The sequence below is a fragment of the Pseudomonas sp. GW822-FHT06D10 genome (assembly GCF_058799535.1).
Genome location: NZ_JBXALN010000011.1, coordinates 1 through 55,052, shown reverse-complemented (window position 1 = coordinate 55,052; position 55,052 = coordinate 1). Strand labels below are relative to the sequence as shown.

The following is a 55,052-nucleotide window of genomic DNA, read 5'->3' as shown; positions in this document are numbered from 1 at the left end:
CACTGTCCACCGCCACGGCAATCTGATGCACGCTGCGATTGATCTCCTCGGCCACCGCAGTCTGTTCTTCCGCCGCACTGGCAATCTGCGCGTTCATCGAATTGATGGTGCCGATCAACTGGGCCATGGTGTCCAGCGACGCCCCGGCTTCGTTGGCCTTCACCGAGGTGCCGTCGCCCGCATCGCTGGAACGGCGCATGGCGTCCACCGCCACCCGGGTGCCCTGCTGCAGGCGGTCGATCATGCCCTGGATTTCCTGAGTGCTCTGCTGGGTGCGGCTGGCCAGGGCCCGTACTTCGTCGGCCACCACCGCAAAACCGCGCCCGGCCTCCCCGGCCCGAGCCGCTTCGATGGCGGCGTTCAGGGCCAGCAGGTTGGTCTGCTCGGCGATCGAGCGGATCACGTCCAGCACGCTGACAATCGACGTCACGTCCTGCTGCAGGCTGTCCAGGGAAGTGCCGCTGTTGCGGATATCGCTGACCAGCGCATGGATCTGCTGGATGCTGCCATCCACCACACGCTTGGCCGCCTGGCCCTCTTCATCGGTCTGCTGGGCGGCAACGGCTGCGCCCTGGGCACTGCGGGCCACCTCATGGGCCGCGGAAGACATTTCGTTGATCGCCGTGGCCACCTGATCGGTCTCGTGGCGCTGGCGCTCCATGGCCTGTTCCGAACGCTGGGCCTGATCCGAGACCTGGGTCACCAGCTCGGTGAGCTGGCCGGTCATCTCGGTGATCTGGCGCACTAGGCCGTGGATCTTGTCGACAAAGCGGTTGAACGAGCCGGCCAACTGCCCCAGTTCGTCCTGGCTGGTAATGGCCAGGCGCCGAGTCAGGTCGCCCTCGCCGGCGGCGATATCGTCGAGGTTGGCTTTCATCAGGTTCAGCGGGCGCAGCATGGTGTTGGCCACCAGCATGCCCAGGGCGGCGATCACCACCAGCACCACCGCGGCGATCCCGAGGATGCTCAGGACCATGCCTTCCATGCGCTGGTTGACGCTGCTCTGCACTGCGGCGACCTGGGCATCGATGCCATCGAGGTTGACCGAGGTGCCCAGCACCATGTCCCACTTGGGCAGGTACTCGGTGTAGCCCAGCTTGGGCACCAGCACGTCGCTGCCCGGCTGGGTCGAGCTGTATTGCACATAGTGGCTGCCGTCCTTGCCGACCCGCACCAGCTCGCGGTTGACGTACACACCATTGGGGTCGCGGTTGTCCTTGAAGCTCTTGCCCACGCCGTCCGGGCTGTTGCCCTTGAACAGGCGCACAGTCTCGGAGTCGTAGCCGAAGAAGTAGCCGTCCTTGCCATAGCTGATATTGGACAGCAGCTTGACCACTTCGGCCCGGGCGGCCTGATCGCCCTGCGCCGCCGCATCGTAGAGCGGCTTGACGGTAGTCAGCGCGACTTCCACATAACTCTGCAGGGTGGCCTTGGCTTCAGTCAGCAGCCGGTTGCGGGTTTCCTCGACTTCCTTCTGTGCCTGCTGGCGCAGCATGAGCACGGTGCTCAGGCTGATCACCAGGGCGAACAGCAGTACCGGGAGTACTGCCAGGGACAGGACTTTGGCCTTCAGGCTCAAGCGCATAGGGGGCTCACTCTTGGTTTTTTATTGGCGTGATATGCCGTTAACGGCACGCCAAAAAAAAAGTTGAGCCTGAACCCCTAGGAGCCGGCTTGCCGGCGAAGGGGCCCTCGAGCCTTGCACCGAGCTTGCCGATGCCTTCGCTGGCAAGCCAGCTCCTACGACAACCCCCGACGTCTACGAGAGCGAGATGATCAGAGGACCATGGCCGCCACCCAGCCAAAGGCCAGCAGCGGCAGGTTGTAGTGCAGGAAGGTCGGAACCACGGTGTCCCAGATGTGGTGGTGCTGGCCGTCGATATTCAGGCCCGAGGTCGGTCCCAGGGTCGAGTCCGAGGCCGGCGAACCGGCATCGCCCAGGGCACCGGCGGTGCCGACGATGCAGACGATGGCCAGCGGGCTGAAGCCCAGTTGCACACACAAAGGCACGAAGATCGCCGCGAGGATCGGCACCGTGGAGAACGACGAGCCGATGCCCATGGTCACCAGCAGGCCCACCAGCAGCATCAGCAAGGCGCCCACGCCCTTGCTGTGGCCGATCCAGGCCGCCGAGGCCTGGACCAGGGAATTGACCTCGCCGGTGGCCTTCATCACTTCGGCGAACCCCGAGGCGGCGATCATGATGAAGCCGATCATGGCCATCATCTTCATGCCTTCGGTGAACAGCTCGTCAGTCTCGCGCCAGCGCACGATGCCCGACACCGAGAAAATCAGAAAACCGCACAAGGCACCGATAATCATCGAGTCCAGCAGCAGCTGGATCACGAACGCCGCGACTATGGCCGCCGCGGCCACCAGCAGGGTCCGCGGGTTGTACTGCACCGCCACCTGCTCGACCTTCTCGATGCGGTCCAGGTCATAGACGCGCTTCTTGCGGTAGCTGAAGAACGCCAGCAGCAAGCCGCAAAGCATGCCCAGGGCGGGAATGCCCATGGCGTGGGTGACGTTGACCTGGCTGATATCGACGCCGCTGCGGGCCACGTTGGCCAGGAGGATTTCGTTGAGGAAGATGTTGCCGAAACCCACCGGCAGGAACATGTAGGGGGTGATCAGGCCGAAGGTGATCACACAGGCGATCAGCCGGCGATCCAGTTGCAGCTTGGTCAGCACATACAGCAGCGGCGGCACCAGCAGCGGAATGAAGGCAATGTGGATCGGCAGGATGTTCTGCGAGGCAATCGCCACCACCCACAGCAGGCCGATCAGCAGCCACTTGACCTGGCCGCCGCCGTTGGCGTCCTGCCGGTCCACCAGCAACAGGATCTTGTCCGCCAACGCGTGGGCCAGCCCGGATTTGGCAATCGCCACGGCGAAAGCACCGAGCAAGGCGTAGGACATGGCCACGGTGGCACCGCCCCCCAGGCCGCTATTGAAGGCCTTGAGCGTGGCCTCGATGCCCAGGCCGCCGGCCAGGCCGCCCACCAGGGCGCCAATGATCAGGGCGATCACTACATGCACGCGGGACAGGCTGAGCACCAGCATTACGCCAACCGCGGCAATTACTGCGTTAATCATCGTTACCTCATTACTGCGCCGCTAAAAATGGCGCAAAAGCCTGTGACCGACCGGAAGGCAGCGGGCTGCCGACATCGAAATGAAAGAGGTTCTTATTAGGGGGGCGCACTTTGCAGCAGCCGACCCGGCTTGTCAAAATCCCGCACCCCGCCGCCCGCAGGAGCGGGCTTGCTCGTAAAGCCCCCAAGACCAACCCCGTACCCGTGGCGAGGGAGCTTGCCCGCACCGGGCTGCACAGCAGCCCCAGCGCCTCGCGGTTTATTTCGAACAAGCGTTTAAAGAACGCCATTGGTCGGCCGCTACAGTGCAAAGTCTCAGATATTTATCGAATAAAGGACGTCTCCATGTCGCTCAGACAACTTTCCATCCAATGGAAAATCACCTTGCTGGCCGGACTCTGCCTGTTGGGCATCGTGTCGCTGTTGGTGGGGCTTTCGCTGTATCGCATGGAGCACAGCTCCGAGCTGGTGAAGGCCTCGAGCATGGAGATGCTCAACGAAGCCGCCCAGGCGCGGATCGAGGCTCAGGGTGAAGTCCAGGCACTGGGGATCCGCCAGCAATTCATGGACGCCTATCAATACGGCCACGGCTTCTCGCGCCAGGTGCTGTTCCTGCGGGAACAGGCCGAGAAACGCTTCCTCGACGCCTTCGACCTGCGCGAGGACCTGACCCGCCAGGTCAAGTCGGCGCTGCAGGCCAACCCCGACTTGCTGGGCCTGTCCCTGGTGTTCGAAGCCAACGCCCTGGACGGCAAGGACGAGTTGTTCGGCGGCCAGAGCGAACTGGGCAGCAACGAAAAGGGCCGCTTCGCCCTGTACTGGTCCCAACCCACCCCGGGCAAGCTGACCTCCATGTCACTGCCCGAAAGCGACATGAGCGACACCCGCACCGGCCCCAGCGGCCAGCCGGCCAACGCCTGGTTCACCTGCCCGCGCAGCACCCTCAAGCCCTGCGTGATCGAACCCTACTTCTATGACATCGACGGCCAGAAGGTGCTGATGACCAGCATCGTCTTCCCGCTGATGGTGGACGGCAAAGTCATCGCTTCGCTGTCGGTGGACATCAACCTCAACAGCCTCCAGGCCATCAGTCAGAGCGCCAGCAAGCGCCTCTATGCCGGCCAGACCAACGTCAGCATCCTGAGCCCGGTGGGCCTGCTGGCCGGCTACAGCCCGGACGCCAGCAAGCTCAGCCAGCGCCTGGACAGCGTCGACACCACCAACGGCGCCGAGCTGATCCGCCTGCTGGCCAACAGCACCCAGACCCAGAGCCTGCACAGCAACCGTGAACTCAAGGTGCTGGCGCCCTTCACCCCGATCCCCGGTGGCAAGGCCTGGGGCGTACTGCTGGATGTTCCGGAAAAAGTCCTGGTAGGCCCGGCCGAAGCCCTGAAAAGCGAGCTGGATGCGCGCAACAACAGCGGCACCCTGATCGAGCTCGGCCTGGGCCTGCTGGCCGCGGTGGTGGGCCTGTTGCTGGTGTGGCTGATGGCCCGCAGCGTGACCCGGCCGATCCTCGGCGTGGCCCACATGCTCGAAGACATCGCCAGCGGCGAAGGCGACCTGACCCGACGCCTGGCCTACGACAAGCAGGACGAACTGGGTCAGTTGGCCGGCTGGTTCAACCGCTTTCTGGACAAGCTGCAGCCGATCATCGCCGAGGTAAAACGCTCGGTGCAGGATGCTCGCGGCACCGCCGACCAGTCTTCGGCCATCGCCACCCAGACCAGCGCCGGCATGGAGCAGCAGTATCGCCAGGTGGACCAGGTGGCCACCGCTTCCCATGAAATGAGCGCCACCGCCCAAGACGTGGCCCGCAGCGCGGCCCAGGCCGCCCAGGCCGCGCGGGATGCCGACCAGGCCACCCGCCAGGGCCTGAACGTGATCGACCACACCACCCGCAGCATCGACTTGCTGGCCGCCGACATGAGCGCCGCCATGACCCAGGTCGAAGGCCTGGCCGCCAACAGCGAGCAGATCGGCACGGTACTGGAAGTGATCCGCTCGATTGCCGAGCAGACCAACCTGCTGGCCTTGAACGCGGCCATCGAAGCCGCTCGCGCCGGGGAAGCCGGCCGCGGCTTCGCGGTGGTGGCCGATGAGGTGCGCAACCTGGCCCAGCGCACCCAGGAGTCGGTGGAAGAAACCCGCCAGGTGATCGAGCAACTGCAGAACGGCACGCGGGAGGTGGTGGGTTCGATGAACAACAGCCATCGCCAGGCCCAGGGCAGCGTCGAACAAGTGGGCCAGGCGGTCACCGCCCTGCGCCAGATCGGCGATGCGGTAACCGTGATCAGCGACATGAACCTGCAGATCGCCAGCGCCGCCGAACAGCAGAGCGCGGTGGCCGAAGAGATCAACAGCAACGTGGCGACCATTCGCGATGTCACCGAATCGCTGTCGGAGCAGGCCAATGAATCGGCGCGGGTCAGCCAGTCGCTCAACAGCCTGGCCAACCAGCAACAGAGCCTGATGGACCAGTTCCGCGTCTGACCCGGCTGCCGCAGGCTGCGATAGCCGCCCTTGAGGACGCCAAAGGCCCTTCGGGCCTTGTCGCAGCCTTGCCGTGGCTCGGCAGCGGCTACAGGTCGGGGCCGAGCCGTCTGGTGTAGCCGCTACCGCAGGCTGCGGACGGTCTTTCCGGCACTGCGTCGCAGGGACGCAACGCTCCAGAGAGCGCCAGGGTTCGACGCTTGATCGACAGCCGCCACGGGCGCCGAACCTGGCGCCCGGCAAGTTCAGCGCCTGGGCAACTCGATCTCTACCCGCAAGCCGCCCCACTCGCTTTCCCCCAGGTTCAGGGTTCCACCGCAGGCGTCGACGATGTCGCGCACGATGCCCAGGCCCAGCCCGTGGCCGTGGGTCTGTTCATCCAGGCGCGTGCCCCGGCCGAATACCTCATCGCGCCGCGCTTCGGGAATGCCCGGGCCGTCGTCGTCCACCGCCAGGCAGAAGCCCTGCGGCCGCTCTTCCACGCTCAGGCGCACCTGGGCATCCGCCCATTTGCAGGCGTTGTCCAGCAGGTTGCCCAAGAGCTCCAGCAGGTCTTCCCGGTCCCAGGGCAGGCGCAGCCCCGGTGGCGCCTGGTAGCTCAGTTCCAGGTGCTGGCCATGGATCATGTTCAAGGTCGCCAGGAGCCCCGGCAGCTCGGCATCGCACTCGAACAGCACCCCGGGCAGCGCATCCCCCGCCAGCCGCGCACGGTTGAGTTCGCGATTGAGGCGCTGCTGCACCTGCTCCAACTGTTCCTGGAGCATCCTGCGCACCTCGGGGTGGCCGTCGAGCCTGGGGCTCGACGCCAGGCTCAGGAGCACCGCCAACGGGGTCTTCAAGGCATGGCCCAGGTTGCCCAGGGCATTGCGGGAACGGTTGAGGCTGTCTTCGGTATGGGCCAGCAAGTGGTTGATCTGCGCCACCAGGGGCTCCAGCTCCACCGGCACCTGGGCATCCAGTTGCGAACGCTGGCCCTGTTGCAACTGGGCGATCTGCTCGCGGGCGGTTTCCAGCGGGCGCAGGGCGCGGCGCACGGTCAGGCGTTGCAGCAGCAGGATCAGCAGCAGCCCGGCCAGCCCCAGCCCGAGGCCGATCTGGCGCATGCGCTGGAAGCTTTCACGCACCGGGGTGTAGTCCTGGGCCACGCTGATGGAGATCGACTGCCCGAGGCGCTTGTAGTCGCTGCGCAGCACCAGCAGTTGCTGGCCCTCCGGCCCCAGTTGCAGGTTGCCCTGCAGGCCGGCGCGCTCCAGTTGCGGCAGTTCCTGGTCCCACAGTGAGCGCGAGCGCCAGTGCACATCGGCAAAATCGATACGGAAATAGTGCCCGGAAAACGGCCGCTGGTAGGCCGGCGACAGACGTCGTTCATCCAGCTGCAGCCCCTGAGGGCCGCGCACCAGGGCCAGCAGCAGGCTCTCGCTGTCGTTGCGCAGGCCGGATTCCAGGTAGCGTTGCAGGCCCACCTCGAACAGCCAGAGGCTGGTCTGCGCCAGCACCAGCCCGACCACCACCATCACCGTGATCAGGCCCAGGCTCAGGCGGCGCTGGATCGATCTCACGAAGTGGTTCCGCCGAACAGATAACCCTGGCCGCGGCGGGTTTCGATCACACTGCGGCCCAGCTTGCGCCGCAGGTGGTTGACGTGAACTTCAAGGACGTTGGAATCGCGCTCGGTTTCACCGTCGTAGAGGTGTTCGGCCAGGTGGCTTTTGGACAGGATCTGCTGCGGGTGCAGCATGAAATAGCGCAACAGGCGGAACTCCGCGGCGGTCAGCAAGACATCCTGGCCGTCGCGGACCACACATTGCCGGCCCTCGTCCAGGTGTAGCCCGGCGGCCTGCAGGGTCTGCTGGTTGGCCTGGCCATGGGAGCGGCGCAGCAGGGCCTGGACCCGCAGGTGCAGCTCTTCGGGATGGAACGGTTTGCTCAGGTAATCGTCGGCGCCGGCCTTGAGCCCCTCGATGCGCTCGGCCCAGGAGCCGCGGGCGGTGAGGACCAGCACCGGCGTTGCCAGGCCATCGGCGCGCCACTTTCGCAGCACCTCCAGGCCCGGCACCCCGGGCAGGCCGAGGTCGAGGATGATCAGGTCATAGGGTTCGCTGGCGCCCTGGTACAGCGCGTCGCGGCCGTCGGCCAGCCAGTCCACGGCGTAGCCCTGGCGGTTCAGGCCTTCAAGCAGTTCATCGGCCAGGGATACGTGGTCTTCCACCACAAGCAGGCGCATCAGTCGTCTTCCTCATCTTTCAACAAACGCCCGGTGGCGGCTTCCAGGTCCAGCTCGCGAACCACCCCGTCCACGGTCAACAGCTCGACTTCATAGATGTACACATCGTGCTTTTCTTCCAGCTCGGCCTCCAGCAGCTTGGCCCCGGGGTAACGGTCCATGGCCTGCTTGAGCAGTTGCTCCAGGGGCAGGATCACCCCTTGCTGGCGCAGGCGCAGGGCCTCGTCCTGGTCCAGGTCGCGGGCCATGGCCAGGGAGCAGAACAGCAGCAGCGCCAGGGCTGCACGGCTGCCGGCGGTGCGCAGAGTGCGGTTCATTAGGTGTCCTGATGATCCTTGAGTACCTGGCCGCTCACGGCGTCCAGTTCCAGGTCCCATTCCAGCCCCTGCGGGTCGCGCAGTTCAACCTGGTAGATGTACTTGCCGTACTCTTCTTCCAGCTCGGTTTCACTGATGCTCGCTCCAGGATGCCGGGACAGGGCCGTGGCATTGAGTTTTTCAAAGGACACAATGGTACCAGCGTCGCGCAGTCTCAGGGCTTCGTCCGGCCCCAGGTCGCGGGCGTGGGCCAGGCTGGCGGTCAGGGCGACAAGGCTGGCGCCGAACAGCGCGGCAAGGGTCTTCATGGCAGTTCTCCAAAGTCGGTGGCCAAAGGCCGATGCCGCAGACCATACCCAAGGCAACTTAATTGAAACTGAATGGCCAGCATGGCCCCCGACATAAGTTTCACTCGGCCCCCGGCTCCTGGGTTCTCTATACTCGGCGGCTGATTCAAGAGTGAGCCCGGTATGACCGCCATCCATATCAAGTTTCCCGCCCTGACCCTCAAGGCCGGTCCCCGCGCCCTGGCCCGCATCCGCCAGCAAGGCCTGCACCCCCGTGAAGTCGGCACCTTGCCCGGCGCCGCCGGCGGCCCCAAGGCCCTGGGCATCCAGGGCCTGGACCTGGCGCTGTTCGGTGAATGGCTGCCATCGGCGCCCCGGGAACGCTCGCTGATCGGCGCCTCGGTGGGTTCCTGGCGCTTCGCCAGCGCCTGCCTGCCGGACGCCGCCGAAGGCATCCGCCGCCTCGGCCAGTTGTACAACGCCCAGAGCTTTGCCAAGGGCGTGACCATGGCGCAGATCAGCCAGAGCTCCCGGCGCATGCTCGAGGACCTGCTGGAGGGCCGCGACGCTTCGATCCTCGACAACCCTCACTACCGGCTGAACATCATGGTGGTCAAAAGCCACGGCCTGCTCGCCGACGACCATCGCGGGCGCCTCGGCCTGGGGCTGTCCTCGGTGATCGCCGACAATCTGCGGGGCCGCGCGCGCCTGGCCCGGCACTTCGAGCGCCTGGTACTGCACGACCCGCGCCTGGCCCCGCCCTTGCACACCCTGGAAGACTTCCCCTCGCGCTTCGTGCCCCTGGACCGCGGCAACCTGCGCCAGGCGCTGCTGGCCTCGGGCTCGATCCCCATGGTCATGCAGGGCGTGCGCGAACTGCCCGGCGCCGGGGCCGGCACCTTCCGCGACGGCGGCCTGCTGGACTACCACCTGGACCTGCCCTACAGCGGCAGCGACATCGTGCTCTACCCGCACTTCACCGACCGGGTGATCCCCGGCTGGTTCGACAAGACCCTGCCCTGGCGCCGGGCCAGCCCCGAACGCCTGCGGGACGTCTTGCTGCTGGCGCCGTCGAAGGAATACCTGGCGCGCCTGCCCTACGGCAAACTGCCGGACCGCAACGACTTCAAGCGCTTCATGGGCGATGACGCCGGCCGGCAAAAATACTGGCGCAGCGCCATGGACGAAAGCCGGCGCCTGGGGGACGAGTTCCTCGAACTGGCGGCGCAGAATCGCCTGGGCGAACGCCTGCAAAGCCTGTGAGGCTGCCCCAGGCCGCGCACTGACCCTTTAGTCAGGGTTTTTCCGCAAGCGCCGGGGCAAGCTGATAAACTCGCCGCCTGCCTCAACTCGCCCCCGGGCGATAGCCATCTGACAGAGCTGACCGACACTGTGGAAATCTTCAAAGAATTTACCTTCGAATCCGCCCACCGCCTGCCTTTCGTGCCCGAGGGCCACAAGTGCGGCCGCCTCCATGGCCACTCGTTCAAGGTGGCGATCCACCTCAGTGGCGAGGTCGACGCACACACCGGCTGGATCCGCGACTTCTCGGAAATCAAGGCAATCTTCAAGCCGCTGTACGAGCGCCTGGACCACAACTACCTGAACGACATTCCCGGCCTGGAAAACCCCACCAGCGAAGTCCTGGCCAAATGGATCTGGAATGAGCTCAAGCCCCTGCTGCCGGAGCTGAGTGCGATCCGCATCCACGAAACCTGCACCAGCGGCTGCATCTACCGCGGCGAATAAGCCCGCCGAAGAAACCACCCCACGGGGTGGTTTTTTTATGCCTATGATTGCCCCACCCCGCCGTTACCCGAGCACTCGCGCCCATGCCGCCGACCATTCGCCCCGCTGCCCTGCCCGACCTCGCCGCCATCGAAGGCATCGCCAAGCGCGCCTATGCGCCCTATATCGCGCGGATCGGCCGGGAACCGGCGCCCATGCTCGAAGACTATTCGTGCCTGGTGCTGGCCCGGCAGGTCTGGGTCCTGGAGGAGCAGCAGGCAATCGCCGGTTTCGTTGTCCTGCTGGACGCCCATCAAGCCCTGCTGCTGGACAACCTGGCGGTCCACCCCGAGGCCCAGGGCCGGGGCCATGGCCGGCAACTGCTGGCCTTTGCCGAACAACAGGCCGTGGCCGCCGGTCACAGTTGCGTGCGCCTGTACACCAACGCAGCCATGAGCGAGAACATCGCCCTGTACAGCCGCCACGGCTACGTGGAAACCCACCGCGCCGTGGAGCACGGCCTGTACCGGGTGTACATGAGCAAGCCACTGGACTGAACCCAGGAGCCCTCTCCATGCCCCCCCGTATCTACCTCGCCGGCTTCGATGTGTTTCGCGCCGACGCCCCGGCCCATGGCGAATACCTCAAGCAACTGTGCAGCGCCCAGGGCCTGCACGGCCTGTTTCCCCTGGATAACCAGGCGCCACCTCGCCTCACGCCAGAAGCCACCGCACAGTGGATCTACCGGCAGAACCTGCAGATGATCCGCGGCTGCGATGCATTGCTGGCCAACCTGAATGACTTTCGCGGCCTGGAGCCGGATTCCGGCACCGCCTTCGAAGTGGGCGCGGCGGTCGCCCTGGGCAAACCGGTGTGGGCCTACTTCGAAGGCCCCGCCACCCTGCGCCGGCAGGTGCCCCACGATCACGCCGGGCGCGACGCCCAGGGCTTTGCGGTGGAGGACTTCAACCTGCCGCGCAACCTGATGCTGGCCTGCAGCTGGAGCGGCCGCAGCAGCAGCGTGGAAGCCGCCATCTTCGACCTCGGGTGCTGGCTGAGCGCTTCCCCTCCATCGGGCTGAGATAGCCGGCAACGTCACTTTCTGCCGAAAACGACCACCCCGGACAAAAGCCTTGTCTTGTCGCGAAAGCCGATGTTATGTTTCTAACACGAGATACAAAAATGAAACACAAATAACATTTCCAGCGAACGCCCGGCGAGATGGTCATGGACAAGAACAGTTTCCAAGTCACCCTGGAACAGCAGTTTGCAAGCCTGACCCCCACCGGCAAGCGCATCGCCACCTACCTGCTGGCCAACCTCCAGCAGTTGCCCTTCGAGACCGCCGACAGCATCGCCCAGCAAGCCGGCACCACGGGGATTTCCGTGGGGCGCTTCCTGCGCTCGCTGGGCTATCGCAACCTGGATGACGTCAAGCAAGGCCTGCGCGGCGATGCCCCGGCCTCCTGGCTGATCACCGATCGGCTCGGCGCCTTTCGCAGCGAAGCCCATCAGGACGATGCCCTGGAGCGTTCGATGCATCGCGAGATCGAGGCCATCCAGCATGTCTATGGCCTGGCCCGCAGCCAGCCCTTCGCCGCCATCGTGCAACAGATCGTCGAGGCCGACGCGGTGTTCATCATCGGCATCCAGTCGACCCGGGGCATCCTCAACGCCTTCCACAGCCACCTGGAATACATCCGGCCCAAGGTCTACTACGTGGACGGGCTTTCAGGCATCTACGCCGAGACCCTGAACTCCGGCTTTGCCAAGCCCTACGCGATCATCTCCGACTTTCGCGCCTACTCCAGCATCACCCAGACCTTCTGCGAAGTGGCCAATGCCAACGCCCTGCCCCTGGCCCTGGTCACCGACCTGCAGTGCCCCTGGGCCCGGGACTACCCGCTGGACCTGCTGCAACTGAAAACCGATGTCGGCCAGTTCTGGGATTCCCTCGCGCCCCTGACCTGCCTGTTCAACCTGATGGTGTCCGCCGTGGCCGAGGGCTATGGCGAGCGCCTGGACCAGCGCCTGGCCAAGAACCGACAGTTGCAGGAAGCCTTCGGCCAGTTCGAGTCCTGACCTTCAAGCGTTAACCCAGATGGAGTGAGTGAGTGAACAACAGCCCCCTTGTCGAAATCGACGCCCAGCGCCATCAGCTTCAGATCGACCTGATCTACGCCGGCGCCGACAACCTGGCCGGCCAGGTGATCTATCGCAACGCCCGCTGCCTGCTGCACAAGGACGCCGCCGCCTGCCTGTACAAGGCCAGCCAGCTGGCACGCATGGCCGGCCTGGGCCTGCGCATCTACGACGCCTACCGCCCGGCCTACGCCCAGCACCTGCTGTGGCAGGCCCTGCCCAACCCGGACTACGTGCGCGACCCGCGCCTGGGCTCGCACCACACCCGGGGCGTGGCCGTGGACCTGACCCTGGTGGATGAAACCGGCGAGCCGCTGGACATGGGCACCGCCTTCGACGCCATGGAGCCCAAGTCGCACCAGTTCTACAGCGACCTGCCGCCCCAGGTGCAGCGCAACCGCCTGATGCTGCTGGGGATCATGCTCAGCGCCGGCTTCGAGGCCATCCCCACCGAGTGGTGGCACTACGAGCTGCCCAACGCCGAGGACTTTCCCCTGATCCAGGAGCACGACCAGCCCTTCGAACACTGATTTCCCGCTCCCCACCGGCCACAACAACAGGCAGCTAACTGCCCCAAGCCGGTCCTACTGCAACACTGCTTCAGCAACAACTGCCCGGTTATAGCTTTTATAAAAAACCTGACGAACTTCCCAACATCGAATGATCAAGGAAACCGGCATGACCCCTAACCGCAATCACCCTGATGTGCGTCTGTCCACCCGTGTCGCCCTGTCCCTGCTGTGCGCCGCCCTGAGCCTGGGCGCGTGGCAGGCAGCCAGCGCCGCCGCGCCCAAGGACACCCTGATGATCGGCAAGGCCGCCGACCCGCAGACCCTCGACCCCGCCGTGACCATCGACAACAACGACTGGGCCGTGACCTACCCGGCCTACCAGAAGCTGGTGACCTACAAGGTCGAGAACGGCAAGGGCAGCACCGAAGTCCAGGGCGACCTGGCCGAGAGCTGGAGCACCTCCGCCGACAACCTGACCTGGGATTTCAAGCTCAAGCCGGGCAACAAGTTCGACGACGGCAAGCCGGTGGACGCCGCCGCGGTGAAGTTCTCCTTCGACCGCCTGATGCAGCTCAAGCAAGGCCCGTCCGGCGCCTTCCCGGATGACATGAGCGTGGCCGTGGTCGACCCGCTGACCGTGCGCTTCACCCTGAAGAAACCCTACGCGCCCTTCCTCTACACCCTGGCCCACAACGGCGGCGGCATCATCAACCCGGACGTGGCCAACAAGGGCGAGGACGTCAACGCCTACCTCTCGACCCACACCGCCGGCTCCGGGGCCTTCCGCCTGAGCAACTGGCAGAAGGGCCAGGCGCTGACGCTGGAACCCAACAGCTATTACGCCGGCCCCAAGCCGAGCCTGAACAAGGTGGTGATCAAGATCATCAGCGAGGCCTCGGTGCGCCGCCTGCAACTGGAACGCGGCGACCTGGACATCATCGAGGACATGCCCGAAGACCAGCTCGGCACCCTGGCCGGCAAGCCAGGCATCGTGATCCAGACCTTCCCCTCGCTGCGGGTCAACTACCTGTACCTGAACAACCAGCGTGCGCCCCTGGACAACGTCGAAGCGCGCCAGGCACTGGTCCAGGCCATCGACTACAAGGGCATCGTCGACGGCATCCTCAAGGGCCAGGCCAAGCTGATGAACGGGCCGATCCCCGACGGCATGTGGGCCCACGATTCGAGCCTGCCGCTGATGCAGCAGAACCTCGACGGCGCCAAGGCCAGCCTGGCCAAGGTCCCGCAGAAAATCAGCAACCTGACCTACCTCTACTCGGACAAGGACGCCAACTGGGAGTCCATCGGACTGACCCTGCAAGCGGGCCTGGCGCCCCTGGGCATCAACCTGAAGATGGAGAAGCTGGCCAACGCCACCATGCGCGAACGGGTGGGCAAGGGCGACTACGACGTGGCCATCGGCTCCTGGAGCCCGGACTTCGCCGACCCCTACATGTTCATGAACTTCTGGTTCGACTCCAGCCTGCAGGGCTTGCCGGGCAACCGCTCGTTCTACAGCAACCCCGAGGTGGACAGCCTGATCCGCGATGCCGCGGCCACCAACGACACCGCCAAGCGCATCGAGCTGTACCAGAAAGCGCAGAAGATCGTCCTCAAGGACAACGTCTACGCCTACCTGTACCAGAAGAACTACAGCCTGCCGATGCGCGATTCGGTGAAGGGCTACGTGTTCCACCCGATGCTGGAACAGGTGTTCAACATCGCCGAAATCAGCAAGTAGGACCGGCCCTGCGTTCCCCGTCGCCGGCCCCTGAAACGGGGTGGCGCCGGGTTGCCGTGTCCCCGGCGAGGGGCCGTCGTGCCCCCTGCCGTTCGTCAAGCGTTAACGAGGTTGCCTCATGGCCTTCCTGAATATGTTGCGCAAACGCCTGCTCGGCCTGTTGCTGGTCGTGGTCGGGGTTTCGCTGATTACCTTCACCATCTCGCACCTGATTCCCGGTGACCCGGCGCGGCTGATCGCCGGCGACCGGGCCAGCGATGCCATCGTGCAGAACATCCGCCACCAGCTGGGCCTGGACCTGCCGCTGTACCAGCAGTACGGGCGCTACATGCTCGACCTGCTGCACGGCGACCTGGGCACCTCGATCCGCACCAGCCGCCCGGTTCTGGAGGACCTGCAGAGCTTCTTCCCGGCAACCCTGGAGCTGGCCCTGGCCGCCCTGCTGCTGTCGGTGCTGGTGGGGGTGCCGCTGGGGGTGCTGTCGGCGGTCTATCACAACCGCTTCATCGACCAGATCGCCCGCACCCTGGCGGTCACCGGCATTTCCACCCCGGCGTTCTGGCTGGGGCTGGGGCTGATCGTGCTGTTCTACGGCCACCTGGGCTGGCTGCCCGGCAGCGGGCGCCTGGACGAAGGCCTGGAGCCGCCGCCCACGGTCAGCGGCTTCTACCTGATCGACTCGCTGCTGGCAGGGGACATCCCACTGTTCCTCAATGCCCTGCAGCACCTGATCCTGCCGGCAGTGACCCTGGGCTTCGTCAACCTCGGGGTGGTGGCGCGGCAGATCCGCTCGGCCATGCTCGACCAACTGGGCGAAGACTACATCCGCACCGCCCGGGCCTACGGCCTGTCGCGCTGGGCGGTGATCCTGCGCCACGCCCTGCCCAACGCCCTGATCCCCTCGGTGACGGTGCTCGGCCTGACCCTGGGCGATTTGCTGTACGGCGCGGTACTGACCGAGACGGTATTCGCCTGGCCGGGGATGGGCGCCTACGTGGTGAAGTCGATCCAGGCCCTGGATTTCCCGGCGGTGATGGGCTTCGCGATCCTGGTGTCGTTCATTTATGTGCTGCTGAACATGGCGATCGACCTGCTGTACCGGGTGATCGATCCGCGCATTGGCGAGGTAAGTTGAGATGTCCGCTCCCTTGAACATTCCCCTGCCACAACCCACCGCCCAGTCCAGCGGCTGGCGCACCCGCCTGGCCTACCTGGGCTACCGCGTGCGGCAAAGCCCGCTGACCATCGCCGGGCTGTGCATGACCCTGCTGGTGCTGCTGTGCATGGCCTTCGCCCCCTGGCTGTCGAGCCATGATCCCAATGCCCTGAACCTGGCCCAACGCCTGGCCGCCCCCAGCGCCGCCCATTGGTTCGGCACCGACGAAGTGGGCCGCGACCTGTTCAGCCGGGTGCTCCATGGCAGCCGCCAGTCGGTGGGCGTGGGCCTGTTCGTGGCCTTCGCCTCGTGCCTGGCCGGGGGCCTGTTGGGCTGCCTGTCGGGGATCATCGGCGGGCGCTTCGACAGCCTGATCATGCGCCTGATGGACATCATGCTCTCGGTGCCATCGCTGGTGCTGATCATGGCCCTGGCCGCCGCCCTGGGCCCGAGCCTGTTCAACGCCATGCTGGCGATCACCCTGGTGCGCATTCCGTTCTATGTGCGCCTGGCCCGGGGCCAGGCCCTGAGCATCCGCCAGATGGGCTACGTCAAGGCGGCGCAGACCTACGGCGCCGGGCGCTGGCACATCGTCAGCTGGCACGTGGGGCGCAACGCCATGCCGCCGCTGCTGGTGCAACTGAGCCTGGACATCGGCAGCGCCATCCTCATGGCCTCGGCCCTGGGCTTCATTGGCCTGGGTGCGCAGCAGCCCACCGCCGAATGGGGGGCGATGGTGGCCACCGGGCGCAACTTCATCCTCGACAACTGGTGGTACTCGACCTTTCCCGGGCTGGCGATCCTGTTCACCGCCACCGGTTTCAACCTGCTGGGTGACGGCATCCGTGACCTGCTCGATCCACGACAACAGGGGAAATGACCATGAGCTCATCCGCCGTTCTCAACATCGACAACCTGAGCCTGGAATTCCCCGCCTACCGCAGCAATGTGCAGGCCCTCAACGGCGTCTCGTTGCACGTCAACCCGGGGGAAATCGTCGGCGTGGTCGGCGAATCCGGCTCGGGCAAGTCGGTGACCGCCATGCTCAGCCTGCGGCTGCTGCCCGAGCGCAGCTACCGCATCACCTCCGGCAGCCTCAGCCTGCTGGGCCGCGACATGCTCGCCACCCCGGAAAAACAGCTGCTGCAGATCCGCGGCCGCGATGCGGCGATGATCTTCCAGGAGCCGATGACCGCCCTCAACCCGACCCGGCGCATCGGCCGGCAGATGCTCGACGTGATCATCCATCACCAGCGCCTGAGCCAGGAACAGGCCCGGGCCAAGGCCATCGACCTGCTGCGCGACATGCACATCGCCGACCCCGAGCAGGTGCTCCAGGCCTACCCCTTCGAGCTGTCCGGAGGCATGCGCCAGCGGGTGATGATCGCCCTGGCGTTTTCCTGCGACCCGCAGTTGCTGATCGCCGACGAGCCCACCACCGCCCTGGACGTCACGGTGCAGCGCCAGGTGCTGCTGTTGCTGCGCGAGAAAGCCCGGCAACGGGGCACCGCGATCCTCCTGATCACCCACGACATGGCGGTGGTCTCGCAGTTCTGCGACCGGGTCTATGTGATGTACACCGGCGCCGTGGTGGAGCAAGGCAGTACTGCCCAGGTCATGCTCGACCCGCAACACCCCTACACCCGCGGCCTGCTCAGCGGCCTGCCGGAGCAAGTGCGCCCCGGCGAGCCGCTGCTGACCATTCCCGGGCAGGTGCCCAACCTTGCTCACCTGCCCGGCGGCTGCACCTTCCGCGAGCGCTGCAGCCAGGCCATGGCGGTGTGTGCCCAACGGCCGCCGCTGCATTCGATCAACGCCAGCCAGCAGCACAAGAGCGCCTGCTGGCTGGCTGCCCCGGAGTCCGCCCAATGAATGCTTCGCAACCCCGGGCCGGCAGCGAGCCGCTGCTGCGCCTCAACGATGTACAGGTGCGCTTTCCCCTGAGCAACGACTGGCTGGGCCGGCCGCGGGCCTTCGCCCATGCCCTGAACGGCATCGACCTGGAGCTGCGCCCCGGGGAAACCCTGGGCATCGTCGGCGAATCCGGCTGCGGCAAGAGCACCCTGGCGCAACTGCTCATGGGCCTGGTCAAGCCCAGCAGCGGCGACCTGCGCTGGGCCTACGCCAGCGACCGAGAGCGCCACAGCCACGTGCAGATCGTGTTCCAGGACCCGCAGTCGTCCCTCGACCCGCGCCTGCCGATCTGGAAGATCATCACCGAGCCGCTGTTCGCCCTGGGCAACACCCCGGTGGCGCACATGCGTGAGATCGCCGCCAAGGTGGCGCAGCAGGTAGGCATCCGCGGCGAATACCTGGAGCGCTACCCGCACCAGTTCTCCGGCGGCCAGCGCCAGCGCATCGCCATTGCCCGGGCCCTGGCGTCGAACCCGGACATCATCGTCCTCGACGAGCCGACCTCGGCCCTGGACATCTCGGTGCAGGCGCAGATCCTCAACCTGCTGGCGGACCTGCAACGCAGCCGCGGCCTGACCTTCGTGCTGATCTCGCACAACGTCTCGGTGGTCCGGCACATGGCCGACCGGGTGGCAGTGATGTACCTGGGGCAGATCGTGGAGCTGGGCAGCGCCGAACAGGTGCTGGAGCGCCCGCGCCACCCTTACACCCAATTACTGCTGGATGCGGTGCCGCGCCTGGGCGCCCCCCTGGCGGACAGCCAGCTCTCGGCGCCCACCGAACTGCCGGGCAATCGCAAGCTGCCCGCCGGCTGTTTCTTCTTCGACCGCTGCAGCCGCCGCGGCCCGGGCTGCGAGCTGCCGCAACAGCTGCTGGGCGATGCGACGCAGCAAGTGCGTTGCCATCGGCAACAGCTCACCGGGTGATCCCACCGCGCCACGCCGCCGACCACGGCGTGGTGCTTGCTCCCGGCGCGCCCAGGGCTTAAAACAAGCGCCTTCTCTCTGACGTTGCAGGAACCTCTCTCATGGAAAGCAGCTGGCTGACCCACGCCAAACGCCTGCAAGCCATCGCCTCCACCGGCCTGCATTTTTGCCGCGACGTGCATGATCGCGAGCGCTACCAGGAAGTCGCCGAGATCGCCCACGACATGCTCGCGCAGCTGGGCAACGTGCCCCTGGAGCGCATCAACGAACTGGTCTCGGACTTCGCCCAGCGCTACTCGACGCCGATGGTGGAAGTGCGCGGCGCGCTGATCGAGGACGGCAAGATCCTCCTGGTGCGCGAGCAGCACGACGGCCTCTGGGCCCTGCCCGGGGGCTACGCCGATGTGGGCCTGTCGGCGGCGCAGAACATCATCAAGGAAATCCGCGAAGAAGCCGGGCTGCAGGTTTCGGTGCGCCAGCTGTACGGCCTGCGGCACAAGGCCAAGGGGCCCTACAAGCCCGATCACCGGGACTTCTACAAGCTCTACTTCCTCTGCGAACGGCAAGACGCCGAGGCCCCGATGGCCGGCAGCGAAACCAGCGACGCGGCGTTCTTCGCCCCGGACCAGTTGCCGCCGCTGTCCCAGGGACGCACCGTGGAACGGGATATCCAGGAGGCCTTCGACTTCCACGAAGGCCGGCGCAGCGTGGCCCTCTTCGACTGAGCGTGACGGCGCCGATGTAAAGCACCCTTGACATTAAAAAGCGCCCCACCTAATGTAAAGGACACTTTACTAAAAGGAGATCGCCCATGGGCACCAAACGCTATTTCAGGGAATTCGGCCTGGCCTTGCTGGCCTACATCGCCTGCGTGCTGCTGAGCAGCCACTGGATGGCGGACATGAACCCGGGCCCGGGCAAGATCGCCCTGGCCCTGGTGCCGGTGATCCCCATGGTGGCCATGGCCCTGGCGGTGGTGCGCCAGTTGCGACGCATGGACGAACTGGCCCGGCGCATCCAGCTCGAAGCCCTGGGCCTGTCCTTTGTCTGCACCGCGCTGATCACCTTCAGCTACGGCTTCCTGGAAACCGCCGGCCTGCCCCGGCTCTCGATGTTCTACGTATGGCCCGTGATGGGCCTGGTCTGGGCCCTGGCCACGGTGGCCGGCGTGCGGCGCTACCGATGAACAACCAACTGCGCGAACTGCGCACCCGGCAAGGCTGGTCCCAGGCCGAACTGGCCACCCGCCTCGAGGTGTCACGGCAGACGGTGAATGCCATCGAGACCGGGCGCTACGACCCCAGCCTGCCCCTGGCGTTCAAGATTGCCCGGGCCTTCCAGTTGCCCATCGAAAGCATTTTCAGCCCCGACGAGGACTGAACCGCCGGTGAACCAATCTGGCCCAAGGGTGCACCGCTTTCGCCCCCGGGCCACAGGCACCCGGTGCAGGGGCACGGGCATCGGCTATAACTGCTGGGGCGCCCGGCCCTGCCGTCAAGGATTGGCACGGCGCCTGCAACAGCGTGGCATCACTGCGACCAGGGACAGGCCCATGACCCAGCACGAACCCGGCAACGACTACCCCTTGAGCGAAGTTCCGCAGCACGCCCGCAAGGGCCTGGCCTCCATGGCCATGGTGCTGCTGGGCTTCACCTTCTTCACTGCCACCATGTTCGCCGGCGGCAAGCTGGGGGTGGCCTTCGACTTCACCACCCTGCTGGTGGTGATCCTCGTCGGCAACCTGCTGCTGGGGATCTACGCCGCCAGCCTCGGCTACATCGCCTTCAAGAGCGGGCTGAACACGGTGCTGATGGGGCGCTTCTGCTTCGGCGAACGGGGCAGCAAGCTCAGCGACCTGATCCTGGGTTTCACCCAGATCGGCTGGTACGCCTGGGGCACCGCCACCGCCGCGGTGGTGCTGGGCAAGTATTTCCAGCTGGATCCGGGTGCGGTACTGGGGCTGATGCTGCTGTTCGGCATGGCCTTCTGCGCCACCGCCTACATCGGTTATCGCGGCCTGGAGATCCTGTCCTGGATCGCGGTGCCGGCCATGGGCCTGCTGTTGCTGCTGTCGATGTGGGTGGCCACCCGGCAGGTCGGCGGCCTCGACGGTTTGCTGAGGGTCACGCCAAGCGCCAGCCTGGACCTTTCCAGCGCCATCACCCTGGTGTTCGGCACCTTCGTCAGCGGCGCCACCCAGGCCACCAACTGGACCCGTTTTTCCCGCTCGGCGCGGGTGGCGGTGAGCGCCAGCCTGATCGGCTTCTTTATCGGCAACGGCCTGATGGTGCTGATCGGTGCCTACGGCGCCATCGTCTACCAGCAGCCGGACGTGGTCGAAGTGCTGCTGCTCCAGGGTTTTGCCATGGCGGCCATGGCCATGCTGCTGTTGAACATCTGGAGCACCCAGGACAACACCATCTACAACTTCGCCGTGGCCGGCTGCAACCTGTTGCGCACCGACCGGCGCAAGACCGTGACCCTGGTGGGCGCGCTGATCGGCACCCTGCTGGCGATGCTCGGCATGTACGACCTGCTGGTGCCCTACCTGATCCTGCTGGGTACGGTGATTCCGCCGATTGGCGGGGTGATCATGGCGGACTTCTTCTACCGCTGGCGCGGCCGCTACCCGCGCCTGGCCGACAGCCAGTTGCCGGCCTGGAACTGGCCGGGCCTGGCCGCCTATGGCCTGGGCACCCTGGCGGCCTTCTGCTCGCCCTGGGTCGCGCCGCTGGTGGGCATCGGCGTGGCCAGCCTGAGCTATGTCCTGCTCAGCGCCTGGCTCGGCGCCCGCACCAGCGCCACCCTCGACGCCCGGGCCTGAACCCGGGCCTTGCCCTCCCGGCGCGTTCAGGGTCTATCATGACCCGCCCCGAACCACTTGCCTGCTTCGACCGGTACCGGTTGAAGCACAGCCCAATGACCGAGGGACAAGGGCCGCCGCCCGGATCCCACGGCTGAACCGCTGATTGCCCGACCCGAGGAACCGCTCCGATGCTGATCACCAACGCCCGCCTGCGCCACCGTGAAGGCCTGCACCAACTGCACCTGGAAAACGGCCGCATCGCCCGCATCGTCCAGCAGGGCCCGGACGCCCCCACCGCCGCGCCGGCCTTCGGCCCCGAGCACCTGGATGCCGGCGGCAACCTGGTGGTGCCGCCCTTCGTCGAACCGCACATTCACCTGGACGCCACCCTCACCGCGGGCGAGCCGCGCTGGAACATGAGCGGCACCCTGTTCGAAGGCATCGAGTGCTGGGGCGAGCGCAAGGCCACCATCACCGCCGAAGACACCCGCGCCCGTGCCCACAAGACCATCCGCGCCCTGGCCGCCCACGGCATCCAGCATGTACGCACCCATGTCGACGTCACCGACCCGGACCTCACCGCCCTCAAGGCCATGCTCGAAGTGCGCGAGCAAAGCGCGCACCTGATCGACCTGCAGATCGTCGCCTTCCCCCAGGAAGGCATCGAATCGTTCCGCAACGGCCGCGAGCTGATGGAAGAAGCCATCCGCCTGGGCGCCGATGTGGTGGGCGGTATTCCGCACTTCGAATACACCCGGGACCAGGGCGTGAGCTCGGTGAAGTTCCTCATGGACCTGGCCGAACGCACCGATTGCCTGGTGGACGTGCACTGCGACGAAACCGATGACCCGCATTCGCGCTTTCTTGAAGTGCTGGCCGAAGAAGCGCGCAGCCGGGGCATGGGCTCCCGGGTCAGCGCCAGCCACACCACCGCCATGGGCTCCTACGACAACGCCTACTGCGCCAAGCTGTTCCGCCTGCTGGGGCATTCGGGCATCAGCTTCGTCTCCTGCCCCACCGAAAGCATCCACCTGCAGGGGCGCTTCGACAGCTTCCCGAAACGCCGCGGCGTGACCCGGGTCAATGAGCTGCTGGAGGCCGGGATGAACGTGTGCTTCGGCCAGGACTCGATTGTCGACCCCTGGTACCCCCTGGGTAACGGCAACATCCTGCGGGTACTGGAAGCCGGCCTGCACATCTGCCACATGCTCGGCTACCGCAACTTGCAGAACGCCCTGGACCTGGTCACCGACAACAGCGCCAAGGCCCTGGCCCTGGGCGAGCGCTACGGCATCGAAGAAGGTCGCCCGGCGAACCTGCTGATCCTGTCTGCCGACAGCGATTACGAAATGATCCGCAGCCAGGGCCTGGCGCTGTACTCCATCCGCCACGGCAAGGTGCTGATGCAACGGCAGATGGCCCAGGTGCAATGGCAAGACGCATGACCTGCAAAAAACCGTAGGCACCAGCTTGCCGGCGAAGGCGCCCGTCAGATCGCTTTCGCCGGCAAGCCGGCTCCTGCAAGAAGCTACAAGCGCACGGCCTGACCAAACAGGCAGACCCGGCGCAACTCGCCATCCTGTTCCTCCAGGCGCAACGGCGCGGTGCCGCCGGGCATCACCACCTGCACCTCGCCAGCCTTGACCCAGCCCACCCGCCACGCCGCGCTAGCCACGGCGCTGGCGCTGGTGCCCGACGACGCGGTCGGCCCTTCGCCCCGTTCAAACACCCGGGCGACGATGCGCTGCGCCGATTCCCGCGCCGCCCATTGCAGGTTGACCCCCGCCGGGCAGGGTTCGCCGCTGCCCAGGGGCAAGGCAAAAGCAGTGGCCGTCAGCCCTTCGGCCAGGGGCGCTTCGAGCATCTGCGGGTTGCCGGGCAAGGCCTCGGCATCCTCCAGCAGGGTCACGCAGTGGGGGTTGCCGATGCGCACGAACTGGCTGTGCTCCCACCGCGGGTCGAGTGCCTGCAACGGTGCCACCCGGCTCAGCTCGCGACCGTTCAAGGTCACCGCCTCGACGCCAATGGCGGCCACCGCCTCGGGCCCGAAGGACGGCTGGCCGAGGTCCAGCCAGAACCCTGGCACCCCCGCCACCCGGGCCGGCTCCACCACGGTGGCCACCGGCGAGGTACCGGTGGGCTGGTCATGGTGCACCTGCAACAGGGTTGGCCCCTGCTCGGCCAGCAACCCCTGCTCGGCCAGGGCCTGGGCAAAGATCGTCAAACCATTGCCACTGCGCTCGGCCAGGGTGCCGTCGGTGTTGACGATCAGTAGATCGAAGGGCGCCACGTCCTGGAACGGCCCCACCAGCAGACCGTCGCTACGGTGGGCCTTGGCCCCCGGCGGTCGGGTGCCCGGAGCCCAGTCACAGAGGGCGGCGATTGCCTGCTCGCTCCACAAGCGCCGGTCCCGCGCGGCCTGGGCGGCGCTGCCGGGCAAGGCGACCCCCAGGCTGCGCAACCGCGCGGGTGTCACCACCCCATAGATGTTGCCCCGTGCATCGTAGAACGCCGCCATCACACCGCCTCCTGGAAAACCGAGCCGCTGACATTACGGAGAAACCGGCGGCTCGACCAGAGGCCTGGAGACTCCCGGTGAGCGCGCGGGGCATCGCCACGCCTCGGCTCAGCGGATCGGCAGGGCCATGGGGCGGATCGGCGCGGCGTCCGCGCCACGCAACTTGAGCGAGGCACCGATAAAGGCGAACTGGTAGACCTTGTCCCGGGCCAGCCCTTCCAGGTTCACCAGCTCCATGATCGGCGCGCCCTGCATCGCCAGCAGGTAAGTGTGCAGCGGCAGGTAGTTGCCCTCGACCTCGGACGGGAAGGTTTCAAAGCTCAGGTTGTCCGCCCCTACCACCATGGCGCCGCCCTCTTCCACCAGGAACTTCGCCGCGTCCAGGCTCAGGCCCGGCGGGTTGGCCATGTAGCGCTGGGCATTGTCGTAGTCACGCATGCGCCCGGTGCGGATCAGCACCACGTCGCCCTTTTCCAGCGCCACCTTCTGCCTGGCCAGGGCCTGCTGCAGGTCGGCGCGGGTGACCCGGTAGCTGTCCGCCAACTGCTCCAGGCCCTTGGCCGCGGGCACATCGATCAGCACACCGCGAGCAATGATCGGCGGCAGTTTTTCCGCACCAGTGACGTTCCAGCCGCGGTCCCCCAGGTGCTGGTCGGCGCGGTAGCCGTTCCAGATCTTGCCGTTGAGGCCGAAGTGGTTCAGGGCATCGATATGGGTGCCCATATGGGCGTACATCGACACCGCCGAACCGCTGTAGCTGACGTGCTGGTTCATTGGCTCGCCCACTTGCATCGGGTCGGCGATCACGTTGCCGTGGGGGGTGTGGGTCATCCACATCTGGTAAGGCGGGTCGCCGGCGGCCTGCCAGCTGGGCATGCCGACAAAGTAATCCACCGCCAGGTCATAGGCCTGTTCACCAGTGACCCGGGCCATGATCGCCGCCCGGGACTGGGGGGTGATCAGGTTCAGGCGACCGATCTCGTCCTTGGGGCCCCATGGGCTGATGCCCACCTCGGGCCGGGCCGCCTCGGCGGCACTGCACAGCCCGCTGACCAGGGACAGGGCCAGTAGCCCGGAAACCATCTTCGACATTGCGCGAATCGCCATGACAACACTCCTGTGAAATGAGGTGCCCATGGTATTGAGTGGCAGATCAGAGATAATCAGCCATTTCGTGGATACATATTCAACCCGGGAGAAACAATATGGATGTGTTGTTGGCCATGCGCACCTTTCGCCGGGTGGCGGAACGCTCCAGTTTCAGCCAGGCCGCCACCGACCTCGGGCAGTCCACGGCGGCGGTGAGCAAGCAGGTGCGCCAGTTGGAAGAGCGCCTGGGCAGCCTGTTGATCCTGCGCACCACCCGACGCATGAGCCTGTCGGAGGCCGGGCAGCGCTACTTCAGCGAGTGCTGCCACCTGCTGGACGAACTGGACGCCCTGGAGCGGGCCACCCAGGCCGGCCTGCACGAACCCGGCGGGCGCCTGCGAGTGAATGCGCCACTGTCCTTCGGGCTCAAGGTGCTGTCGCCGATCCTGGTGGCCTTCATGCAGCGCTACCCGCAATTACAGGTGGACCTGACCCTCAACGACCAGGTGCTGGACGTGGTGGGCGAAGGCTTCGACGTGTCGCTGCGGATTCGCCGGCAACTGGAGGACTCCTCGCTGATCGCCCGCCAGCTGGGGCAGGTGGAGCAGATCATCTGCGCCGCGCCGGCCTACCTGCAGGCCGCGGGCACGCCGGCAAGCATCGCCGACCTGCATCAGCACCGCTGCCTGGCCTACCGCCTGGCGGAACACCCGGGGCGCTGGCACCTGCAAGGCCCGGAAGGCCAGACGCGGCTGGAGCTGCCGGTGCATTTTTCCGCGGACAACAGCCTGCTGCTGGCCGACATGCTGGTGGCCGGCCTGGGCATCGGCGCCCTGCCGGGCTTTGTCGCCCAGCCATTGCTGGACAGCGGCCAACTGCTGCGGGTGCTGCCGGACCAGCACCTGCCCGGGCGGCATATCTATGCGCTGTACCCCAGCCAGCGGCACCTGTCGCAGAAGGTCCGGGTGTTCGTGGATTTCCTGGTGGAAGCGCTGCAGGCCCCCTGAACCTCAGCCGGCCGTGGGCACTTCCAGGCCGACCTTGACCCGGTTCATCGCCACCAGGGTCTTGAAGCGCTTGACGTTGGGGTTGTCGAAGAACAGTTCGCGGGTCAGCTGGGTGTACTGGGCCATGTTGCGCACGCAGAAAATCAGCACGAAATCGCACTCGCCGGCCACGTAGTAGCACTGCTGGACCTGGGGGCAGGCCTGGAAGTTGCGCTTGAGGGCGTCGATCTGGTCGATGCGCTCACTCTCCACTTGCACCTCGACGATGATGCTCAGTTCGTGCCCCAGGGCATCCGGCGCGACGATGGCGCTGTAGCGCTCGATCACCCCCTCGTCGCAGAGGCGCTTGAGCCGCCGGTTGACCGCCGCGGTGGACAGGTTGACCCGCAGCCCCAGCTCGCTTTGCGCGGTGCTGGCGTCACGTTGCAGCTCGGCGAGCAGCTTCAGGTCGTAGGCGTCGAGGCTGGCATTCATGGGCAGGAAAACTCCGGGAAGGAACGGCACGCACTGCAACGTTTTTGTGCACAGCCGCCGATTATGCGAAACAAACCGCCGGCCTGCGCAAATTTATTTCACCCGCAACCCTGTGCAGAAGCACTGCGCTGCGGATTTCTGCAACCTTCGAGGGCCAGATTTGTCACAATCCCCACCCGGCCGCCATCACGCCATGGGGGCATCAGGCGGCCGGCAGCGAGTTCGATCGCCAAGGATTTTTATGACTGCCAGCAACACCCACTTCCAGGCCACCCCCGGCCGCCTCGAACAGATGTCCACGCGCATCGCCTTTTTCATCGCCGGCTTCGGCATTGCCGCCTGGGCCCCGCTGGTGCCCTACGCCAAGGCCCGGGCCGGGCTCGACGAAGGCACCCTGGGCCTGTTGCTGCTGTGCCTGGGGGTGGGTTCGATCCTCGCGATGCCGATTGCCGGCGCCCTGGCCGGGCGCTTCGGCTGCCGCAAAGTGATGGCCGGCGGCACCCTGCTGATCTGCCTGGCCCTGCCCTTGCTGGCCACCCTGACCTCGATTCCGCTGCTGATGGCCGCGCTGTTCATGTTCGGCGCCGGGCTGGGCGGCGTGGATTCCACGGTCAACCTGCAAGCGGTGATTGTCGAGCGGGCCAGCGGCAAGACCATGATGTCGGGCTTTCACGGGCTGTTCAGCCTGGGCGGGATCGTCGGCGCCGCGGGGGTCAGCGCCCTGCTCGGCCTGGGCCTGTCGCCACTGGGCGCGACCCTGGTGGTGATCGCCCTGATGCTGCTGGCGCTGCTCAAGGCCGCGCCGCACATGCTGCCCTATGGCAGCCAGAGCTCGGGCCCGGCCTTTGCCGTGCCCCATGGTGTGGTGCTGTTCATCGGCTGCCTGTGCTTCGTGGTGTTCCTCGCCGAAGGCGCGGTGCTGGACTGGAGCGCGGTCTTCCTCACCGCCGAGCGTGACCTGGATGCCGCCTACGCCGGCCTGGGCTACGCCGCCTTCGCCCTGACCATGACCCTGGGCCGCCTGACGGGCGATGCCATCGTCCATCGCCTGGGCGCGCGCCGGGTGATCATCATCGGCGGCACCACGGCCGCCGCTGGCCTGTTGCTGGCGACCCTGGCCCCGGCCTGGGAGGCGGCGCTGGTGGGTTATGCCCTGGTGGGCGCGGGTTGCTCGAACATAGTGCCGGTGCTCTACACCGCCGTGGGCAAGCAGAACGTCATGCCCGAAAGCATCGCCGTGCCGGCCATCACCACCCTGGGTTACGCCGGCATCCTGGCCGGGCCGGCGGTGATCGGCTTCATTGCCCATGGCAGCAGCCTGAGCGCGGCCTTCGGCCTGATCGCCGTCCTGCTGCTGGCGGTGGCCGCCAGCGGCAAGGTACTCAAGGTCTGAGCCACTTAAGCACAGCATTGCACCAGGGATTCGCCGCCCTCCCTGTAGGAGCTGGCTTGCCAGCGAAGGGGCCGCCAATCAGGGCCCATCCTCCAGAACCTGTGCCGCTCGGGGGATTCGCCGGCAAGCCGGCTCCTACAGGGGCCGCCAGCCATGGCCCATCTCCCAGAACCTGCGCCGCTCTGGGGATTCGCCGGCAAGCCGGCGCCTGTTGCGGGGGTCAGAAGCCGACGCTGGCCTGGACAAAGAAGGTCCGGGGCGCGCCCACGTAGATCCCCGAGTTGTTGTCGCTGGAACGGGTGAAGTACTGGCGGTCGAAGACGTTCTTCACGCCGGCCCCCAGCTTCAGGTTCGACAACTGCGGCCCGAAGTCATAGCCACCACGGATGTTCCACAGCACATAACCCGGCATGTCGCCGTACCGGCCATCGGCGCTGCCATCGGTGATGTAGTTGCCGTTGAAGCTGCCGTTGGCGTTCACCCCGGTGCCCGGCGAGTGCTGCTTGGACTGGGCGAAGGCGTCGATGTTGTAGGTCCAGCGGTCAATGTCGTAGCGCAGGCCGACAGTGGCCACCTGGCGCGAGTAGAACGGCAGGTCGCGGCCCTTGAAGCCGGGGATCTCGCCTTCATAGCTGGCGCGGGTGTAGGTGAAGCCGGCGTTGGCGGTCAGGCCGTCAAGGCGTGGGTCCAGGGCGGCCAGGTCGTAATGCATCGAGGCTTCCAGGCCCTGGTGCTTGGTGGCCCCCAGGTTGGTCCAGCCCACGTCGTTGCTGATGTATTGCAGCTCGTCGTCGAAGTCGATGTAGAACAGCGTCACTTCACCGCCCCATATATCGTCGTTGTAGCGGGTGCCGATCTCGTAGGTCTTGGCCTTCTCCGGGCTCAGGCCGTTGGCCGTCTGGTCGCCCTTGCCGCCCTGGCCCAACTGGAAGTACTGCAGGCTGCCAAAGGAAGTCTCGTAGTTGGCGAACAGCTTCCAGGCATCGGACAGGTGATACATCACGCTCAGGGCCGGCAACGGTTCGTTGCTGTCGATGCTGCGGCGCTTCTCCTGCACTCGCACGCCGTTGGTGCCCGGGACCGGCCGGTCGTGCCAGTTGGTGCTGATGTCCTCGAAGCGGATGCCCGGGGTGATGGTCCAGTTGCCGACGTCGATCTTGTCGTCGATGTAGTAGGCATTGGCCTCGGTGCCGCCGGTACGGTCCTGGTAGACATGGCCGTCGGAATCCGCGGTGAGCACCGGCTGGTTGTTCACCAGGGCCACGCGGCTGGCCTGTTCATGCATGCCTTCCTTGAGGTAGCGATAACCCACGCTGACTTCCTGGGTGGTGGGCCCCAGGTCGAACACATGGGACACCCGCGGCTCGATGCCGAAGGTGTAGTAGGTGCGCGGGTAGGAGACCAGGGTCTTCTGGTCGCTGGCGGCAATGTTGCTGCCGCGGAAGCTGTCGGAGTAGTAGGTCAGCACTTCGAACTGGGTGCGGTCGTCGACCTGGCGCTGGTACTTGAAGGACACATCCTTGCGCCGGCCGCTGAAGTTGTCCCAGTCGCGATCGGAGTCGTAGGGCTTGGCGTCGTACTGCTTCTGGGTCAAGCCGCCGGGCATGTCGGCGGTGGCGTCGTAGTAATGCAGGTTGAACCAGAACTCGTCCTGCTCGGTGGGTGCCCAGTGGGTCTTGAGGATCACGTCGTCGATGTCGTTGCCGTTATTGCCCTCGCGGTAGCCATTGCCGTTGACCCCGGAATACAGCAGCGCCACCCCCAGGCCGTTGTCCGCAGTGCCGCCGAGGAAAGCCGTGTCGATGTGCTTCCAGCCGCCCTGCCGGGAGGTTTCCAGGGTGGTGCCGATTTCCCCGGTGGCCTTTTCCGGAATCGCCCGGGTCACGAAGTTGATCACCCCGCCGACGTTCTGCGGCCCGTAGCGTACGGAACCGGCGCCGCGCACCACATCGATGCTGTCCAGGTTGCCGGAGGAAATCGGCGCCATGGACAACTGCGGCTGGCCATAGGGTGCAAAGGCCGCCGGCACGCCGTCGATCAGCACCGTGGAGCGCGGCGAAAGGCGCGAGGTCAGGCCGCGCACGCCGACGTTCAGGGAAATATCGCTGCCACCGGTGCCGTTGGCATCCTGGACCTGCACCCCGGGCACCCGGCGCAGCACGTCGCCGACGTTCATCGCGCCCTGCTCCACCATGGCCTCACGGCGGATCACTGTGCGTGCACCGGGGTGGTTCTGGACCTTTTGCACATCGGCATCGCCCAGCCAGTCGCCCACCACGCTGATGCTGCTGGTGCCCAGTTCCAGGGCACCGCCCGTGGCTGCCGGAGCCGGGCTCAGGGTCACCGAACCGCCGTCGATCCGGTATTGCAGGCCACTGCCCTGGAGCAACTGGCCCAGGGCCTGTTCCGGGGACAGGTTGCCGTCCACCGCCGGGGCCTGCTTGCCGGCCACCAGCTCGGGGCTGAAGAACACCTGCAACGAGGTCTGCAGGCCCAACTGGCTCAGGGCCTGGCCCAGCGGCTGGGCCTGGATGTGAATGGCAGCGGCTTGCCCGGCCTGGGCCTGGGGCAAGGCCGCACTGACCGCCAGGGCCAGGGCCAGGGGCAGCCAGCGGCGCGCGGGCAACGGGGATACGGCGGGAGAAACGGCTATTTTTTTCACGTCGGCGGCAGTCCTGTCGATCACACAAAGGTGCGTCTGTTAATGCAAACCAGTTGCAGTTGGACAAGAAGACGATGAACTGAAAAAAAACCTGAATCTAACGTGAAAAAATTTCCTGGCTACCGTCGGCAAGGGTCCGCACCTCCACCGGCAGGATGCTCGGCAGGGCCTTGAGCAGGGCCTGGGTGTCGTCGGACTTGAACACGCTGGTCAGGCGCAGCTCACCCACTGCTGCGCTGGCCACCCGCAGGGGCTGTTCGCGATAACGCGAGACTTCGGCCACCACCTCGGCCAGTGGGGCGTTGTTGAATACCAGCTTGCCGCTGCGCCAGGCCGTGAGCGCCTCGGGGTTCACCGCGTAGGCCTGAGCCACCTTGCCGTGCTCATCGACATGGGTGCCCTGGCCCGGGGTCAGGGTAATGAAATCATCCGCCGCGGCGTCGCGCCCCTGCACCTTGACCCGGCCCTGCTCCACCGCCACCCGGGTCTGGCGCTCATCGCGGCGCACATCGAAGCGGGTGCCGGTGACCGTGACCTTGCCCGCTCCCGCCGCCACCACGAAGGGCCGATCCGTGTCGTGCTCGACGTTGAACAGGGCTTCGCCTTCCACCAGCTCGATCAGCCGCTGGTTCCTGGCATAACGCACCTGCAGGTGGCTGCGGCTGTTCAGGTCGATCTGCGAGCCATCGGGCAAGGCCACATGGCGGCGCTCGCCCAGGGCGGTCATGAATTGCGCGCTGTAGGAAACCGGCTGGTTGAGGCCACTGAACAGCCCCAGGCCCACGGCCAGCGCCGCCACCCCGGCAGCCAGGGCAAAGCGCAGCAGCGGGCGCCGCCGGGCCTTGGCCGGCGGGGTGGCGCACAGCGCTTGCAGGCGCGCCCTGGGCACCAGGTCGGTGGCCGCCCACAGGGCTTCGAGCAACTGGAACTCGTGCCGGTGCTGCGGATCCTCGGCCAGCCACTGCTGGAACCGCAGTTGCTGCTCCGGGCTCACCTCGGGCTCCTGCAGCCGCGTGAACCAGGCCGCCGCCTCGTCACGAATCCTGGCCTGCGCGCTGGCGCAATCGCGGCTGTCCATCATGCAAATTCCTGTTTGGCAGAGGGTGAGAAATCGCCACGACTGATCATGGGGCCGACCCGTCCAGACGGTCGCGCAGATGCCGCAGGGTGCGGATCATATACTTTTCCACCATGTTCTTTGACAGCCCCAGGCGCTCGGCGATCTCGGCCTGGGTCAGGCCTTCGATCTTCTGCCAGACAAACACCTTGCGACAGTTCACCGGTAACTCGCCAAGCGCCCGTTCGATGGAATCGGCCAACTGGATCGCGTGCATGAAATGCTCCGGGTCGCCGCTGGGCGACACGCTGAGGTGGACCCCCTGTTCTTCCAGGGCACCGCGCCGGTCTTCTCGGCGAAAGGCATCCACGGCGATATTGCGCGCGGTCTGATGCAGGTAGGCGCGCGGCTGCTGCACCGTGGCGGCATCGGATTCCAGCACCCGGACAAAGGTGTCGTGGGCCAGGTCCTCGGCCTGCTGGCGATTGCGCAAGCGCCGGGTCCAGGTGCCGATCAACTCTTCGTAGTGCTCGAAAAAGCCTGGTCTGCGGGGCGGCTTGGCTGTCATCGCGGGGCGCTGGGGAAGTGGGGCGTGAATAGTAATGCTTCGCATTAATGCAGGCAATGGATTCACCGCCCACCTCGCGCCCGGCGGTCGGCCCTAGCGGCTGTACCAGCGCGGCGACTCGACAAACAGGTGAGTCTGCCCCGCCACCAGCCAGTCCCCCAGGCACTGTTGCAGGTGGGCCAGGCAATGCACGGCCAGGTAGATCTCGTGGTACGGAATGACCATCAGGCGCAGGCTCAGGCCCATGGGCCCGCCTTGTACAATCGGTTCATCTCGGCGCCCTTGTTTTATTTATACCGAACAATTAACCGATATAATGAACGGCTAAATTTATCTGCGTCAAGAGAATCAAGGATGATTTAATAGAGATATGAACGATAAAACGAACGACCCAACCTCCCTGTCGCCCATCGGCCTGCTGGCCATGGCCATCAAGCGCGAGCGCCTGAACGCTGGTTTCTCCGTTTCGGAACTGGCCAAGCGGGCTGCGGTGGCCAAGTCCACCCTGTCCCAGCTGGAAGCCGGGCTGGGCAACCCGAGCATCGAGACCCTGTGGGCCCTGGCCCAGGCCATGGGCTTGCAGGTGACGCGGTTTTTCCAGCAACCGGCGCATCAGCTGAAAGTCATCCGTGCCCACGAAGGCACCACCGCCCATGCCGAGGATGCCCACTACACGGCGACCCTGCTCGATGACTGCCCGCCGGGGGCGCAGCGCGACCTGTATCGCCTGAAGGCGCAACCCGGCCAGGCGCGCCAGTCCAAGGCCCACCTGCCGGGCACCGTGGAACACCTGGTGATCTGCAGCGGGCGGGCCCTGGCCGGGCCTGCGGACAGCCCGGTGAGCCTGGAGGCCGGCGACTACATCCGCTACAGCGCCGACCTGCCCCACGTGTTCCAAGCCCTGGAGGCCGACACCACGGCGATCCTGGTCATCGAACATCGCTAGAGCCCGGGCATTTATCTGCAGGGCCAAGTCTGGAATCATGGCCCCCCGCCTCAACAGGAGTGAGCATCAATGCCGTATTTCTCCCGCCGCGCGCCCCTCCTCGGCCTGCTGCTGGCCAGCCTTGCTGCCCAGGCCGCCCCCAAGCAGGACCAGGACCTTCACATCTACTACAGCATGGTCCCCGGCCAGTTCATGCTGATCGGCAAGGAGCCCGATGGCGGGCCGACCTATTCGGGCACCGCGGTGATCCGCTACGAGAACCAGGCCCTGACCCTGGTCAAGACCATCGACGGCAAGACCACCACCGCCACCGGCAAAGTGGAACGGGCCACCATGGCCGAGGCCGATGTGCTGCGTTTCAGCTGGCCGGGGCACAACGCCACCTGCCTGGTGCGCGGCGACCTGGACAACTACTCACGCTTGAGCTGCTACTGGACCCGGGACGGGGTGGACCACAAGGAGCCGGGGCTGGAGGCCTATTTCCCCACCGAAACCTGGCCCGGCCATCAGGACTGAAACCCGCCCTTCTGTGCTCCCCCACTTTAGCGAGCCACGCCATGATCCAGATCGTCGAATACAGCAACCCCCACCATCGCCAGCCCGTGATCGACCTGTGGAACCGCAGCTTCGGCTACGACACGGCCCACAACACCCCGAGCCTGGCCATCGACCGCAAGCTCGCGGTGGATGACGCTCTGTTCTTCGTCGCCCTGGACCAAGGACAGGTCATAGGCACCCTGATGGCCGGCTATGACGGCCACCGCGGCTGGCTCTACGCCCTGGCGGTGGACCCGCAACAGCGCCGGCTCGGCACTGGCCGGGCCCTGGTGCGCCATGGCGAACAAGCCCTGCAGGGCCGCGGCTGCCTGAAGATCAACCTGCAGATCCTCAGCAGCAACGCCGCCGTGCAAAGCTTCTACCAGGCCCTGGGCTATCAGGTCGAACCACGGATCAGCATGGGCAAGGTAATCAGCGCCAACCTCCCCGAACACCTGCGTGGCTAGGGGCCGCCGCCCCACCCTCACCAGTTGTGCCGGTTGCTGCGCGGTGGCGCCAGCAGTTGCTGGGCCAGGCTGGCGGCCGCCAGCGGCGAGGCACTGTGCAACAGCGGATAACCCCAGAACTTTTCATAGGTATCGGCAAAGGCCTCGACCCCGGCCTGGGCCTCGGGCTCCGGGGCGATGACGATCATGGCTTTGATCCAGCGACGGATCGCCGCCTTGTTGCGTTTCATCCATAACGCCCCCTGCTTGAGCAATGCCTTGCTCTGCTCGGTGTTGCGCTGCGCAGGATCGGGCATGGCATCGCTCATCAGGACAAAGGCCTGACCGCGCTGCATCAACGATTCCAACTGCTGGAACGGCTCGACTCCCGGCTGCCCGGCGCCTTTGGCGGGGCGCATCCAGACCAGGGGAAAATGCTGATGATCGAAGTACATGGGAACACCTCAAGAAAGCTGATAAACAAGAATGGTTATCATCTTCCCGTATAAACCTGTCCGCATCAGTCGAGATTGACAAATTATTGATCAATCCGGCCAAACGACCGCAGTGATGGAGGTAGCCGTGGCGGTTTCGCAGGCGCTGGTGTGCGTCAAGCAAGGCCCTGCGAGCCTTTGCGCAGCCTCGCGGGCTCGGCGGCTACAGGGGTAGGTCGTGTTCCAGGGCCTGGCGGCGTTCGGCAAAGAAGCGCCCCGGCGGCTGGCCGACGGCTTTCTTGAACATGCGGATAAAGGCGCTGGCGCTGTCATAGCCCAGGGTCAGCGCGACCCGTTCCACCGAGTCGCCCCGGCCCAATTGCTTGAGCCCCAGAAGAATGTGCAACTGGCGCTGCCAGCGGCCGAAGCTCAGGCCGGTCTCGGCCACAATCAGACGGCTCAGGCTGCGTTCGCTGAGGCCGATCTGCTCGGCCCATTGCCCAAGGCTCAGGCGGCGTTCCGGCTGTTCAAGGATCTGCCCGGCCAGGCGCCGCAGCTGTTCATGCCGGGGCATGGGCAGGTGGATCTGCTCCCGGGGCGCCGCCGCCAGCTCGTCCAGGGCCACGGCCATCAACCGCCCCTCGGCACCCTGCTGGTCATAGAGATAGGGCAATTGCGCGCAGCGTTGCAGCAGCTCCTGCAATAGGGGCGACACTGCCAGGGTGCAGCAGGCCTGCGGCAGTGAGCGGGCATGCTCGGGTTCGACGAACAGGCAATAGCCCAGGGCGTTCTCCAACCCCTGGACCCGATGGTCGGTGGCGCTGGGGATCCATACCGCGCATTGCGGCGGGGCCAGCCACAGGCCCTCGGCGCTCTCGCAACTGAGCACGCCGGACAATGGGAACAGCAGCTGGGCCTTGCGATGGCTGTGCCACGGCCGCTCCCAGCGCTGTTCCTGAGTCGAGATGCGCAAGGCGCACACCGGACGCGCAATCGCATCCGGATCCTGGGGCTGATCCTGTTCGTTCAAGACGGGCATCCATCTTCCTCCACGGCATCGGGCCATGCCCGCCATCCGTCTGACGGCCAGGCAAGCCCTGCAAGGTCGAGGATTGTGCCGGGCCCCTGGGGGTTAGCCAAGAACCGCGGGGCACACCGCTATTCATCCCAGTGCCCTAGCGGTAATAGCCATAGCGATAGCAGCAGCCGTGGTAGTGCCCGGGGTAAACCACGCAACCGCCCAGGGAGAGCATGGTGGCCATGACAATCAGCAGTGCAATGCGACGGGACATGGTGAATTCCTCATGGGTTCAGTGATACGACCGGCAAGCGCCGCTGGCGACCATCGCCAGCCGTGGCTGCACGGTTACTGATTCAACGGCGCAGCGCGCAGAGATCCGTCGCCGCCCCTGCACAAATATTTCCAGCCGCCGCTGCCCGCGCCCTGCCCCCGCCAGCTGAACCCGGGTTGAACCGGGCGCGGATAAAAATTTCATTTGCCCGCGACGGATTCCCAGCCCATCTATCGTTGAACCCATCAGCTGCGTTCATCAGCGAACGCAGGCCTGAAGGAGTCATCATGAAGCTTGTCCGTTCCCTGCTGCGTCTGCGCACGTTGCTGCTGATCCCCCTGGCACTTGGTGCGCTGGCAAGCACGCCCTCCTATGCCGAAACCATCATCATCCAGCAGGCACCACCGCCCATGCGCTATGAGCCGATGCCGGTGGCCCGCCCCGGCTACGCCTGGGACCGCGGCAACTGGCGCTGGCGCGGGCACGGCTACGTCTGGGTGCCCGGCCACTGGCAACCGGTGATGCAGCGCGGGCGCTGGATGCCCGGGCATTGGCAGGCCCATGGGCCGCGCTGGTACTGGGTCGAAGGCCGCTGGGTGCGCTGATGCCGTGATGCCCTGGACTACCCCGTTAGCGCACCGAGACTTGCCCACTTGAACGAAACCGACCCGGATCTGGAGTTGCTCAAACGCATCGGCAACAACGACGCGCAGGCCGTGAAGGAAATGGTCACGCGCAAGCTGCCGCGCCTGCTGGCCCTGGCCAGCCGGCTGCTGGGGGATGCCGACGAAGCCCGGGACATCGCCCAGGAGAGCTTCCTGCGGATCTGGAAACAGGCCGCCAGTTGGCGCAGCGAACAGGCACGGTTCGACACCTGGTTGCACCGGGTGGCGCTGAACCTGTGCTACGACCGCCTGCGCCGGCGCAAGGAACATGTGCCGGTCGATAGCGAGCACGCCTGCGAGGCCCTGGACACCCGCCCGGCGCCCGATGAACAACTGGAGGCCAGCGCGCAGAGCCGGCGCATGGCCCAGGCCCTGGACCAGCTGCCGGATCGCCAGCGCGAGGCGATCGTCCTGCAGTACTACCAGGAACTGTCCAACACCGAGGCCGCGGCGCTGATGCAGATCAGCGTCGAAGCCCTGGAAAGCCTGCTGTCGCGGGCCCGGCGCAACCTGCGCAGCCACCTCGCCGAGGCCCCCGGCGCGGACCTCTCAGGAAGGAGAAAACCATGACCCCCGAACGCTTCGTGCACCTGGCCGACGCCTATGGCGCCGATCTGCAACGCTGGCCCAGCGCTGAACGCGCCGCCGCCCAGGCCCTGCTCGACTGCGGTGATGCCCAGGCCGTGGCAGCCCTGCGCCAGGCGCACTGGCTCGACAGCCAGCTGGACCGCTACCAGGTGCCCGCACCGAGCCCGGCCCTGGCCCGGCGCATCATCGCCGCCGCGCAGCAGCCCGGCGCGCCGTTCTGGAGCCGCTACGCCGGCTGGCTGGCCTCCCTGGGCTGGGTCGGGGTCGGCCTTACCGGAGTCGCCGCCGGCATGCTTGCGGTGGCCCTGAGCCTGCCGCTGTCGACCTCCGCCGAGGCCCTGCCCAGCGTGTTCGACCAGAGCGATGCGGAATTCGTCCTGAGCATCAATGCCGAGGAGGCCGAACAGTGAGCCTGTCCATGCGTGCGCTGAAAACCTGCCTGGTGCTGTCGCTGCTGATCAACGTGTTCCTGATCGGCGGCGTGGCCGGCGGCCTCTATCAGTGGCTTGGCCACCCCAAGCCGGCCCAGGCCCTGGCGGTACCCCAGCACGGCCTGCGCCAGGCCATGGCGCAGATGCCGGAAGAGCGCCGGCGCCAGTTGCGCCAGTTGCTGCGCCAGACTCGCATCGATAGCCAGCCGCTGATCATCGCCGGGCGCGAGGCGCGCCAGGCAGTGGTGCGTGAACTGGGGGCCGAACCACTGGACCGCAATGCCCTGGATGCCCAACTGGGCAAGTCCCGGGATGCCGACATCGCCCTGCGGGCCCGGGTCGACGAGGTCCTGGCCGACTTTGCCGGCAGCCTGTCGCTCAAGGAGCGCCAGCAACTGGTGGACGCCATGTACCTGCGGGGCCCGGTGAAAAACCGCGCAGCCAATAGAGATTGAAGGCCCGGCGACGGATTTCGCCCCGGGCCACGTTCAACCCTCAACCGCCCGCGATGGCCGCGGGCCCACTGCCCCCTCAGGAAACCGCCCATGCTTCGTACGATCCAAAGCATTCTCATCGCCACCTTGCTTGGCACCACCCTGGCAGGCTGCGTGGTGGCCCCGGCCCATCCTCGCCGGCCGCCACCGCCGCCGCCCATTGTCGAGGTGATTCCGATGGCGCCGGCGCCGAGCTATCACTGGGTTGCCGGGCATTACCGCTGGCACGCCGACCAGTGGGTCTGGACACCGGGGCATTGGCGCTATTGATGGCTAGCCGGCCACCGCTTCCAGCAGCCAGGCCTTGAACGCGCCCATGGCCGGGGTTTCGGCCCGGGATTGCAGGCGGGTCAGCCAGTAGCTGCCGGTGACAATGCCGATGTCGAAGGGCTGCACCACCGCGCCACTGGCCAACTGGCGCTGGAACATCAAGGGCGGCGCCAGGGCCACGCCCAGGCCTTGCAGCGCCGCTTCGAGCATGCCCAGGGACGAGTCGAAGACCACGCTCTGGGGCAACAGGCTGTTGGCCCCCAGCCCCGCCGCCTGGAACCACTGCGGCCATTCGTCGGTGCGGTAGGAGCGCAGCAAGGTCTGCCCCAGCAGGTCCGCCGGGCTGTGCAACTGGCGGGCAAGTTCCGGCACGCACAAGACCGACAGTGGCGCCTGCAACAACGCCAGCGCCTCGATGCCGTGCCAGGCCCCGGTGCCAAAGCGGATGGCATAGTCCAGGCCTTCCGCCGCCACGTCCACCCGGTTGTTATTGGTGCTCAGGCGCAGGTCGACATAGGGATGGCGTGCCTGGAAGTCCTCCAGCCGCGGCAGCAGCCAGCCCACGGCGAAGGTGCCCACCGCGCCCACCGTCAGCACTTCACGATAGTGCCCACCCTCGAATCGTCCCAGGGTCTGGGCGATGCGGTCGAAGCATTCGCGCAGCACCGGCAGCAGGGTCTCGCCTTCGCTGGTGAGCATCAGGCCCCTGGGCAGGCGCTTGAACAGGGTGACGTTGAGCTGGGCCTCCAGGCTCTTGACCTGGTGGCTGACCGCCGCCTGGGTCACGCACAGCTCGATGGCCGCACGGGTGAAACTCAAGTGCCGCGCCGAGGCTTCGAAAGCCCGCAGCGCATTCAGGGGCAGATGGGGACGGAGCATGGGCATTCCCTAGTTTTTCTAATGGCTCGTGCGAAATATGGTCGTTTGTCGATGCGCCGTAAACTGCCTACATTGGCCTCGCTCGCGCAGCACCGGCCACGCCCTCCTGTGCCAGGAAGGCTTCGCGGGCAGGCCGCCTGAGGCGCTCCCACGAAGAACGCCGGGGCCGCAAAGCCGCTGGGACAAACGCGGCGTACATAACCAGAACCCAGGGAAACCAACCAATCATGCGGCACACAACCTTGACCGGACTAAGCGTCATCAGCGCCTGCGCACTGCTACTGGGCGCCTCCAGCGCCTTCGCCGAGACCACCGCGGACAGCGCGCTGAAAACCACCGTGGACGCCACCATCCGCCCGCTGATGCACCAGCAGGGCATTCCCGGCATGGCGGTGGCGATCATCGCCAACGGCAAGCGACATTACTTTAACTACGGGGTTGCCTCCAAGGACAATCAACAGCCGGTGGACAACGACACCCTGTTCGAGGTGGGTTCGGTGAGCAAGACCTACACCGCCACCCTCGCCGGCTACGCCCAGGCCAGCGGCAAGCTGGCCCTTGAGGACCACGCCAGCCAGTACCTGCCGGCCCTGCGCGGCAGTGCCTTCGACGGCATCAGCCTGCTGCAGCTGGGCACCTACACCGCTGGCGGCCTGCCCTTGCAGTTCCCCGACGAGGTGCAGGGTGAAGACAAGACCCTGGACTACTACAACACCTGGAAACCCACCTTCAGCCCCGGCACCCAGCGCCAGTATTCCAACCCCAGCATCGGCCTGCTCGGCTACCTGGCCGCCCGCAGCCTGGGCCAGCCCTTCGACCGGCTGATGGAGCAGACGCTGTTTCCCAAATTCGGCCTCAAGCACAGCTACATCCATCTGCCCAAGGACCAGCTGGGGCACTACGCCCAGGGCTACGACAAGCAGAACCGGCCGATCCGCCTCAGCCCCGGGCCGCTGGACGCCGAAGCCTACGGGGTCAAGACCAGCGCCCCGGACCTGCTGCAATTCATTGCCGGCAACCTGCAACCGGGCCAGTTCGACCGCCCCCTGCAACAAGCCATGGTGGCGACCCAGAGCGGCTACTACCAGGTCGGCGACATGACCCAGGGCCTGGGCTGGGAGCGCTACGCCTACCCGGTGCCCCTGGCGCGCCTGCTGGCGGGCAACTCATCGGCCATGGCCCTTGAGCCGCACCCGGTGCAATGGCTGATCCCGGCCGCAGCCCCCAAGGCCGACGCGCTGTACAACAAGACCGGTTCCACCAGCGGTTTCGGCGCCTATGTAGTGTTCGTGCCGAGCCAGCAGATCGGCATTGTCCTGCTGGCCAACAAGAACTACCCCAACGAGGAACGGATCAAGGCCGCCCACGCCATCCTCACGGCCCTGGAGACCGGGAAGTAATCAACCCGGCAGCCCCTCCGGCGCCTGCGCCTGCCCGCAACGCCACCTGACCTTCGGTCACGTGGCGTTTTTCCTGTTGCCTCGTCCAGAGTGGCGCCTAGACTCAAACCAGCCCCCTCGACCGCGCACTCGGGCCAGGCCAGCCACTGGCCCGGCGCTTGCAACGCCGGGCCTGATTCAAGGTTCGCGCTGAACCTTCTGCCAGGCTTTCCGGTCGATAACTGCAACCTGGCCAGGCTTGCCGGCGCTGCTGCGCCGGTCATCGCCCGGGCACCACAGCCGCTGGAGAAACGTCCGTGATATCGACCCTGCAGATCGCCAGAATCAAAGCCTGGGGCGCCCATGGCTTCACCGCCACCGGGGTGGTCAGTGCCTTGCTCGCCACCCTGGCACTGTTCGACAACCAGCCCAAGGCCTGCCTGCTATGGCTGGGGGTGGCGCTGCTGGTGGATGGCGTCGACGGCTCCCTGGCGCGCAAGGTCAAGACCAGCTCGGTGCTGCCCAACATCGACGGCTCGGTGCTGGACCTGGTGATCGACTACCTGACCTATGTGTTCATCCCGGCGCTGTTCATCTACCGCTACATTCCCCTGCCGGAATACAGCGCGCTGCTGGCCACCTCGCTGATCCTGCTGTCGTCGCTGCTGTGTTTCTGCAACGTCAACATGAAGAGCCACGACAACTACTTCCAGGGCTTTCCCGCGGCCTGGAACGTGGTCGCCCTGTGCTTCTACCTGATCGAGCCCGGCCCCTGGCTGAGCCTGCTGAGCATCTTCGCCCTGGCCCTGCTGACCGCCACCCGGGTGCAGTTCCTGCATCCGTTCCGGGTACGCAAGTGGATGGGGCTGAACATCATCGTGACCTTCGTCTGGCTGCTCAGCGGCGCATTGCTGATCCTCAGCCACCCGCTGCACAGCCCGCCGATCATGGGCTTGTGGCTGGCAGCCTCGGCCTACTTTCTCGGCGTGTGCCTGTGGCGTTCGGCCCAGGAATGGTTCAGCAAGGCCAACTGAACCCGGGCCGCGCGAACCATTGCCGGGGCCCGGCAAGCATGCAAGACTCCTGCGCCCAAGCCTCTGCAGCAGAGGCTTGGCGACTATTTGCCCGCCGCCCGCCGCGGATGAGTACCAGGCCAGCCCCCCATGACCCACCTTCCCCTGATCGACCTCTACCCCATCAGCGACAGCCCTCCGGATGAGCGGGAACGGCTGTATCACGAGGCCGCGCTGAAGAACAACTGGCCAACCCGGCCCTTGCGCGTGCAACAGACCGTGCGTAACGCCAGGGACTTTGTGCTGCATACCCTGGGCCACTACGGCGGTTCGGGCGTGGTCAACGAATTCCGCCGCCAACTCCATGTGCACCCCCAGCTCAGGCACGCCAAGGCGGCCATGCCCTACTTCAAGGATTCCGCACCGCTCAAGGAGTATCAAAGGGCATCTGGCAAGTTCACTGCGGACACCTTGAATACCGAGGTCAGGCACTTCGGACGGTTTATCGCCCCCGGCCAGGTGCTGTTCCACGGTGGTTCCTGCCGCCCGAGCGAGGTAGCAACCTTCGTCACCAACAAACCGCTCTCGACCTCTTTGTGCCCGCAGATTGCCGCCTGGCATGCGTACAACGACCTGCTCCCGGCCCCCAACCCCGCCCCGGCGATCTGGATCCTCAGCGCGCCCTACGGCAACCGCAAGGCCGTGGTCTATCGCAAAGGCGGCGCCGGCATGGAACATGAACAGGAAGTGCTGATCGAAGCAGGCTCCACCATCAGCCCCACGCGTTGCTTCAACGTGCGCACCGCCAGCGCCAATGTCCTGGTGATCGAAGCCAGCCTGAGTTGAAACGGGTGCCTACGGCACCTCGGGCTGGCCGATCGCCGCGCTCAGGGCCAGGGCCAGTTCCGCCACCGAGTAGGGCTTTTGCAGGAACACGAATTCCCGGGTCTGGCCCTGGGCCAGGGCTGGGCTGTAGCCGCTGGTGAGGATGACCGGCAACCGCGGGTAGTCGCAACGGATCCGGCTGGCCAGTTCGATACCGCTCATGCCCGGCATCACCACATCGGAAAACACCGCCTGGAATCGGGTCCGCTCCTCGCCCAGGCGGCGCAGAGCCTCCGCCGCGCTGGTGGCCCATTCGGTCTGGTAGCCCAGCTCGTTCAGGGACTGGGCCAGCAGCACGCCGACTTCGGGATTGTCCTCCACCACCAGCAGGGTCATGCCCTGGCCGTCGATCATGGGCACCACCGCCTGGGTTGGCGTCGGCAAGCCGGCCAGGGCCTCCGCGCGCGGCAGGTACAGGGTAAAGCACGTGCCCTGCCCCGGCTGGCTGTGCACCGCCAGGCCGCCGCCCGATTGCTGGGCGAAACCGAACACCTGGGACAAGCCCAGGCCGGTGCCCTTGCCCACCTCCTTGGTGGTGAAGAAGGGTTCGAAGATCCGTTCGATCTGCTGGGGGTCGATGCCGGCGCCGGTATCAGTCAGGGATACCGCGACAAAGTCCCCGGCCTGGGCACCCTGGCTGGCACTGGGGGGAATCTGCGCCACCCGCTCCACAGCCACCACCAGCAAGCCTTCGCCCTGCATGGCGTCCCGGGCATTGACCGCCATATTGATCAGCGCCGTGTCGAACTGGCCGGCATCGGCGTGGATGTAGCAAGGCTGCTGCGGCAACTCGATACGCAGTTCGATGCAGGCGCCGATCAGTGGATTGATCATCTGCGCCAGCAACTGCACGCTGGCGCCGACGTCGAAGGTCTCCGGGCGCAGGTTCTGCTGGCGGGCATACGCCAGGAGCTGGCCGGTGAGCTTGCTGGCGCGGTCGACGGTGTCGGAAATCGCCTTGATGTACAGCTGCCGGCGCTCTTCGCTGAGGTTGCGGCGCAACAGGTCGGTGGAAGAACGGATCACCGTCAGCAGGTTGTTGAAGTCGTGGGCCACGCCACCGGTCAGTTGCCCCACCGCCTCCATCTTCTGCGCCTGGCGCAGGATGTCCTCGGTCTTGCGCAGCGCCTGGGCGGCCTCGCGCTCGGCCTGCATGTCACGGCCCACGGCGTGAATGTGGTGCGGGTCCGGCACGGCGCTCCAGGCCATCCAGCGATAGGATCCGTCGCGGTGGCGAAAGCGGTTCTCGAAGCGCGAAAAGCTCTCGCCCCGGGACAGATCGGCCGCCGCCCCCGCTGCGGCCAGGCTGTCCTGGGGGTGGATGAAATCGTAGAAACTGCTGCCTTCCAGTTCCTCGCGCTGCCAGCCCAGGAGCTGGGTCCAGGCCGGGTTGACGGCGACGATGCGGCCATTGAAGTCCGCCACCAGCATCAGGTCCGTGGACAGCTGCCAGATCCGGTCGCGCTCCTGGGTACGCTCCTGGACCCGCTGCTCCAGAGACTCATTGAGCCGCCGCAGTTCCTCCTGCGCCTCGCGGGTGGCGCTGATGTCCCGGGAAATGCAGAGGATCTTCTCCGGCTGGCCGGCCGCGTCGAGCATCGGCGTAACCTGCACATCCCACCATTTGGTGCGCCCCTGGAGGGTATCGGCGGCGCCCTGGAACCGCGCCGAGCGACCCTGGCGCGCAGCAGCAATGGCATCCCGGGCCTCCTGGTGGCCCTGGCCCTGCCAGAAGTCCGGCCAGGGGCAACCCCGCACCGCATTGAAATCACTGACCTCCATGACCCGCAGGCCACCTTCGCTCATGAACGACAGCTGGCCATCGAGGTCCAGCACCTTGATGCAGTCGTTGCTGGCGGCCAGCACCCGGGTATTGAGCTCGCGGGTTTCGCGCAGGTGCGCCTCGGTCTGCCGGGCGTGCCGGGCCAGCAGCACGCGATCGGTGGTCTCCACGGTGTGGCACAGCACTCCGAGCACCTGTTCGTCGTCCTCGTCATACACCGGGCTCATGGAGAACGACCACCAGGTCAGCTCTTCGCCAGGGTAGCGCTGCATGTTCACCGGCAGGTCTTCGTGGCGGCAGGAGTAACCGAGAAATGCCTGCTCCACCATCGGCTGGACATCCGGCCAGGCATCAGCCCAGAGGGTCTGGATGGTCTGCCCCAGGGCATTGGCCAGGCGCGGGCCGAGGACCGGGCGGTAGGCATCGTTGAAGAAGAACTGCATCTGCGGCCCCCACAGCAGGTACAGGCTCTCCGGGGACTCGAGCATCTGGCTCAAGGTACTGCGCAGCAGGCCGGGCCAGCCTTCACGAGGGCCCACCGCGGTCTGCGACCAGTCGAAGCGACGGATTGCAGCGCCGATCTCGCCGCCGCGGGAGGTCTTGGGCGCTGCACCACGAGGTGGGGAAGTAGTCATGAACACATCACAGAAAAGGAAAAAGGCAACACTGCCATCCAATGGCCAGCGCAGGATAACTGACCCCGTGGATCCGCAGAAGTTGGCAAGCGGCAACGCTGATTCGACAACGGCGGCCAAAGTGCCCGGCGAATGCCTTTAAACCCGCGCCGCCCTGGGGCATTCTGCACCGGCATTGCCACCTGCCCACCGAGAACCGCGCGATGAATACCACCACCTTGCTGCTCTACACCTCCAGCTGTTTTATCGGTGCCCTGATTCCCGGGCCGACCTCACTCCTGGCCATGGCCAACGGCACCTCGCGCAATCGCCAACTGGTGGCGGTAGGCATGGCCGGTGCGGCGCTTTCGGATGTGCTGATCATCGCTGCCGTGGGCCTCGGGCTGGGGGCCATGCTGATGGCCTCGCAGCAGTTGTTCATGGCCTTGAAATGGCTCGGGGTGTGCTACCTGGCCTGGCTCGGCATCCAGCTCTGGCGCAGTGCGCCCCAGGCCCTCGGAGCCCAGCAGGTGCAGGCCGGGTCACGGCGCGTCGAGGTGTTCCGGCGCAGCTTCTCGGTGGCCATGACCAACCCCAAGGTGCTGCTGTTCTTCACCGCGTTCCTGCCGCAGTTCGTCGACCCCGCCCAGCCGGTCCTCATCCAGTACGCCACTCTGGCGCTGGTCACTGCGGTGGTGGAGGTGCTGGTGATGGGGCTGTACGCCGCGGGTGGCGTGCAGGCGGCGAAGTTCCTGACCGCCAGCGGCATGCGCCGGCTCAATCAATGCTGCGGTGCGGCGATGCTGGCGCTGGCGGGGTTTCTGGCGCTGTATCGGCGCAGCTGAAACGCCGCGCCAGGTTTCAGAAGGCCAGCTTGTAACCGATGGAAAACAGCATGACCGCCAGGCACGGGCGCAGGATCTCGTCGGAAATGCGCCCGGTCATGTGGCTGCCGATCCAGATCCCGGGCAACGAGCCCATCAGCAGGAAACCCAGCAGGTGCCAGTCCATGTTGCCCATGCTGGCGTGGCCCAGGCCTGCCACCAGGGTCAGGGGCACGGCGTGGGCGATTTCAGTGCCCACCAGGCGCTTGGTGGCCAGGAACGGATAGAGGATGAACAGCGCCACGGTGCCCAGGGCACCGGCGCCGATGGAGGTCAAGGCGACCATGGTGCCCAGGATCACCCCGGTGACCACGGTCAGGCCATTGAGCCCGCCGGGGCTGGGCTGGTAGTCGCTGCCATGGCGCTGGGCGAAGGCCATGAGTTTCTTCTTGAAGACAATGGCCAGGGCCGTGAGCAGCAGGACGAACCCCAGCCCCTGCTTGATCACCGCGTTCAGGGCCTGGGGGTCGGTGTCGAGATTCTTCAGGAACCACAGGGTCAGCGCCACCGCCGGCACGCTGCCCAGGGTCAGCCAGCCGGTGATGCGCCAGTCGATGTTGCGGTTCTTCTGGTGCACCAGCACCCCACCGGATTTGGTGATGGCCGCGTACAGCAGGTCGGTGCCCACGGCCGTGGCCGGGTTGATGCCGAACCAGAGCAGGATCGGGGTCATCAGCGAACCGCCCCCCACACCCGTCATGCCTACGATGAAACCCACTACCAGGCCCGCGACTACAAAACCGAAGTTACCCACATCCATCAATAAAGCCCTACAAATCACGCGGCCAGGTCAAAAACTGGCGGCAGCATAGCGGCTAAAGCTTATGTCCATTTATATGAATAAAATCTAACGTTATAACCAGGCCCATTTTTCTCATGCACAAGGCGCATGGCAGCCCCTGCGCAATTGCAGCCGCCACATGCCACGGCGCCCCTGGCACGCGGCTAAAAAAACACTTGCCGACAGACGCCGAACGCTCTGCGCTGCACATCAGGGCCGCGGCATCCGGTATTCTGCCTGACGCTTGCCGGGGCACCCGGCCTGGCACTCCCCCTGGCTCGTGCCCCACACCCGATTCCAAGGAAGGCCCATGACCTCTGCCGACACCTCGTACCAGATCGAGCACCAACGCATCCGCTTCAGGCGCCAGAGCCTGCAACAGGAAGCCCCCGAAACCGGCGCACCCGGCCGGGGCAACTGGGGGCTGGCACTGTCCGGTGGCGGCATTCGCAGTGCAACCTTCGGCCTTGGGGTGCTGCAGGCCATGGCCCGGGCTCCGGCCCCCGTCGAGGCGCAACCACAGCCTGCGGGCGCACGCGAACACAGCCTGCTGTCGCGCATCGACTACCTGTCCACGGTCAGCGGCGGTGGCTATATCGGCAGTTTCTTCAGCAGCCTGTTCCTCCCCGGGCGCCTGCAGCCGCAGGCTCCCCAGGACCCGGTGGCCCATGCCGCCCACAGCGCCTACCAGGCCCTGCGCTTCGAGCCGCCGGGGCGCATCAGCACCGGCGTCGACTACGCCACCCGGCCACCGGGCCAGGGCCCCGCGGCCTGGCTGCGGGAAAACGGCCGCTACCTGACCCCCACCGGCTCCGGCGACATGCTCTACGCCCTGGCCATGACCTGGCGCAACTGGCTGTCGCTGCAGGCCATGATCGGCCTGCCCATCGTGCTGCTGCTCAGCCTGCTGAGCCTGTTCCAGGTCCTGAGCCAGGCCAGCCTGCTGCTCTGGCCGCTGATGGCCGGTGTGCTGTTCGCCCTGCCCTGCGCCGTGGCGTACTGGCTGGTCATTCCCCAGGGCGACCTGGACCGGCCGCCGAGCATGGGCAACGCGGCGTACCGGATCATGCTCGGCATAGTCATCGGCCTGTGGCTCAGCGGCGCCCTGGCCTACTGGCTGGCCCAGTGGCAGGCAGTGGGCGCCCTGACCCTGGGCTGTGCCCTGGTGGGCAGCTGCGCCTTGCTGATCACCCGGCAACTGGTGCGGCGCCTGGCCGACAACCGCGACCCGGCCAAGGACAACGCCTGCGCCAACAGCGTGCGCAACTATCGGGTGCAGATCACCCGCGCCCTGGGCCGGGCGATGGCCGCGGTGGCGGTGCTGGGTTTTCTCGCCCTGCTGGTGACTGCGGCCCAGGCGCTGTACAGCTACCTGCACGACCTGAGGGCCCTGGGCAGCCTACTGTTGCTGGTGGGCCTGGTGTGGCTGGTACGGCGCCTGGCCCTGCTCAAGGATGAAAAACGCCTGCCGGGCTGGATGCACAAGCTGCCGCTGGACGTGCTCGCGCTGATTGCCGGCGGCCTGCTGCTGAGCCTGCTGTGCCTGTGCTGGGGCTTGCTGGTGCAGTGGATCGCCCACGACGGCGGGGTGGTGTCCGGCGACCACGCGGTGGCCTGGCGGCTGGCGGCGCTGAGCCTGCTGGCGGCCGTGCTGACCCACATCAGCGGGCGCTTCATCGGCTTCCTCAATACCTCATCGCTGCAGGCCTTCTACTCGGCGCGGCTGATCCGCGCCTACCTGGGCGCCTCCAATGGCCGACGCTTCAACGGCCCGGCCGCACAGCGCCGCACCTACATGAGCGTGGCCGAGCCCATGTCCAGCGACGACCTGTCGCTGCAGCAGTACTACGCCAGCCCCAGTGCCGGCCCGGTGCACTTGATCAACGTCACCATGAACCTGACCGTCGACCCGGCCGAACAACTGGTGCAGCGCGACCGCAAGGGCAAGCCGCTGTGCATCGCGCCGAACTGGGCACCCGACAGCCCGGCCCCCAGCGCCGAATGCCCGGCAGAACGCTACATTCTCGATGGCACGGCCTATCGTCGCGACCTCGACCATGGCCCGGCCTCGGAGATCATGAGCCCGCTGACCCTGGGCCAGTGGATCGGCGTCTCCGGCGCCGCCTTCAGCACCGGCCTGGGTCGCGCCACCAGCCTCGGCATGTCGCTGGTGCTGGGGCTGGCCAACGTGCGCCTGGGCATCTGGTGGCCCAGCCACTTCCTCGACCCCGGGCAACAGCACTGGGTGCCCCGGGACCTCAAGCCCTGGACCCGCTACGGCACCCAGGCCTACCTGTTCTATGAACTGACCGCGCGCTTTCACGGCTACCGCCGCGACTACCAGTACCTGTCAGACGGCGGGCACTTCGAAAACACCGGTACCTACGAACTGCTGCGCAAGGAGCGCAAGGTGGAATTGATCGTCACCTGCGACGCCGGCTGCGACCCCGACTACCAGTTCGACGACCTGGCCAACCTGGTGCGCCTGGCGCGCATCGACCAGGCGCTGGAGATCCGCGAAGACCCGGGGGCTCTGAGCCATCCGCAGCTCAAGACGGTGTTTGCCAGCCTTGAGGAATTCCGCCAGCCACCGAGCGCCGAGAACCAGAAATGCGCCCTGCTGCTCAACGTCCATGCCCACTCCCCGGGCAGTGACGATGACCTGTGCCAGACGCCCCACTGCCGGATCCTGGTGCTCAAGCCCCGGCTGATCGCCGGACTGACGCCGGACGTGCTGAACTACGCCCGGACCAATCCGGGCTTTCCCAACCAGAGCACCGTGGACCAGTTTTTCGACGAGGCGCAGTTCGAGAGTTACCGGCAACTGGGCCTGAGCATTGGCCAGGCAGTCTTCGGCACCCAGTGCCAGCCCAGCGAGATTGCCCAGGCGTTGTGGCGGTATCTGCAATAGCCCCGGCAGCGCCGGGGCCTGCCGGTCAAGGGGTCTTGTGCCGCTTCACCGCTTCCAGCCATTGCGCTTCAAGGCGTTCCTGGTGCGGGTCGATGCCCTGCTCGGCCAGCAGCGCCAGATGCCGCTCCACCTCACCGTGCATCTGCCCGTGGGCGCTGGAGTTGGCGTCCAGCTGGTGCATCTGGATCAGCCCCAGGTGATAGAAGCGCAGCAGCTTGAGGGCCGCAGGATCACCCGCCGCCACCCCGGCGGTGACCTGGTGCATGACGTTGGTCACCCGCATCAAGCTGCGCTTGAGGCGCCAGCCATAGACCGCCGCCGCCATCCACGGCTTGCTCCAGAACACACTGCGCAACAACGCCGCGCTGATCAGCAGGCCGGTGAATACACCTGCCGCGTTCCACAGCAGGTTGTCCCCGCCGGGCTGGCCGAACAGCGCCACCGCCGCGCTGGAAAACAGCATGGCCAGGGCAATGAACACCAGCGCGATGATCAAGGTGCTGCGCCGGGTTTGCCGACGGTAAGTCTCAGGGTCCTGCGGGGTGATGACGAACATGGGCGCGACGGGCTCCAATGGCTGAACGTGAGTGGCTGGCGCGCATTATCACCGCTGGGGGCAGTGGCGGTGGCTTAAATTGCCGCAGGAAAAGCAGAAGCATGATCCGGGTCATGACTTTGGGGGCTGCCTCGGTGCTCCGCTATTCATGCTGCCGGATGCTGTGAGTCAGCTTGAGAAAGCGCGGGATGACTTCCTCCGGCGGCGGTGTGTGCTCGGCCAACCCGTCCTTGCCCTTCTGGAAGGTAATCATGTGCACCGCCAGCAAAGGCCGCGCCAGGCCACCGGTATGCGCCATGGCAAACCAGGCGCGTTCCCGTTCCCCGGAGTCGGGACGCGGGTCCAGGCGCCAGCCTTCCAGCAAGGTGGCCTTGTCGCCCAGGTAGAATTTCTGCAGTAACTTGGATTTGGTCCATTTTTTGGCGTCGTAGCCAGGGTATAGATCGGTGGTGTAGATGCCACTAGTGGGCTTGGCGTCGGGATGAGCACGGGAGGCATTGATCATGCTCATGATGACGTTGGGAGTGCGGGTGAAGCGCAGGCTGTTCTTGACCTCAAAGCCAGTTTTACCATCGTCATGGATAAAACCGTAAGGCATGCAGATACCCGGGCCTTTGGGGATCTGGTACAGGTCTCGGGGTTCGAAGCGGGCGATCAGGTCTTTGATGCGTTGAGCGGCGTCTTCTCCTGGGCGGCTCATATAGAAGTAATAAATTCGCTGGTTGCGCCATAACAGCACTTCATGTGGTGTTTTTTCACTGCCCAGAATATGGGCATCGGGGATACCTAGGTCATGTTCGTAAACCTTGGCCAAGGAAATACTACGTTCAACCTTGGCCATGTTTTTTTTACGCTCCGCAATTGCCTCTTCGGTATCTTTAGATTTCAAAAGATCGTCCAGCATTCCTTTTTGAAGCTCAAAATTTTTTATTAGCCCATCTTGATAGTCCTTGACCTTCTTCTTGATATAGTTCCGCTGCCTATCAAGTTTTTCACGCTCGACAATCCTGCTAATTCTAATAGTCAACCCATCGTAGTCATAAGAAACATAATCACCTTTGGCAGAAATATGATTAGAAAAAATATGTCCTCCTCCATTGCTTATGGGCTCTTCATCCACGGCAAATATAGACCACTCCATCTCTTCATGGACGTCAAAGGTCAAACGCCCCAGGCATTCCTGGCGAGCAGGATCGGCAAACGCAAAGCTTACCGGCAATAGCAAAATGATCCCTGACACCCACGAATAGAACCTCATGAATTATGTCCCTTATCTTGAGGAAGCCGATTGACTGCGACTCTTACAGAGTTATCTTGCTTATCTAAAATATCAGCAAGCATAGTTTTATTTAGTCCTGAGTCATTATTTTCACCTCGGGTCCAATTGAGCGGTAGCGCCGTAATAAAACCCTCCACCTTGGTGGGAGGCAAGAAAGTTTTTACGCTTGTTAAAGTTTTACTCTTCCAAAAACTTTCCTCATAAGGCATAGGTTCAGACAATTCGCCGCCTACTCTAAGCTTACTTAAATCCCGATAGGTCCACGTTGGCCAAACTGGACAAGGAAAGCCACCTCCATACTTTTGAAGAACGTCCACCTTTATAACTTGAAGCTGACTTATATTTTGCGGAATGAAGTTAAACTCTTCATTGTAAAACTGTTCATTTCGATTGGCTCGCTTCTGTATCGCCTGCCACGTCGCCTTCGCCGCTGGTTGATCCAGATAAGGCTCCAGCTCAGTTGCCGGTTTAACCGAAGACGGTTTAGTCAAGCTCAACGCAAAGTGCTTCCTCCACAAGTCCTTGCGCAACTGGTTAATCGCCTGACTTACCTGCTGTTCATGCTGACCATCCAACGCAACTTTGACCGGTGTACTGTCACGCACAATCATCGCCAGCTCCGAATCCCGGTTGCCCAGCAAACTACGGTCATTGACGTTGGCACTCCCCACAATCGCCACCCGATCGTCGGCGATCAGCAATTTGCTGTGCACATAGATCTGCTCGGTTACTACACGGCCATCGAGGGTGTCCCAAGTGCGCAAGTTGAGCAGGGTCAGGTACTGGTTCCAGTCTTGTTGCTGGGCATATACAGGCTTCTCATTAAGATCTTTGCGTTCAATCACCTTCAACGCCTCTTCAGGGCTGCACTTGCCCTTGAGTGCCCTGAGGGCCATATGCCGTTGAATACGCTTGACCAGGCTGTGTTCGCCAAACACCAAGGTCTGCATGGTCAGGTGGACCTGGTGCATGACAATCGGGTCATTGAGCTTGCCCTCGGGGTGCACTGGCAGGACCAGGTACACATGAAAGGGCTGGTCATGCTCGATGGCCCGGCCAATCCGATCGGCCAGCGCCTGGACGATAGGGTTACGCAGGCTCTTTTCCTCCCCCAGGTTCTTGCTCAACCAGCCCATGGCATTGAGTTTCCAGATGTCATAGAAGCTGTTGAGGAACGTGTGGGATTCCTCAGTGGACTCTTCGGCTATCGCCTTGATTTCCCGCCAATCGATCAGGGCAAAGTCCTGGCTATCGATCGCTTCGCGCAAACCAATCCGTTCCACGTAATCCTGACGTAGGCTAGCGGGGTCACGCAGGCTGGCCATGGGACCGGATAGCGGCATTTCTTTTACCAGTTCTCCCTCAGCCCCAAAATCACTCTGGAAAAACTGGTTCTCCATATAGATAAAGTGCCCGGCGCTGGAGATCACCTGCTGCATCGCCTTCAGGCAGTTGGCTTGAACACTGGGTGTGCTGATACCCGGTGATAGCGACAGGTCCAATTTAGCGTTATGCCGCCCCAGGGCCTCTTGTTTGGTCATGACCTCCGAGGCGCTGCGCAGCACTTGCACGCTGACGCCACCACGCCGCGGGTCGGGCTCGGTGGGCAACCATTGCGGTTGATTGATCCACACCGGTTTGGGCTGCGCCAACCGTATCTGCAGTTTGTCATTGGCGTCCAGGTTGTGCTCCAGGCCCGCGCGCTTGGCCATCAGGTTCAGCCATTCCATGACCGCCACCACCACCTTGGCCGGAGTTTCGGCAAGAGGCTGGAGTTCGGCGATATAGGCCTGTTGGCCATTCCAGCGTTCAATGAAGTTGCGCGACAGGTCATACACCGAAGGCCCTTCGATACGACTATGTACGTCCTGCCAGGGCATGCGCGGCTGATAGTCCGCAAGACGCGAGTAGTCCTTCGAGGACATGGGTTGAGGGCTGTTCAGCAGGTAGTAGTAGGGTGGCTGATCACTCTCCTGGCGCTCTTGCAACTGGGCATAGAAATGCCCGAGTAGCGAGGCGCCCAGTGCCTTGATGCTATCAACCTCTTTCTGCGGCAGGGCCTCGAAGCCCTTCTCGCTGAACATCGCGACAAAACGGCCCAACTCGGTTTCATTCATCCAGCGATGAATCAGTTCGTAACTTCTCAGCCGCAGTACCAAGTGCAGTTGGCCCGTGGCGGCTTCCAGTTCCTGAAGCCACTCATGAACCTGGCTCTTGAGGGGCTCGGCCAAAGGCAGATTGTCCCAATTGGCGAGGATCAGCTCGGCCACCAGGCGAACCATTTCATCGTTCAGGTACTCTTTGGCCTCGGCCAAGGGGTCGAAGGCCCCTACGGTTTCTTTCAGGCTGTTGATTCCACGGGATAACCACTCGGTGGCTGGAAACATCGGGCCGTCGATGAAGTTCTGCACGGCAGCGCCCGTATTCAACACACCTTGGCGGGAGGGCAAAGACACCTCCATGCCCAGCACCGAGACCTTGCCCAACGGTTTGGACAGGTCAAACAGTGTGGCCAGCAATAGACCGTTGCGGCTGACATGCTTGTCCATGTCCATCCACCCCAAGTGTGGAATGCACGGGTTATAGGCATCATTGCCCCGGCGCTCGCGGGCATCGAGGCTGAAATTGTTGTCGTCGCGGCGACCGTAGGCCAGGTCGATACCACCGACGTAGCCGATCTTGTTGTCGATCACCACGCTTTTCTGGTGATGAGAGAAGGTCGAGCCCAAACCTGCCATATCGCTTTGCTGGATGGCTGGCGTACAGAACGCCCGGGCGCCGCCCAGACCGAAATTGAGCTGGAAGATCGCCAGCATGGTTTCAAAGTCGTAGGTCCCCAGGCTGCCCGAAGGACTCAGCCAGGGCATGACGAACACCCTGAGCGCCGGCTTGCTTTTGAGCGCCTGATGCAGGCACTGCCACAGGCTGCGCTGGCCATCGAGCAGCACGTCGTAGTTGACCTGCCAGCTGGTGATGAAGATCGACGTCTCGGCCTGGTCGATAGCCACAGCCAAGTCGCGGTAGTAATCATCGCCATTGATGAAGAAACGCACCTGATTGCCACTGCGCTTGGGCGCGAACAGATCATCGCCTTCAATGAAAAAGTCCGGGGCGGAGACGGCCAGCAGGGCTTTGCCGTCATCGGTGTTGATCTGGCTGAGCTCTTTATGACGGATACCGTTATACGGTGCCGGGTTGATTGTCATGCTCAATCCTCCCTGGATTGCAGTTGACGGTAGATATCACCTTCGCAGAGGGTGTCTTGTTGGCTGCGGGCCTGGACCAGGCCTTTGTTGGCCAGGCCTTTTTTCAGGCAGCCATGGAAATCCAGGGCCGCCAGCGCGGCCTGTTCCTGCCACGGTGCCGAAGGTTCCTGATGCAGCAGCAGCGCCACCCGCTGCCCGGGATAGCTCAGCCACAGCGGCGTCCCCAGGGCCACGGCGTTCGATAGAACGCGGCGCTGGTCCTCGTCGAGGGTGATACGCCCCTCTTCATCACTGGCTCCCTCCAGCAGTGGAATGTCCTCATCGCCCTCAAAGATTGCCCATGGCGTATAAGCCAGAGGGAAACCTTCATCACCCGGAATGTCGGTCAATTGGATCTTGAAGAAATAATCACGCGGCGCGCTTTCCATTCGCGGGCGCTCCACCCCGGGGCTGGCGCGCTCCAGCAGGTTTCCAGCTCGGTCGGCACCGGCGGGTATGGGGATCCTTGGCATCAGCAAGGCAATACCGGCCCCCTTGCCCGCCGCGCCTCCGGCATTCACCTTGACCTGCGCGCCATTCACGCTGATGCCGCCGGCATCGAGCTTGATAAAGCTGCCCCCGGCTTGCACCGTCAGTTCACTGGCCGCCTCGATCACCATCTTCTGGCCCG

The 55,052-nt window shown here is 65.2% G+C and carries 53 protein-coding genes and 2 pseudogenes (1 of these 55 running past the window's edge); 33 read left to right on the top strand and 22 right to left on the bottom strand.

The genetic code is table 11. The annotated features are described in order from the left end of the window. Together ctpM and AC1RL5_RS28930 are read right to left on the bottom strand one after the other, a co-directional pair. Nucleotides 1–1,585: the 5' portion of a methyl-accepting chemotaxis protein CtpM gene (ctpM, locus tag AC1RL5_RS28935; protein WP_011062295.1), read on the bottom strand. It extends 95 nt beyond the left edge of the window; 1,585 of the gene's 1,680 nt are visible here — the first part of the coding sequence; its start codon is at nt 1,583–1,585; its stop codon lies beyond the left edge, outside the window. 191 nt (nt 1,586–1,776) lie between these two features. Further along, complete coding sequence (locus tag AC1RL5_RS28930; RefSeq protein ID WP_170866353.1) at nt 1,777–3,093, bottom strand: Na+/H+ antiporter family protein; 1,317 nt, start codon at nt 3,091–3,093, stop codon at nt 1,777–1,779. A 347-nt stretch (nt 3,094–3,440) separates the two neighbouring features. Here AC1RL5_RS28930 and AC1RL5_RS28925 point away from each other — a divergent pair. Then, nucleotides 3,441–4,730 (top strand): annotated as a pseudogene (locus AC1RL5_RS28925) (cache domain-containing protein); the annotation flags it as partial. Nucleotides 4,731–4,832: 102 nt separating this feature from the next. Then, nucleotides 4,833–5,588 carry a methyl-accepting chemotaxis protein gene (locus AC1RL5_RS28920; RefSeq protein WP_373870541.1) on the top strand — a complete coding sequence of 252 codons (756 nt, stop codon included), beginning with the start codon at nt 4,833–4,835 and terminating at the stop codon, nt 5,586–5,588. A gap of 245 nt (nt 5,589–5,833) precedes the next feature. Here the strand turns inward: AC1RL5_RS28920 and AC1RL5_RS28915 are convergent, their stop codons facing one another. The 4 genes from AC1RL5_RS28915 to AC1RL5_RS28900 are packed head-to-tail and all read right to left on the bottom strand — an operon-like array spanning nt 5,834 to nt 8,437. Then, nucleotides 5,834–7,147, bottom strand: coding sequence for a sensor histidine kinase (locus tag AC1RL5_RS28915; protein WP_072452642.1), 1,314 nt, complete (start codon nt 7,145–7,147; stop codon nt 5,834–5,836). Continuing rightward, complete coding sequence (locus tag AC1RL5_RS28910) at nt 7,144–7,812, bottom strand: response regulator transcription factor (RefSeq protein WP_041119167.1); 669 nt, start codon at nt 7,810–7,812, stop codon at nt 7,144–7,146. Before AC1RL5_RS28910 ends, AC1RL5_RS28915 begins: the two co-directional genes overlap by 4 nt. Continuing rightward, nucleotides 7,812–8,129, bottom strand: coding sequence for a PepSY domain-containing protein (locus AC1RL5_RS28905; RefSeq protein WP_011062300.1), 318 nt, complete (start codon nt 8,127–8,129; stop codon nt 7,812–7,814). Before AC1RL5_RS28905 ends, AC1RL5_RS28910 begins: the two co-directional genes overlap by 1 nt. Then, nucleotides 8,129–8,437, bottom strand: coding sequence for a PepSY domain-containing protein (locus tag AC1RL5_RS28900; RefSeq protein ID WP_011062301.1), 309 nt, complete (start codon nt 8,435–8,437; stop codon nt 8,129–8,131). The genes AC1RL5_RS28905 and AC1RL5_RS28900 overlap by 1 nt, the downstream gene beginning before the upstream one ends. Before the next feature lie 162 nt (nt 8,438–8,599). Between AC1RL5_RS28900 and AC1RL5_RS28895 the strand changes: the two genes are divergently transcribed. From AC1RL5_RS28895 to codA, 16 genes are all read left to right on the top strand, one after another. Continuing rightward, a complete protein-coding gene (locus AC1RL5_RS28895; RefSeq protein WP_072452640.1) occupies nt 8,600–9,679 on the top strand; it encodes a patatin-like phospholipase domain-containing protein in 1,080 nt (359 codons plus the stop codon). 129 nt (nt 9,680–9,808) lie between these two features. Next, a complete protein-coding gene (gene queD / locus AC1RL5_RS28890) occupies nt 9,809–10,165 on the top strand; it encodes a 6-carboxytetrahydropterin synthase QueD (protein WP_011062303.1) in 357 nt (118 codons plus the stop codon). A gap of 83 nt (nt 10,166–10,248) precedes the next feature. After that, on the top strand, nt 10,249–10,701 hold the full coding sequence (locus AC1RL5_RS28885; protein WP_492589986.1) for a GNAT family N-acetyltransferase: 453 nt from the start codon (nt 10,249–10,251) through the stop codon (nt 10,699–10,701). A gap of 17 nt (nt 10,702–10,718) precedes the next feature. Then, complete coding sequence (locus AC1RL5_RS28880) at nt 10,719–11,225, top strand: nucleoside 2-deoxyribosyltransferase (RefSeq protein WP_011062305.1); 507 nt, start codon at nt 10,719–10,721, stop codon at nt 11,223–11,225. A 140-nt stretch (nt 11,226–11,365) separates the two neighbouring features. Next, on the top strand, nt 11,366–12,226 hold the full coding sequence (locus tag AC1RL5_RS28875; protein WP_015636369.1) for a MurR/RpiR family transcriptional regulator: 861 nt from the start codon (nt 11,366–11,368) through the stop codon (nt 12,224–12,226). A 32-nt stretch (nt 12,227–12,258) separates the two neighbouring features. Further along, nucleotides 12,259–12,816 (top strand): D-alanyl-D-alanine dipeptidase, encoded by a 558-nt coding sequence (gene ddpX / locus AC1RL5_RS28870; RefSeq protein ID WP_011062307.1) that lies wholly within the window; start codon nt 12,259–12,261, stop codon nt 12,814–12,816. A gap of 148 nt (nt 12,817–12,964) precedes the next feature. After that, nucleotides 12,965–14,539 carry an ABC transporter substrate-binding protein gene (locus AC1RL5_RS28865; protein WP_492589984.1) on the top strand — a complete coding sequence of 525 codons (1,575 nt, stop codon included), beginning with the start codon at nt 12,965–12,967 and terminating at the stop codon, nt 14,537–14,539. Nucleotides 14,540–14,657: 118 nt separating this feature from the next. Beyond that, nucleotides 14,658–15,674 (top strand): ABC transporter permease, encoded by a 1,017-nt coding sequence (locus tag AC1RL5_RS28860; RefSeq protein WP_011062309.1) that lies wholly within the window; start codon nt 14,658–14,660, stop codon nt 15,672–15,674. A 1-nt stretch (nt 15,675) separates the two neighbouring features. Continuing rightward, entirely contained in the window at nt 15,676–16,575 is a 900-nt protein-coding gene (ddpC, locus tag AC1RL5_RS28855) for a D,D-dipeptide ABC transporter permease (protein WP_207240004.1), read from the top strand. Then, a complete protein-coding gene (locus AC1RL5_RS28850; RefSeq protein ID WP_011062311.1) occupies nt 16,572–17,567 on the top strand; it encodes an ABC transporter ATP-binding protein in 996 nt (331 codons plus the stop codon). Before ddpC ends, AC1RL5_RS28850 begins: the two co-directional genes overlap by 4 nt. Continuing rightward, nucleotides 17,564–18,535: an oligopeptide/dipeptide ABC transporter ATP-binding protein gene (locus AC1RL5_RS28845; protein ID WP_093409452.1), complete on the top strand. Its 972-nt coding sequence runs from the start codon at nt 17,564–17,566 to the stop codon at nt 18,533–18,535. The genes AC1RL5_RS28850 and AC1RL5_RS28845 overlap by 4 nt, the downstream gene beginning before the upstream one ends. A gap of 101 nt (nt 18,536–18,636) precedes the next feature. Next, a complete protein-coding gene (locus AC1RL5_RS28840; protein WP_011062313.1) occupies nt 18,637–19,260 on the top strand; it encodes an NUDIX hydrolase in 624 nt (207 codons plus the stop codon). Nucleotides 19,261–19,346: 86 nt separating this feature from the next. Further along, complete coding sequence (locus AC1RL5_RS28835; RefSeq protein ID WP_207240003.1) at nt 19,347–19,721, top strand: hypothetical protein; 375 nt, start codon at nt 19,347–19,349, stop codon at nt 19,719–19,721. Further along, the gene (locus AC1RL5_RS28830; RefSeq protein WP_015636377.1) at nt 19,718–19,915 is read left to right on the top strand and encodes a helix-turn-helix transcriptional regulator; all 198 of its coding nucleotides are present in this window, start codon (nt 19,718–19,720) and stop codon (nt 19,913–19,915) included. Before AC1RL5_RS28835 ends, AC1RL5_RS28830 begins: the two co-directional genes overlap by 4 nt. Before the next feature lie 172 nt (nt 19,916–20,087). Next, on the top strand, nt 20,088–21,359 hold the full coding sequence (gene codB / locus AC1RL5_RS28825) for a cytosine permease (protein ID WP_072452625.1): 1,272 nt from the start codon (nt 20,088–20,090) through the stop codon (nt 21,357–21,359). A gap of 170 nt (nt 21,360–21,529) precedes the next feature. Continuing rightward, the gene (gene codA, locus AC1RL5_RS28820; RefSeq protein WP_011062317.1) at nt 21,530–22,786 is read left to right on the top strand and encodes a cytosine deaminase; all 1,257 of its coding nucleotides are present in this window, start codon (nt 21,530–21,532) and stop codon (nt 22,784–22,786) included. Nucleotides 22,787–22,869: 83 nt separating this feature from the next. Here codA and AC1RL5_RS28815 read toward each other — a convergent pair whose 3' ends face one another. Beyond that, a complete protein-coding gene (locus AC1RL5_RS28815) occupies nt 22,870–23,859 on the bottom strand; it encodes a diaminopimelate epimerase (RefSeq protein WP_065363195.1) in 990 nt (329 codons plus the stop codon). A gap of 108 nt (nt 23,860–23,967) precedes the next feature. Continuing rightward, nucleotides 23,968–24,966, bottom strand: a complete 999-nt coding sequence (locus AC1RL5_RS28810) for a cyclase family protein (RefSeq protein ID WP_019092926.1) — start codon at nt 24,964–24,966, stop codon at nt 23,968–23,970. Between the two features lie 98 nt (nt 24,967–25,064). On the opposite strand from AC1RL5_RS28810, the gene AC1RL5_RS28805 reads away from it, so the two are divergent. Then, nucleotides 25,065–25,955, top strand: coding sequence for a LysR family transcriptional regulator (locus tag AC1RL5_RS28805; protein WP_019092925.1), 891 nt, complete (start codon nt 25,065–25,067; stop codon nt 25,953–25,955). A gap of 3 nt (nt 25,956–25,958) precedes the next feature. Here AC1RL5_RS28805 and AC1RL5_RS28800 read toward each other — a convergent pair whose 3' ends face one another. Then, entirely contained in the window at nt 25,959–26,429 is a 471-nt protein-coding gene (locus AC1RL5_RS28800; protein ID WP_011062321.1) for an Lrp/AsnC family transcriptional regulator, read from the bottom strand. Between the two features lie 241 nt (nt 26,430–26,670). Here AC1RL5_RS28800 and AC1RL5_RS28795 point away from each other — a divergent pair, with 241 nt between their 5' ends. Beyond that, complete coding sequence (locus tag AC1RL5_RS28795) at nt 26,671–27,822, top strand: MFS transporter (protein ID WP_011062322.1); 1,152 nt, start codon at nt 26,671–26,673, stop codon at nt 27,820–27,822. A gap of 220 nt (nt 27,823–28,042) precedes the next feature. On the opposite strand, the gene AC1RL5_RS28790 is transcribed toward AC1RL5_RS28795, so the two are convergent. The 4 genes from AC1RL5_RS28790 to AC1RL5_RS28775 all read right to left on the bottom strand — a co-directional run bounded on the left by AC1RL5_RS28790 (nt 28,043) and on the right by AC1RL5_RS28775 (nt 32,355). Next, a complete protein-coding gene (locus AC1RL5_RS28790; protein ID WP_072452621.1) occupies nt 28,043–30,484 on the bottom strand; it encodes a TonB-dependent siderophore receptor in 2,442 nt (813 codons plus the stop codon). A 97-nt stretch (nt 30,485–30,581) separates the two neighbouring features. Beyond that, nucleotides 30,582–31,565, bottom strand: coding sequence for a FecR family protein (locus tag AC1RL5_RS28785; protein WP_123577729.1), 984 nt, complete (start codon nt 31,563–31,565; stop codon nt 30,582–30,584). 43 nt (nt 31,566–31,608) lie between these two features. Further along, entirely contained in the window at nt 31,609–32,109 is a 501-nt protein-coding gene (locus AC1RL5_RS28780; RefSeq protein WP_011062325.1) for a sigma-70 family RNA polymerase sigma factor, read from the bottom strand. A 93-nt stretch (nt 32,110–32,202) separates the two neighbouring features. Further along, on the bottom strand, nt 32,203–32,355 hold the full coding sequence (locus AC1RL5_RS28775; protein WP_011062326.1) for a hypothetical protein: 153 nt from the start codon (nt 32,353–32,355) through the stop codon (nt 32,203–32,205). 124 nt (nt 32,356–32,479) lie between these two features. On the opposite strand from AC1RL5_RS28775, the gene AC1RL5_RS28770 reads away from it, so the two are divergent. From AC1RL5_RS28770 to AC1RL5_RS28760, 3 genes are all read left to right on the top strand, one after another. Continuing rightward, a complete protein-coding gene (locus AC1RL5_RS28770) occupies nt 32,480–33,055 on the top strand; it encodes a helix-turn-helix domain-containing protein (RefSeq protein WP_368995538.1) in 576 nt (191 codons plus the stop codon). A 69-nt stretch (nt 33,056–33,124) separates the two neighbouring features. After that, nucleotides 33,125–33,571, top strand: coding sequence for a hypothetical protein (locus tag AC1RL5_RS28765; RefSeq protein WP_015636386.1), 447 nt, complete (start codon nt 33,125–33,127; stop codon nt 33,569–33,571). 41 nt (nt 33,572–33,612) lie between these two features. Beyond that, nucleotides 33,613–34,059 carry a GNAT family acetyltransferase gene (locus AC1RL5_RS28760; protein ID WP_011062328.1) on the top strand — a complete coding sequence of 149 codons (447 nt, stop codon included), beginning with the start codon at nt 33,613–33,615 and terminating at the stop codon, nt 34,057–34,059. Between the two features lie 17 nt (nt 34,060–34,076). Here AC1RL5_RS28760 and AC1RL5_RS28755 read toward each other — a convergent pair whose 3' ends face one another. Together AC1RL5_RS28755 and AC1RL5_RS28750 are read right to left on the bottom strand one after the other, a co-directional pair. Continuing rightward, the gene (locus AC1RL5_RS28755; RefSeq protein ID WP_072452617.1) at nt 34,077–34,493 is read right to left on the bottom strand and encodes a hypothetical protein; all 417 of its coding nucleotides are present in this window, start codon (nt 34,491–34,493) and stop codon (nt 34,077–34,079) included. Between the two features lie 202 nt (nt 34,494–34,695). Then, the gene (locus AC1RL5_RS28750; RefSeq protein WP_011062330.1) at nt 34,696–35,511 is read right to left on the bottom strand and encodes an AraC family transcriptional regulator; all 816 of its coding nucleotides are present in this window, start codon (nt 35,509–35,511) and stop codon (nt 34,696–34,698) included. A 540-nt stretch (nt 35,512–36,051) separates the two neighbouring features. Between AC1RL5_RS28750 and AC1RL5_RS28745 the strand changes: the two genes are divergently transcribed. The 5 genes from AC1RL5_RS28745 (at nt 36,052) to AC1RL5_RS28725 (ending at nt 38,212) form a co-directional block, all read left to right on the top strand. Continuing rightward, complete coding sequence (locus AC1RL5_RS28745; RefSeq protein ID WP_041119210.1) at nt 36,052–36,369, top strand: YXWGXW repeat-containing protein; 318 nt, start codon at nt 36,052–36,054, stop codon at nt 36,367–36,369. Between the two features lie 48 nt (nt 36,370–36,417). Continuing rightward, nucleotides 36,418–36,999, top strand: a complete 582-nt coding sequence (locus tag AC1RL5_RS28740; protein WP_015636390.1) for an RNA polymerase sigma factor — start codon at nt 36,418–36,420, stop codon at nt 36,997–36,999. Then, nucleotides 36,996–37,427 carry a hypothetical protein gene (locus AC1RL5_RS28735; protein WP_123577730.1) on the top strand — a complete coding sequence of 144 codons (432 nt, stop codon included), beginning with the start codon at nt 36,996–36,998 and terminating at the stop codon, nt 37,425–37,427. The genes AC1RL5_RS28740 and AC1RL5_RS28735 overlap by 4 nt, the downstream gene beginning before the upstream one ends. Then, nucleotides 37,424–37,903 carry a periplasmic heavy metal sensor gene (locus tag AC1RL5_RS28730; protein ID WP_093409490.1) on the top strand — a complete coding sequence of 160 codons (480 nt, stop codon included), beginning with the start codon at nt 37,424–37,426 and terminating at the stop codon, nt 37,901–37,903. The genes AC1RL5_RS28735 and AC1RL5_RS28730 overlap by 4 nt, the downstream gene beginning before the upstream one ends. Nucleotides 37,904–37,993: 90 nt before the next feature. After that, a complete protein-coding gene (locus AC1RL5_RS28725; RefSeq protein ID WP_492589981.1) occupies nt 37,994–38,212 on the top strand; it encodes a YXWGXW repeat-containing protein in 219 nt (72 codons plus the stop codon). A gap of 3 nt (nt 38,213–38,215) precedes the next feature. Here the strand turns inward: AC1RL5_RS28725 and AC1RL5_RS28720 are convergent, their stop codons facing one another. After that, the gene (locus tag AC1RL5_RS28720; RefSeq protein ID WP_011062336.1) at nt 38,216–39,091 is read right to left on the bottom strand and encodes a LysR family transcriptional regulator; all 876 of its coding nucleotides are present in this window, start codon (nt 39,089–39,091) and stop codon (nt 38,216–38,218) included. 227 nt (nt 39,092–39,318) lie between these two features. Between AC1RL5_RS28720 and ampC the strand changes: the two genes are divergently transcribed. The 3 genes from ampC (at nt 39,319) to AC1RL5_RS28705 (ending at nt 42,329) form a co-directional block, all read left to right on the top strand. Then, on the top strand, nt 39,319–40,491 hold the full coding sequence (gene ampC, locus AC1RL5_RS28715) for a class C beta-lactamase (RefSeq protein WP_492589979.1): 1,173 nt from the start codon (nt 39,319–39,321) through the stop codon (nt 40,489–40,491). Nucleotides 40,492–40,787: 296 nt separating this feature from the next. Then, complete coding sequence (pcsA, locus tag AC1RL5_RS28710; protein ID WP_053152815.1) at nt 40,788–41,504, top strand: phosphatidylcholine synthase; 717 nt, start codon at nt 40,788–40,790, stop codon at nt 41,502–41,504. A 129-nt stretch (nt 41,505–41,633) separates the two neighbouring features. Then, the gene (locus AC1RL5_RS28705; protein ID WP_072452608.1) at nt 41,634–42,329 is read left to right on the top strand and encodes a hypothetical protein; all 696 of its coding nucleotides are present in this window, start codon (nt 41,634–41,636) and stop codon (nt 42,327–42,329) included. 9 nt (nt 42,330–42,338) lie between these two features. On the opposite strand, the gene AC1RL5_RS28700 is transcribed toward AC1RL5_RS28705, so the two are convergent. Further along, a complete protein-coding gene (locus AC1RL5_RS28700) occupies nt 42,339–44,786 on the bottom strand; it encodes a PAS domain-containing protein (RefSeq protein WP_015636392.1) in 2,448 nt (815 codons plus the stop codon). A 203-nt stretch (nt 44,787–44,989) separates the two neighbouring features. Here AC1RL5_RS28700 and AC1RL5_RS28695 point away from each other — a divergent pair, with 203 nt between their 5' ends. Next, nucleotides 44,990–45,610 carry a LysE family translocator gene (locus tag AC1RL5_RS28695; protein WP_015636393.1) on the top strand — a complete coding sequence of 207 codons (621 nt, stop codon included), beginning with the start codon at nt 44,990–44,992 and terminating at the stop codon, nt 45,608–45,610. A gap of 16 nt (nt 45,611–45,626) precedes the next feature. On the opposite strand, the gene AC1RL5_RS28690 is transcribed toward AC1RL5_RS28695, so the two are convergent. Further along, nucleotides 45,627–46,409 (bottom strand): sulfite exporter TauE/SafE family protein, encoded by a 783-nt coding sequence (locus AC1RL5_RS28690; protein ID WP_011062341.1) that lies wholly within the window; start codon nt 46,407–46,409, stop codon nt 45,627–45,629. 331 nt (nt 46,410–46,740) lie between these two features. Here AC1RL5_RS28690 and AC1RL5_RS28685 point away from each other — a divergent pair, with 331 nt between their 5' ends. After that, nucleotides 46,741–49,341, top strand: coding sequence for a hypothetical protein (locus AC1RL5_RS28685; RefSeq protein ID WP_492589977.1), 2,601 nt, complete (start codon nt 46,741–46,743; stop codon nt 49,339–49,341). Between the two features lie 25 nt (nt 49,342–49,366). Here AC1RL5_RS28685 and AC1RL5_RS28680 read toward each other — a convergent pair whose 3' ends face one another. The 4 genes and pseudogenes from AC1RL5_RS28680 to AC1RL5_RS28665 form a co-directional block, all read right to left on the bottom strand. Then, entirely contained in the window at nt 49,367–49,897 is a 531-nt protein-coding gene (locus AC1RL5_RS28680) for a DUF3087 domain-containing protein (RefSeq protein ID WP_077934533.1), read from the bottom strand. Nucleotides 49,898–50,039: 142 nt separating this feature from the next. Further along, on the bottom strand, nt 50,040–51,155 hold the full coding sequence (locus AC1RL5_RS28675) for a hypothetical protein (RefSeq protein ID WP_492589975.1): 1,116 nt from the start codon (nt 51,153–51,155) through the stop codon (nt 50,040–50,042). Further along, nucleotides 51,152–54,382, bottom strand: coding sequence for a phospholipase D-like domain-containing protein (locus AC1RL5_RS28670; protein WP_492589973.1), 3,231 nt, complete (start codon nt 54,380–54,382; stop codon nt 51,152–51,154). Before AC1RL5_RS28670 ends, AC1RL5_RS28675 begins: the two co-directional genes overlap by 4 nt. A 2-nt stretch (nt 54,383–54,384) precedes the next feature. Then, nucleotides 54,385–55,052 (bottom strand): annotated as a pseudogene (locus AC1RL5_RS28665) (type VI secretion system tip protein VgrG); the annotation flags it as partial.

Excerpts from the sequence above, each read along its gene's own strand:
- AC1RL5_RS28810 (WP_019092926.1), bottom strand. The coding sequence starts at position 24,966 with ATGGCGATTCGCGCAATGTCGAAGATGGTTTCCGGGCTACTGGCCCTG.
- AC1RL5_RS28875 (WP_015636369.1), top strand. The coding sequence starts at position 11,366 with ATGGTCATGGACAAGAACAGTTTCCAAGTCACCCTGGAACAGCAGTTT.
- AC1RL5_RS28850 (WP_011062311.1), top strand. The coding sequence starts at position 16,572 with ATGACCATGAGCTCATCCGCCGTTCTCAACATCGACAACCTGAGCCTG.
- AC1RL5_RS28910 (WP_041119167.1), bottom strand. The coding sequence starts at position 7,812 with ATGCGCCTGCTTGTGGTGGAAGACCACGTATCCCTGGCCGATGAACTG.
- AC1RL5_RS28750 (WP_011062330.1), bottom strand. The coding sequence starts at position 35,511 with ATGCCCGTCTTGAACGAACAGGATCAGCCCCAGGATCCGGATGCGATT.
- AC1RL5_RS28765 (WP_015636386.1), top strand. The coding sequence starts at position 33,125 with ATGCCGTATTTCTCCCGCCGCGCGCCCCTCCTCGGCCTGCTGCTGGCC.
- AC1RL5_RS28745 (WP_041119210.1), top strand. The coding sequence starts at position 36,052 with ATGAAGCTTGTCCGTTCCCTGCTGCGTCTGCGCACGTTGCTGCTGATC.
- AC1RL5_RS28680 (WP_077934533.1), bottom strand. The coding sequence starts at position 49,897 with ATGTTCGTCATCACCCCGCAGGACCCTGAGACTTACCGTCGGCAAACC.
- AC1RL5_RS28880 (WP_011062305.1), top strand. The coding sequence starts at position 10,719 with ATGCCCCCCCGTATCTACCTCGCCGGCTTCGATGTGTTTCGCGCCGAC.
- AC1RL5_RS28800 (WP_011062321.1), bottom strand. The coding sequence starts at position 26,429 with ATGAATGCCAGCCTCGACGCCTACGACCTGAAGCTGCTCGCCGAGCTG.
- AC1RL5_RS28760 (WP_011062328.1), top strand. The coding sequence starts at position 33,613 with ATGATCCAGATCGTCGAATACAGCAACCCCCACCATCGCCAGCCCGTG.
- AC1RL5_RS28695 (WP_015636393.1), top strand. The coding sequence starts at position 44,990 with ATGAATACCACCACCTTGCTGCTCTACACCTCCAGCTGTTTTATCGGT.
- AC1RL5_RS28775 (WP_011062326.1), bottom strand. The coding sequence starts at position 32,355 with ATGGGCCTGAGCCTGCGCCTGATGGTCATTCCGTACCACGAGATCTAC.
- AC1RL5_RS28720 (WP_011062336.1), bottom strand. The coding sequence starts at position 39,091 with ATGCTCCGTCCCCATCTGCCCCTGAATGCGCTGCGGGCTTTCGAAGCC.
- AC1RL5_RS28895 (WP_072452640.1), top strand. The coding sequence starts at position 8,600 with ATGACCGCCATCCATATCAAGTTTCCCGCCCTGACCCTCAAGGCCGGT.
- AC1RL5_RS28815 (WP_065363195.1), bottom strand. The coding sequence starts at position 23,859 with ATGGCGGCGTTCTACGATGCACGGGGCAACATCTATGGGGTGGTGACA.
- AC1RL5_RS28835 (WP_207240003.1), top strand. The coding sequence starts at position 19,347 with ATGGGCACCAAACGCTATTTCAGGGAATTCGGCCTGGCCTTGCTGGCC.
- AC1RL5_RS28905 (WP_011062300.1), bottom strand. The coding sequence starts at position 8,129 with ATGAACCGCACTCTGCGCACCGCCGGCAGCCGTGCAGCCCTGGCGCTG.
- AC1RL5_RS28780 (WP_011062325.1), bottom strand. The coding sequence starts at position 32,109 with ATGACAGCCAAGCCGCCCCGCAGACCAGGCTTTTTCGAGCACTACGAA.
- AC1RL5_RS28685 (WP_492589977.1), top strand. The coding sequence starts at position 46,741 with ATGACCTCTGCCGACACCTCGTACCAGATCGAGCACCAACGCATCCGC.
- AC1RL5_RS28770 (WP_368995538.1), top strand. The coding sequence starts at position 32,480 with ATGAACGATAAAACGAACGACCCAACCTCCCTGTCGCCCATCGGCCTG.
- AC1RL5_RS28735 (WP_123577730.1), top strand. The coding sequence starts at position 36,996 with ATGACCCCCGAACGCTTCGTGCACCTGGCCGACGCCTATGGCGCCGAT.
- AC1RL5_RS28920 (WP_373870541.1), top strand. The coding sequence starts at position 4,833 with ATGGAGCAGCAGTATCGCCAGGTGGACCAGGTGGCCACCGCTTCCCAT.
- AC1RL5_RS28840 (WP_011062313.1), top strand. The coding sequence starts at position 18,637 with ATGGAAAGCAGCTGGCTGACCCACGCCAAACGCCTGCAAGCCATCGCC.
- ddpC (WP_207240004.1), top strand. The coding sequence starts at position 15,676 with ATGTCCGCTCCCTTGAACATTCCCCTGCCACAACCCACCGCCCAGTCC.
- AC1RL5_RS28805 (WP_019092925.1), top strand. The coding sequence starts at position 25,065 with ATGGATGTGTTGTTGGCCATGCGCACCTTTCGCCGGGTGGCGGAACGC.
- AC1RL5_RS28755 (WP_072452617.1), bottom strand. The coding sequence starts at position 34,493 with ATGTACTTCGATCATCAGCATTTTCCCCTGGTCTGGATGCGCCCCGCC.
- AC1RL5_RS28700 (WP_015636392.1), bottom strand. The coding sequence starts at position 44,786 with ATGACTACTTCCCCACCTCGTGGTGCAGCGCCCAAGACCTCCCGCGGC.
- AC1RL5_RS28725 (WP_492589981.1), top strand. The coding sequence starts at position 37,994 with ATGCTTCGTACGATCCAAAGCATTCTCATCGCCACCTTGCTTGGCACC.
- AC1RL5_RS28795 (WP_011062322.1), top strand. The coding sequence starts at position 26,671 with ATGACTGCCAGCAACACCCACTTCCAGGCCACCCCCGGCCGCCTCGAA.
- AC1RL5_RS28830 (WP_015636377.1), top strand. The coding sequence starts at position 19,718 with ATGAACAACCAACTGCGCGAACTGCGCACCCGGCAAGGCTGGTCCCAG.
- AC1RL5_RS28900 (WP_011062301.1), bottom strand. The coding sequence starts at position 8,437 with ATGAAGACCCTTGCCGCGCTGTTCGGCGCCAGCCTTGTCGCCCTGACC.
- AC1RL5_RS28860 (WP_011062309.1), top strand. The coding sequence starts at position 14,658 with ATGGCCTTCCTGAATATGTTGCGCAAACGCCTGCTCGGCCTGTTGCTG.
- AC1RL5_RS28675 (WP_492589975.1), bottom strand. The coding sequence starts at position 51,155 with ATGAGGTTCTATTCGTGGGTGTCAGGGATCATTTTGCTATTGCCGGTA.
- AC1RL5_RS28845 (WP_093409452.1), top strand. The coding sequence starts at position 17,564 with ATGAATGCTTCGCAACCCCGGGCCGGCAGCGAGCCGCTGCTGCGCCTC.
- ampC (WP_492589979.1), top strand. The coding sequence starts at position 39,319 with ATGCGGCACACAACCTTGACCGGACTAAGCGTCATCAGCGCCTGCGCA.
- AC1RL5_RS28885 (WP_492589986.1), top strand. The coding sequence starts at position 10,249 with ATGCCGCCGACCATTCGCCCCGCTGCCCTGCCCGACCTCGCCGCCATC.
- AC1RL5_RS28865 (WP_492589984.1), top strand. The coding sequence starts at position 12,965 with ATGACCCCTAACCGCAATCACCCTGATGTGCGTCTGTCCACCCGTGTC.
- AC1RL5_RS28690 (WP_011062341.1), bottom strand. The coding sequence starts at position 46,409 with ATGGATGTGGGTAACTTCGGTTTTGTAGTCGCGGGCCTGGTAGTGGGT.
- AC1RL5_RS28670 (WP_492589973.1), bottom strand. The coding sequence starts at position 54,382 with ATGACAATCAACCCGGCACCGTATAACGGTATCCGTCATAAAGAGCTC.
- AC1RL5_RS28785 (WP_123577729.1), bottom strand. The coding sequence starts at position 31,565 with ATGATGGACAGCCGCGATTGCGCCAGCGCGCAGGCCAGGATTCGTGAC.
- codA (WP_011062317.1), top strand. The coding sequence starts at position 21,530 with ATGCTGATCACCAACGCCCGCCTGCGCCACCGTGAAGGCCTGCACCAA.
- AC1RL5_RS28705 (WP_072452608.1), top strand. The coding sequence starts at position 41,634 with ATGACCCACCTTCCCCTGATCGACCTCTACCCCATCAGCGACAGCCCT.
- codB (WP_072452625.1), top strand. The coding sequence starts at position 20,088 with ATGACCCAGCACGAACCCGGCAACGACTACCCCTTGAGCGAAGTTCCG.